This is a genomic window from Plantactinospora sonchi (genome assembly GCF_036422035.1).
Classification (GTDB): domain Bacteria; phylum Actinomycetota; class Actinomycetes; order Mycobacteriales; family Micromonosporaceae; genus Plantactinospora; species Plantactinospora sonchi.
Genome location: NZ_JAZGQK010000012.1, coordinates 401,210 through 458,165 on the forward strand (window position 1 = coordinate 401,210; position 56,956 = coordinate 458,165).

Genomic DNA, 56,956 nt, shown 5'->3' on the forward strand with positions numbered 1-56,956 from the left:
GGCCGCCGACCCCAGGTAGGCGAAGAGCGCCAGCATCTCCTTCTTGTGCGCCGACCGGTCGGCGACCGCGCCGACCAGCGGCAGCACGAAGACGGTCAGGAACACCGACAACGACACCATGTACGGGAACAGCGAGCCGGGCGCGATGTCGACGCCGAGCAGACTGATCCGCCCGCCCCGGCAGGGGTCGTCGGAGGCGCAGCCGGCGGCGGACTTCGCGATCGACGTCAGGTACGGGCCGAGGAAGACCGTGATGACCGTCGTGTAGAACGCCGAGTTCGCCCAGTCGTAGAAATACCAGCCGACCCGTTCGTGCCGGGTGCTCAGTGGCGTGGTCTCCGCCGACGCGGGGATGGTCTCGGCCATGGTCGGTCCTTCGGCAGGGGGTCGGGCGGTCTGGTCGTCCGACCGGTCACCGGTCGGCGGGCCACAGGCCGCGGCTGGCGTACGCCTCGCGCAGAACGTCGACGTGATCGGTCATGATGCCATCCACACCCAGATCCAGTAAGTCGTGCATTTCGGTGAGTTCGTCGATGGTCCAGACGTGCACCTGCAGTCCGAGTCGGTGCACGTGCTCGACGAACCGCCGGTCGACCACCCGTACTCCCCGGTAGCGGACCGGGACCTGGGCGGCGACCACCGACGGCGGCAGGACCAGCCGCCGGTTGGCCAGCGACGCCAGCCGCAACCGGGCCACCCCGCGCAGCCCCAGCGAGGTCGCCACCTTCGGTCCGGCGGCCCGGCGCAGCCGGGCCAGTCGGGCGTCGCTGAACGAGGCGAGCAGCACCCGGTCGGCGGCGCCGGCCCGTTCCACCGCCCGGACCGTGGTCTCGACCGCGTCGTCCGCCTTCACGTCGACGTTGAACCGCACCTGCGGCCAGGCGCCGAGGACGTCGTCGAGTCGGGGGACCGCGGCGGCACCACCGACCCGGATGGCCCGCAGGTCGGCCCAGCGCAGGGTGGCTATCCGGCCCCGTTCGCCGGTCATCCGTTCCAGCGTCGGATCGTGGAACACCACCGGCACCTCGTCGGCGGTGGCGTGCACGTCGGTCTCGACGTACCGGTAGCCGAGCCCGACCGCCCGGGCGAACGCCTCGGCGGTGTTCTCGTCGCCCCGGGCCGCTCCGCCACGGTGCGCGAAGGCCAGCGGGGTCGGCGCGTCGAGGTAGGCGAAGTCGTGGATCACCAGGCGAGTATGGCCGGCGGGGTTGACCGCCAGGTGACCGGCGGGCGGCGTCTTCACCTCCACCGCCCCGCGCCGTCACCCCGTCCGGCGGGAAGGGCGGAACAGTATGGTGTCGGCCATGCGGCTGCTCGCCATCGACTTCGGTACCTCGAACACGGTCGCGGCGGTACGCGGCGGCGACGGTCGGATCCGGCCGCTGCTCTTCGACGGCACACCGCTGCTGCCGTCGGCGGTCTGCCTCGACCGCACCGGCACGCCGCTGACCGGCCGCGACGCCGAACGCGCCGCCCGGCTGGACCCGGACCGGTTCGAGCCGTACCCGAAACGCCGGGTCGACGACGGTACGGTGCTGCTCGGCGACCGGGAGGTGCCGGTCGTCGCGCTGGTCGCGGCGGTGCTGTGCCGGGTCGCCGGGGAGGCGCGTCGGCAGCTCGGCGGAGTCGACGAGGTGCGGCTCACCCACCCGGCCGGGTGGGGGGAGCGTCGTCGGTCGGTGCTGGTGGCGGCGGCCGGCGACGCCGGTCTGCCCACCCCGACGCTGCTCGCCGAGCCGGTCGCGGCGGGGGCCTACTACGTCTCGGTGCTCGGCGCGGCCCTGCCGCCGGGTCGGGCGCTCGCCGTCTACGACCTGGGCGGCGGCACCCTCGACGTGACCGTGGTCCGCCGTACCCCGGCCGGGTTCGAGGTGCTGGCCGAGGCCGGCGACGCCCAGCTTGGCGGTCTCGACTTCGACCAGGCGCTGGTCGAGCACCTCGGCCGGGGGCACGCCGGGGACCGGACCACGGTCTGGCGGGGCCTACTGGCCCCGGCCGACGTCGAGGGACGCCGTCGGCGGAGCCTGCTCTACGACGAGGCCCGGGCGGCGAAGGAGCTGTTGTCCCGGGCGGCGAGCGCCGAGCTGCACCTGCCCGGTCTGGACGTCCGGGCGCACGTCACCCGGGAGGAGTTGGAGTCACTGATCGGGCCGCTGCTCGCCCCGACGGTCGACGGGCTGGCCCGGGTGGTCCGGGGCGCCGGGCTGGAGCCCCGGGAGCTGGGCGGCATCTTCCTGGTCGGCGGGTCGAGCCGGATCCCGTTGGCGGCCCGGCTGATCCACGCCCGGCTGGGGGTCGCCCCCACCGCCCTCGAACAGCCGGAGACGGTGGTCGCCGAGGGCGCGCTGTGCCATCCGCCACCGTCGCCGGTCCCGGTCGCCACGCGCACCCCGTCCGGCCCGGCTCTGGAGGGGGTGGGGTCGACGGTCCCGGCCGGGTCCGGCACCACGGCGGCAGGGCCGGTGCCGTCACTCGGGCCCGCGTCCGCGCCGGGACCGGTGTTCGCGGGGACCGTCCGGCCGGAGCCGGGACGGTTCTGGCACGGCACCAGCGGTCTGCGGTGGACCGGCGCGTTGGCCGTGCTCGTGGTCGTCGCGCTGGTGGTGCTGGTGGCGGTGGCCGGCGCCGGTTGAGCCGGGCCGGCCCCCCCCCCCGGCTCAGGCGGGCGCCACCCTACGGGGGGGGGGGGGGGGGGGGGGGGGGGGGGGGGGGGGGGGCGCGGGGGGCCGCCCCCCCCCCCCCCCCCCCCCGACGGCTCAGGCGGGCGACTCCTTACGGTCGCCGGCCCACTGAATGTGGAAGCTGCCCTCGGCGTCGACCCGGCGGTAGGTGTGGGCGCCGAAGTTGTCGCGCAGACCCTGGATCAGCGCGGCGGGCAGCCGGTCGCGGCGCAGCCCGTCGAAGTAGGCGAGCGAGGACGCGAACGCGGGGGCGGGCACCCCGGCCTGCGTCGCGTACCCGACGATCCGCCGCCAGCTGGCGACACTCTGCGCGACGCCCTCGGCGAAGTACGGCGCCACCAGCAGTGTCGGCAGGTCGGGGTCGCTGTCGTACGCCTCCCGGATCCGGTTGAGGAACCGGGCCCGGATGATGCAGCCGCCCCGCCAGATGGTCGCCAGGGCGGCCGGGTCGACACCCCAGCCGTACTCCTCGCTGCCGGCCTTGATCTGGTCGAAGCCCTGCGCGTAGGCGACGATCTTGGAGGCGTAGAGGGCCCGCCGGACGTCCTCGACGAAGGCGTCCCGGTCGACGTCACCGGCCGGGGTGACCCCGGTCGTGTCGGCGAAGGCGCGGTGCGCCGCGGCCCGCTGCTCGGGGTGCCCGGACAGCGAGCGGGCGAACGTCGCCTCGGCGATGCCGGTGATCGGAACGCCGAGGTCGAGGGCGCTCTGCACCGTCCACCGGCCGGTGCCCTTCTGCTCGGCCTGGTCCTCGACGACGTCGACGAAGGCCTTGCCGGTCCGGTCGTCGACGTGCCGCAGCACGTCGGCGGTGATCTCGATGAGGAACGACTCCAGGTCGCCGGAGTTCCACTCGGCGAAGATGTCGCCGATCTCGGCCGGGGTCGCCCCGAGCCGCTCCCGCAGCAGGTCGTACGCCTCGGCGATGAGCTGCATGTCGGCGTACTCGATGCCGTTGTGCACCATCTTGACGAAGTGACCGGCCCCGCCCGGCCCGATGTGCACGCAACAGGGCACACCGTCGACCTGGGCGGCGATCGACTCGAAGATCGGCCCGAGTTTGCGGTACGCCTCCTCCGAGCCGCCGGGCATGATGCTCGGCCCGAGCAGGGCACCCTCCTCGCCGCCGGAGACTCCGGTGCCGACGAAGTGCAGGCCGCGTTCCCGCAGCGCGGTCTCCCGCCGCTGGGTGTCGGCGAAGTGGGCGTTGCCGCAGTCGATGACGATGTCACCAGCTTCGAGCAGCGGCACCAGTTCGTCGATGACCGCGTCGGTGGGGCCGCCCGCCTTGACCATGACGATGACCGCGCGGGGCCGTTCCAGCGACGCGACGAAGTCGGCCAGCGACTCGCTCGGCACGAACGTGCCCTCGTCGCCGTGCTCGGCGACCAGGCTGTGGGTGCGTTCCGGCGATCGGTTGTGTACGGCGACCCGGTGCCCGTGCCGGGCGAGGTTGCGGGCCAGGTTGCGGCCCATGACCGCGAGACCGGTCACACCGATCTGCGCGGTCGCCTCCGGGCGGCCACCCGTCGTCTGCTCTGTCATCTGCGTGTCGCGGCGTCGCGACCCGACCGTCACGGCCGGATGGACCGCCGCTTCCCCCTTCCGGGAATCGTCGTGCCGGGGCCCTCGGGGCCGTTCTTCAGTATCCGCGTCGATCTCGGACGAATCGGGCGAACCGTGCCGTAAGAAGGATCACCGCCGCGCTCGGGGTCCGGTGCGGCCACCGTCCGAGACGCCGCCGGCCCACCGGTGGGTCGGGTCATATCCAATCACCAACGGCTCCGCCCAGGCCCGCTCACCGGTCCTCGGGTTGGTGCCAGAAGCGGGCCAGGTTGCTCGTCGCCGGATCCTCCGAGGCCGCCAACGCCGACCACGGGTCACCGTCGGCCGGCAGTCGCTCCGCGGCGTAGGCGGCGAGCTCGTCCGGATCCGGTGCCGGCCCGGACACCGCCACCGGATCCGTCGACGGCACGTCCTCCGGCCGGCCGAGCAGATCCGGATCGGTCCACGGGAAGCCGTCCACCGGCTCCGGCGGCGGACCCAGCCCGTCGACCAGCGTCGGGTCGACCACCGGCCAGGACGCCGGGTCGTCGTACGGGCCGAGGTCGGGATCGGCACCGACCGGCGGATCGGTCAGCTCGTGGCCGTCCACCGGGTCGGCCGCGCCGAACCCCGTCTCGGCGTACGGGTCGGCGGAGCCGAAGCCGACCTCACCCCCCGGGTGGCCGCCACCACCCCCGGCGTACGGGTCGACGCCACCATCGCCGTCCGGCTGCTCGTGGGCGCCCGGGTCGTCGTACGGGTCGGCCGCACCGAACCCCTCCGCCGGCTCGTCGGGATCGAATCCGTCCACCCGGTGGAAACCGTCGTCGTGGTCGAAGCCGCCGAGCGGGCCGTCGGCGGTGTGCTCGTCCGGGCCGTCGAAGTCCGGCTGGTCCGACGGCCAGCCGCCCCAGTGGTCCGTCATCCGCCCGTCCCCCTCGTCTCGGTGGTCGGCGTCGGGGCGAGCACCCGGGCCCGCTGCAGTACCTCGTCGACCTGCTTGATCCGGGCCCGTACCGCGTCCCGCTCCGCCTGTGTCGCGGCCCGCCGCCGGGCCCGGCCGGCCTGGTCCTCGGCCGCCGCCGCGTCGATCTCGGTGATCCGGGCGTCGAGCTGGCGCAGCCGCCGCTCGATCGCGTCGTCTAGGGCGAGCGTCAGCGCGTACTGCAGGTCGGTGAACCGGTGCGTGATCTCGTCCGACAGCGCCGCCCGGGCGTCCGCGACCACCTCGCGCAGCCACATCCGGGCCTGCTGGCGGTCACTCTGCACCCGCCGCCGGTAGAGAATGAACCCACCGGCGGCCAGCCCCAGCCCGAGCCCGGCGAACGGGATCAGCAGACTGCCGCCGACCAGCGCGCCGGCGCCGAGCGCGGAGGCGCCGGCCATCGCGCCCCGGCCGGCCATGAACGCCATCCCGCCGGCCGACAACGCGATCATCATGTTGTCGGACCCGCCCTCCCGGCGCGGTTTGCTGGCCAGCGCGTGGCGCAGTGTCGCGTTCAACCGGCCCAGGACGAACCGCAGCTCGTCGGGCTGGAACACCTCGGCCAGCACCCGTTCGCCGACCTGCCGGAACCGGACCTCAAGGTCGGCCGACAGCCGTACCGACAGGGCGTGCAACGCCTCGTCGACCTGCCCCGGCAGCCCTTTCAGGTCGTCGCCGCGAGCCGAGTCGATCCGGTTCAGGAACTCCTCCTGCAACCCGCCGACGTAACCGCGCAACAGCCCGGTCGCCTCGACCCGGGCCCGTTGCGTCTCGGTGCTCAACGCCAGCGACCACTGCCGCGACTCGGTACGCTTGCGTGCCGCCACCGCCGCCCGCTCCTGCTTCACCCGGGCCGCCTCGGCCGGGTCCGGGTCGGTGGCCCGCAGCCGGTCACCCAGCTGCAGGTCGACCGAGACCAGTTCGCTGCGCACCGTACGCAGCACGTTGGCCTGCCGCAGCAGGTGCCCACGACCGGCCAGGTCGACCAGGGCGTGCTGCAGGGACGTGATCCGCGCCTGGCGGACCAGTTCACCGGCCGCCTCCGGCGGCACCGTCCGGGCGAGTTCGGCCAGCCGGGCCGAGACCGGGAACCACGGCGCGGACCCGAACCGGGGCGCGTGCGCCTGCAACTGCGCGCGGTTGTCGGCCAGGATGGTCCGCCACCCGGGATAGGCGTCGACCTTGGTCAGCCCGAACACCACCAGGTTGACCCGCTTGCTCGCCTCGATCAGGAAGTCCAGTTCCGGCTGGGCGAACGGGGCGGCGGCGTCGACGACAAACAGCAGCGCGGTGGCCCGGGCCGCCGCCTCGAGTGCGATCTGCGCGTGCGCCGGGTCCAGCCCGCCGGTGCCCGGGGTGTCGACCAGGCTCAGGTACTGCAGCAGCGGCGCCGGATGGGTGACCTCGATGTGCCGGGGCGGCCGCTGGTCGTCGGGCAGCCGCCCCAGCGGGGTGGCCCAGTCCCGCAACTGCGACAGACCCAACGGCACCGGTTCGGCGCGGCCGGGCAGCCACGCCCGGGCGCCGGCCTGCGGGCCGGGCACGAACTCCAGATAGCAGGCGGTGGTGACCGCGACGTCGACAGGCGACAGCCCCGGCACACCGACCAGGGCGTTGACCAGGGAACTCTTGCCCCGTTTGGTTTCGCCCACCACCACGATCGACGGCCGGGTGACGACCCGGCGACGCAGCTGGTCGACCTCGGCCGCCGCGTCCGGCGCCACCTTCCGCAGGTACGCCAACCCGACGTCCACCGCACCGCCCAGCGCGGCACCCAACGCCGCCCCGCCACCGTCGCCGCTGGTACGGGTTCGGGGGGTCGGGGCCACCTGGTCGCCGGTCGCCGTACCGCCGGTGCTCACCGCGGACTCCCCTCGGCGCGTACCCGCTGGGACAGCAGGAAGAATCCCCGGTGCGCCACCTGCGCCACCCGGGACTGTGCCGGACTGGCGCCGGCCACCGCGTAGACCCGCCACCGGGTGGCGGCGTCCAACGCGGCCCGGGTCAGCTGCTCCGGGGTGGCGGCCGGCAGGCTCAGGATCCACCGCGGATCGGTGGAGAGCGCCAGCCTGGTCAGCTCCTGCTCCATCGGTTCCGGCAGTTCCACCGATCCGGTGCTGACCAGTTGGGCCACCTCCAGTAGTCGCAGCCGGTGGTAGTCCGGCTGCTGCAGCACCTGCTCGATCGCGTCCCGCAGCAGTTCCCGGTCCTCCGGGCGGGGCGCGTGACTGGCCAGCTTCTCCAGACTCGACAACCCCCAACCGGCCTTGATCGCGTCGGTACGCCACCGGAACGCCTGATCCAGGGTGTTCCGCAACCGGGCGAACCCGGACGCCTGAAACAGCAGCCGGACCAGGTCCCCGCTGGCCAGCCGGGGCTGGGCGGCGAACTGCGCGATCGCGAACCCGATGCCGTACAGATCCAGCAGCCGCAGCAGCCGTTCCCGCTGCTGCCGGGGCACCGGACAGTCCCGGGAGGTGAACAGGTCCACCGAGGCGAGCAGCACCAGCCGTTCGGCCTGCGGCAGCCGGGCGATGGTCCGCAACGCCTCGCAGTCGGCGGCGGTCAGCCGGCCCGCCTCGGTGGTCTCGGCGAGCAGTCCCACGATCGGCACCACCTCCGACACCACCCGGCGCAGCACCGCGCTCTGGTCGGCGGCGAGCGGACCGGCCACCGGCCACGGGTCCGCCGCCCCGCCGACCAGCTTGTCCACCTTGTTGAACAGCCCCACCGAGTTGATCGGGTTGCTGGCCAGCCGGGCCGACACCGAACGGAACGCCTCCAGGGCCGCCACGTCGTCGTCGCGGACCGACTGGGTGAAGACGTAGATGATCGCCTCGGCGCCGGCGATCGCGCCCGCGGAGTCGGCGTCGATGTTGTCGTCGAACGGCGCGGTCGCCGACTCGAACAGGAAACGGCGGGCGCCGGCACTGACCGAGACGTTCGTCGACGCCAGCCCCGGGGTGTCCAGCACGGTGAGATCGCGCAGGTGGTCGCTGGTCAACGTCACGTCGACGTGTCCGATCTCGGCACGCGGCACCCCGAGCCGCTGCGGGATCATGCCGGCGTCGTCGAGCGGCAGGCTGATCCGCCCGCCGTCGCGGCGTACCACGTCCACCCGGTCCACGGTGCCGTACCGGAACTGGGTGACGATCCGGGTGCACTCACCGACCTCGGTCGGCGCGACCCGCCGCCCGATCAACGCGTTCACCAGCGTCGACTTGCCGGCCTTGAGCCGGCCGGCGATCGCCACCCGCAGCGGCTCGTCGAGTCGGCGACGTACCGCCAGCACCTGCTGGGCGGTGCCGGCGTCGAGCCGCGGACCGGCCTCGTCGCAGAGCCGGCCGACCCGGACGCTGAGCGGACCTGGGCCCATGACTCGTCAGCCGGCGGTGCGGTCGGCGAGAATGGGGGATACCCGGTGGTGGTGCACGCTCATCTCGTCTGCTGTCCTTCCGACACGGCGGCAGGGGCGGGCTACACCTGCCGGACCCCACACTATGAATATCCTGCCGGCGCAGGATCCCATGTTCGTGCCACCGTCTCACGCCGACGGTGGCCGTCGACCCCGGCGGGGAGGACGAGTGCGGCACGCCCCGGTCGGTGACCTGCCCGACCAGTACCGGCCCCGGGACGTGCCCGACGTCGGCCCGCACCAGGTACCCCCGGACGTCGTCGACGTCGGTTCGGCGCTGCTCACGACACCCGGCCTGGTCGTGCTGCACAGCGGGCCCGGTGGCGGCCGCAGCAGTGCCCTGGCCCGGCTCGGCGCGGCGTTCCGGGGGCCGGTCTTCGCCGGTGGCGGCCTGGCCAGCCTGCCCGCCGAGCCCGCGTTCGCGCTGGCCCGGGCGGTCCGGGTCCGGCTGCCCGGACACGACCCGGCACTGCTGGCCGAGGCGGTCCGCTCCCGCGTCCGCGCCGGTCTGCTGCTCCTGGACGACCTGCAGTGGGCCGATCCGGCCACCCTCGCCGCCCTGGTGCCGCTGGCCGCGCACTGCCGGGTCGCGGTCGCACTGCGTACCCCGCACCGGCTGCCGTCGGCGGCGGTCGACGCGCTGCGGGCGGTGGCCAGCGGCTGGCTGGCCGTGCCGCCACTGGACCCGGCCGCCGCGACGGCCCTGGCGGGTCGGGTCGCCCCGGCACTGCCGGCGTCGGCGGTGGCCGAGGTGGTCCGGCGCGCCGGTGGGGTGCCGCTGGCGGTTACCACCCTGGCCCGCCAGGCGGCCCGCCCCGGCCACGACGTCCGGGGCGAGGCCGCGTCGCCGGCCCCGGACGCCGACCAGGTCGGGTACGCGGTCACCACGGCGCTGGCCGACCTGACCCGACCCGCCCGCACCGCGATGGCCGCGCTGGGTCTGCTCGGCCGCCCCGCCGACCGTCGGTTGCTCGGCGCCGGCGTCGACGAACTCGCCGCCGCCGGTCTGGTGACCGTCGACCCCGGCGCGGTCGTCGCCGCCGTCTCGCCGTACGTCGCCGAGATCGCCGCCGGGCTGCTCGACGACTCCGGCCGGCGGGCGCTGCACCGGCGGCTGGCCGACCTCGTCCCGACTCCGGAGGCGGTCCGGCACCTCGCGGCGGCCGGTGACACCGTCGACGCGTACCGGCGGGCGGTGACCTCGGCGGCGGCCGCCGACACCACCGGCGCCCGCGCCGACCTGCTGCTGACCGCCTGCGGGCTGCCCGGCGTCGAACCGGAACCGGCGGTTCGGCTGGCCGCCGCCCGGGCCGCGCTGGCCTGCGGCCGGCCCCGGGCGGCGGTACGGGTACTGACCGCCTCGGCGCCGCTCGGCGTCGAACCGGACCTGCTGCGCGCCGAGGCGCTGGTCCAGCTCGGCGAGTTGGCCGCGGCCGGGGCGGCGGTGGCCCGGGTCCCGGACTCGGCCGGTCCGGAGCAGCTCGCCGCCCGGGACCGGATCCTGCTTCTGGTCCAGCTCGGCACCGATCCCGGCGCCGCCACCCGCACCGCGGCCGGCGTTGTCACCCGGTACGGCCCGGAACCCGGTCATCCAGGGTTGCGGGCCGCGCTCGCCGCCGTCCGGGCCGCCGGACGCGAACCCGGCTGGGAGACCGGGCTCGCCTCGGCCGCCGCCACGGCCGGGACGGCCGGTGACCCGCTCGCCGCCCGCTGGAGCGCGTGGCTGCTGGTCGAGACCCTGCTCGCCGACGGCCGCCTGGTGGAGGCCGGCCAGGCCGCCGAGGCGGCCGAGCGGGCCTGCGCCGCCGACCTGGCGTACAGCTGGCAGACCCGGTTCCTCGCGGCCCGGCTGTGGGGCGCGACGCTGCACGGCGGACTGCCGACCCTGCCGCCGGACGAGGCGGCGCGCCGGGCCGCCGACCTGACCGACCGGACCCTGCCCGCCGCGGCACGCGGCTACGCGACGGCGGCGGCGAGCCTGGCCGAGGCCGACGGCGGTCTGCTCGGTCCGGCCCGGGCCCGGCTGACCCGGACCACCGGACGGGCCGGATCCGTCGGTGTGCTGCTCGACTGGGTGGGTCGGGAGGCGGCCTGGCTCGACGGCCAACCCGAACACGCGGTCGGCGGACCGTCCGACGGGCCGACGCTGGTCGACGGCCTGCGCCGGATCACCGCCCGCTGGGCGGCGTACGACGCGGGCCACCCGGCCGGCGAGGCCGCCGACACGACATGGGGCGCGGTCGCCGACACGGCGCCGGGCGGGCTCCCCGGTCCGCCTTACCCGCCCCTGCCGGTACGGCGGACCCTGGCCGCCTGGCACACCCCCGGTGGTGACCCGGCCGGTTTCACCCGCGCCGCCGCCGACTGGCGGGACCTGGCGGCGCGTGAGGAGGTCCGCTGCCTGCTCGCCGCCGGCCTGCACGAACCGGACCCGTCCCGGGGGGTCGCGGCGCTGCTCGCCGCCGAGGAACGCGCCGAACGGGCCGGACTGGTGGTGCTGCTCGGCCGGATCCGACGGGCACTGCGCCGACACGCGGTACGCCGCGACCGGCGCGGCGGCCGGACCGACGGCGCTCTCACCGACCGGGAACGGGAGGTGCTGCGACTGGTCGCGGCCGGGGAACCGACCCGACGGATCGCCGGCCGGCTGGGCATCTCCGGCGAGACGGTGGAGACCCACGTCCGCTCCGGGATGCGCAAACTCGGCGCGCGGACCCGTACCGAGGCCGCCGCCCTCGCGCTGGAGATGCTGTGACCGGTCTGGAGGTACCGTCATGAGTGATCCGCCGCGCTACGTCCTGCCGTCGGCGACGGACGCGACCACGGTGCTGCGCCGGTTGGCCCGGGACGGATGGCAGACCCGGGAAGGGTTCGCGGTCACCGAGTCCGGTTGGGACCTGACCGCGGCCCGGCTCGTCCTGTTCGGGCGGGTGCAGGATCCGGAGACGGTACGGCTGGCGGTGCTCGCCGCGGCCCGGGGTGCCGGGCTGGTCGCGATCGTCGACCCGACCGGTGACCTCGGCCGGGCCCTGGTCGACGACCTGACCCGGCTCGGCCCGGTCCGCCAGGACCCGGACCGGGGGACGGAACCGGCGCCCGATGCCGAATCCGCGCTGGCCCGGCTCGTCCCCGAACAACGGGCGCTGCTGGAACGGCTGGCCGACGGCGAGACCATCGCCGCCGCGGCGGCCGCCGAGTTCCTCTCACTGCGTACCGCGAACCGTCGGATCGCCCAGGCCCGCCAGGCGCTCGGGGTACGCACCACCCGGGAGGCGGTCCTCGCCTACCTGCGGCAGCGGCGCCGCCCCGGCTGACCGGACGCCGGGTTTATTCGGTGGTCCGGACGCGACGCCGGTGCGTACCGTCGTTGATCACCGCCTCGTCGACCGTCCGGATCGGATCATGCGTACCGCCTATCCCCGTACCCCCCACCTGCCGTGGTCGCCCGGGACCACCCCGGACGACGTACGGGCCGACGGGTTGTCGGAGCTGGTGGGCCGGGAGGTCGTGGTCACCGAGAAACTCGACGGCGAGAACACCACGATGTACCGCGACGGTCTGCACGCCCGGTCACTCGACTCCGGCCACCACCCGTCGCGTACCTGGGTCAAGGCCCTGCACGCCCGGATCGCGCACGCCGTACCCGACGGTTGGCGGGTCTGCGGCGAGAACGTCCACGCCCGGCACTCGATCGGGTACCAGGATCTGGAGAGCTGGTTCTTCGCCTTCTCGGTGTGGGCCGGCGACCGCTGCCTCGACTGGGACACGACGGTACGGTTCACCCGCCGGCTCGGTGTGCCGGCGGCGCCGGTGCTGTGGCGGGGCCGCTTCGACGAACGCGTCCTGCGTCGGCTGCGACTGGACCTGACCCGGCAGGAGGGGTACGTCGTCCGTACCGTCGACGGGTTCACGATGGACGAGTTCCCGCGCCGGGTCGCCAAGTGGGTACGCCGCGACCATGTGCGTACCGACGCGCACTGGATGCTCGCCCCGGTGGTGGAGAACGGGCTGGGTCCGCGTGCCGCGCTCTGGCAGGTCCGGTCCGGCGGCACGCCGGACGTGTCGGCGTTGCTCGCCGCCGTCGGGCTGACCGGCACCGACCTGGTCCGCCCCGGCCGCGCCCGGACCGGCGACGCCTCGGCCGTCGACGGCACCGGGCCGGACACCGACGCGGCGGGCTCGGCCGCCGACGGCGCCGACGCGGTGGCCCGGGCGCGGCGGGCCGTCGCCGACGTCTGCGTCCGGCTCGATCTGTTGGGCCGCACCGGCGACGCCCGGCTCGCCGGTGTCCTCGCCGGGCTCTGCCACGCCACCGACCGGGCCTGGCTGGCGTCCCGGCTGGTGGCGCCGCTCGGCATGCCGCTGGCCCGACGGGTCGCGGACCTGGTCGGCCTGCACGGCCGGTTGCACCGGCCGTTTCCCGACGCGGGGCGGCGGGCCGGACTGGTCCGGCTGGCTGACGCGGCCGACCTCGGGGTCCTGCACGCGGTGGCGACCGCCGTCCTGGCCGGACGCCACGACGACGTCGCGGTGGCCGCCGCCGAACAGGTCGGCTGGTCCGAACTGCACGCCGACGACGCGGGGCTGCTCGGTGAGGCGCCGCTGGAACCGTTGCGTGCCGGGCTGCGGCAGGCGCTGTCCGCGCTCGACCCGGACGCCGCCGACCGGTGCTGGGCCGAGGCCCGCGACGCCTACGCCGACGGTCGGATCGGCGTCATCGAGGAGGCGACCGCGGCGACCTGGCGGTGGCGCGACGGCCGGTTTCCCCGACTTGTCGTCACGGTCGGCCCGTCCGGCAGCGGCAAGAGCGTCTTCGCCGCAACCCTGCCGGGCCTCGCCGGTGTCGTCTCCCTCGACGACCTGCGGCAGGCCCGGGGCGACCGCGCCGACCAGCGGCACAACCCGGCCGTGCTGCGCGACGCGCTGGGCCGGCTCGACACCCTGCTGGCCGGTGGCGGCACCGTCGTCTGGGATGCCACCGCGCTGAACCGCCACCAGCGGTCGCTGGTCGCGGCGGTGGCCCGACGCCGGGACGCGTTGACCACGTACGCGGTGCTGCTGGTCCCGCCGGAGGTGCTGGCCGCCCGCAACGCCGAGCGTGCCCATCCGGTGCCGGCGTCGGTTGTCGCCGCCCAACTGCGCCGGTTCGAGCCGCCGTTTCCCGGTGAGGCGCACCGTACCTGGTACGTCGGTCCGGGCGGAACGGTCGACGACGTGGCCGGCACGCTGTGCCCGACCGAGGAGTGACCGTGCGGACCAGTGCGCAGATCTACCACCGGGTCCGCTGGGATCCACGCTTCGACCCGTCGCGGTTCGTTCTCGGGGTCAACGTGCACGGTGCCGACCCGGCCCGGGTGCCACTGCCGGCGTTCGTTCCCGGCGGCGACATCCCGTGGCACCGGGTCCTGTTCATCGAGGCGGACGGCGAGGTGGTCTGGGACCGGGCCGCCGGGCTGGACCGGGTCGACGTGTCGCCGGCCGGCCGGGTCCAGGATCCGCGACGGCTCGCCGCCCCGTTCTTCACCGCCGCCACCCCGCACGCGTGGGATCCGCTCGTCGCCGCCTGGCGACCCGCGCCGCAGCCCGAGGCGGAGCATTCCCCGGCGGGCCGTACGTCAGCCCGGCTGCGGGTACTGACCTGGAACACCCTGTGGGACCGCTACGACAGCGACCGGATCGACACCGCCCGGCGCCGACCGCTGCTGCTGGCGGCGCTGCACCGGGCCGACGCGGACGTCATCGGCCTGCAGGAGGTCGAACCGGCCCTGCTCGACCTCCTGCTCGAGGCCGACTGGGTCCGTTCCGGCTACACCCTGGGCGGCGACCCGACCGGCGCCGACATCACCGACACCGGGCTGCTGCTGCTCACCCGGCTGCCGGTCCGGGAGGCGGGCCGGCATCCGCTCGGCCCGCACAAGGCGGTCGCCGCCCTGGTGGTGGACGGCCCCGCCGGACCACTGGTGGTCGCCGGCACCCACCTGACCAGCGACCACACCGACAACGGCGCGCAGCGTCGGGAGGTCGAACTGGCCCAACTGCACCAGCTGCTCGGTGCCGTCGACGGTCCGGTGCTGCTGCTCGGCGACTTCAACGACGGCGGCGGTACGCCGACCGAGCGGTTGCCGGTCACCGATGCCTGGTCCGAGGTGTACGGCCGGGACGACGACACCCCGACCTTCGACCCGCGGGCCAACCCGCTGGCGGCGGTCTCGTCCCGTTCCGGTCGGCCGGGGCGGCTGGACCGGGTGCTGCTGCGTGGCGCCGCCCTGCGACCTGTCGACGCGGTCCTGCTCGGTGACGTGCCGGCCACCCCGGACGGTCTGTTCGTCTCCGACCACTACGGTGTCGCGGTCGATGTGGCCGTCGACCACGACGCGGGCGTCTCCGGCGCGGACGGTCCCGGCGATTCCGTCGTCGATCTGGCGCCGACCGCCCGCACGGCGCTGGCCTGGATCCCGCCGCAGGAGTGCTGGCCGGCGATCCAGGAGATCCGTCGCGACCACGACCCGCAGGTCGACCGCTGGCCGCCGCACGTCAACCTGCTGTTCGGCTTTGTCGCGGAGTCCGCGTTCGAGACCGTCGCCGCCGCGCTGTGCCGGGTCGCCGCCGCGACGGAACCGTTTCCCGTCCGGCTGGCCGGGGTGCGTACCTTCGCGCACCGCGACGGCACCACCGTCTGGCTCGACCCGGCCGCCGACGGGACGGCGCCCTGGCTGCGGCTGCGCCACGCGTTGGAGCGGGCGTTCCCCGGCTGCCGGGGACGCCTCGGGGAGTACGTGCCGCACCTGACGCTGGGTCGGGTCACCGATCCACGGCGGCTGGTGGCCGACTTCGCGACCCGGTTGGCCGCCAATCCGGCGTACGTCGGCGACCTGGTCCTGCTCTCCCGCCGGGGCGCCGGCCCGATGCGGCCCCGGGCGACGATCGCCCTCGGGTCCGGCCGACTGCGTTGGTGCGACGACGTCGACCCGTCGGACTCCGCTCGCCCACTCGGCGCGACGGTTCTGGTGGGGTCCGGCGCGGCCGTGGCGGACGGTGTCCGGAGCCCGTCCCCGATCGTCGGGGAGCGACACCGGATCGTCCTGGCCCGCCAGGTGGCGACCCGACTACGGGCCGCCCTGCCGGACACCGTCGTCCACGTCGTCGGTTCCCGACGGCTCGGTTGCGCGCTGCCCGGCGCCGACCTGGACCTGCTGGTGGCCTCGGCGGGCGCGGTCGACCTCGCGACGGTCCGGGCCCGGATCGGGGCCACGTTGCCGGCGGCGACCGGTCTGCGGCCGGTGGTCGGCGCCCGGGTCCCCGGGCTCCGGTTCACCGTCGGCGACCTCGACGTCGACGTGGCGGTGGTGTCCACCGGGGACGTCCCGCCGGCCGAGGCGGTGACCCGGCGCGCCGAGCTGGGCGAGTCCGCGGCGGTGGCGCTGAGCGCGGTCAGCGACGCCGAGGCGCTGCGGGCCGCGGTCGCGGCGAACCGTCCCAGCTTCATCAGGCTGGCCCGGCAGATCAAGGCGTGGGCGCACGCGCGGGGCCTGGACAGTGCGCCGTTCGGCGGACTGCCGGGCCTGGCCTGGACGGTGCTGGCGGCGCGCACGCTGCGCGACGCCGGCGACGTCGATCCCCGGACCCTGCTGGGGCGCTTCTTCGCCGACTGGGCGGCCTGGGACTGGCGGCACCCGGTCGCGCTGTACCCGACCGCCGCCGGCGTCACCGGTGCGGGACCGCTCGTGGACGTGCACCCGACCGGACCGGCGGTGCGGATCCTGACCCCGAGCGCCCCGGTGCGGTACTGCAGCGACCAGGTCGGTGTCGGTGGGCGGGACCTGCTGACCAGGGAGCTCTACGCCGGATGGGAGATCGTCGAGAGCACCGGACCGGACGGTCTGTGGCCCGCCCTGCTGGCCCCGCCGCCGATGCACCGCCGGCACGCCGCCTGGGCGGTGCTGACCGTACGCGCGGTACGGACCGAGGCCTACGAGGTGACGCTGGGCCGGGTACGCGGACGGCTCCGGGCACTGCTCAGCGTGCTGGACCGGGCCGGGGTCCCGGAGGTGCACGCCTGGCCCCGGCCGTTCGAGACCGGGCCGGGGCTGACCCGGTTCGCGATCGGACTCGGCCCGGTGCCGCCGGACGTGGGTCGACTCGCGGCACTCGGCCGGCCGTGGCTGACCGACCTGCCCGGCGTGGCCCTCGACCGGCTGCCCGGCGGTGACCTGCCGACCCTGCGCTGACCGCGTCACCGGCCCCGGTGATCTGGCCGGGTACTCGTCGGCCACCCTGTTCCGGCGGAAGACGAGGGGCCACCGCGCACGGTCAGCCGCGGCCGCGCACGAGCGGCAGGAACACCTCGTCCACGATCTCGACCAGCACCTCGTCGGGCACGGAGGGGATGCCGCGTATCGCGTACTCGGCGCGCAGCAGCATCATCGGCGTGGTGGCGACCCGGGGGTGGGCGGCCGTGGCCGGTGCCTCGCCCCGGGCCGTGGCGCGCTCCAGCATCGCCAGCCAGGCGCGGTCCATGGTGTCCGCACCGGACCGCTCCCGCATGAGGGCGAGCAACTCCGGGTCGTCGGCCGCGGCGGCGAGCAGGCCGCGCAGGATCGCCCCGTGCGGCGACGACCACGTCTCGTTCGCCCGCCGCAGCATCTCCAGCGCGTCACCCCGCAGGGTGCCCGTGTCCGGGTTCGGCATCACGGCGTCGGACAGGTGGCGGTACGCCGCGATGCCGAGTGCCGCCCGGTGCGGCCATCGGCGGTAGATGGCGTTCTTGTTGGTTCCGGCCCGGGCGGCGACCCGGTCCATGGTCATCCCCGCGTAGCCGGACTCGCGCAGTTCCTCCGCCGCCGCGCGCAGAATCGCCTGCTCCAGTTCCGCACCGCGACGCCTCGTGCCCATGTGTTGCAGAGTACTGGACGTACCCTATAGGGTACGCAAAGTACCTTAAGAGCGAGGAGAGCCGTCCGATGCGTGTCTTCGGCATGAACTACGACACCGGTTTCGTGAGTGCCGGATCCACGACGCACGAGCCGTTCGACCCCGAGGCCGTGCGCCGCGACCTGCGCGTCATCCGCGACGAGCTGCACTGCGACGCGGTGCGCATCACCGGTGGGATCCAGGACCGCCTCGAGCTGACCGCGGGTTTCGCCGCCGAGGCCGGGCTCGAGGTGTGGTACAGCCCGTTCACCAACGGCCTCGACCGCGACGGGCTCATGGCGTTCGTCCTCGACGGCGCGGAGCGGGCCGAGCGGCTGCGGCGCGGCGGGGCGTCGGTCGTGTACCTCACCGGTTCCGAGATCGCCCTGTTCACCGACGGCTTCCTGCCCGGCCGCGACCTGGCCGAGCGCATGGCACTGTTCACCGACCCGATGCGGATGCGGGAGGCGGTCCCGGCCGCGCGCACCGCGGTGCGCGACTTCTTCGCCGAGGCGGTGCCCCTGGTGCGGGAGCGGTTCGGCGGGCCGGTCGGCTACGCCTCCATCCCGCTGGAGGCCGTGGACTGGGCGCCGTTCGACATCATCGCCAGCGACGCCGGGTACCGCGACGCGACCAACGCGCAGGCGTTCCCGCAGACCCTGGCGGCCGCGGTGGGGCAGGGCAAGCCGTACGCCGCGACCGAGTTCGGCTGCTGCACCTTCCGGGGCGCCGCCGACGTCGCGGGCGCGACCGAGCCGGTGACGTACGACGAACACGGCCGCGCCGCGAAGCTCACCGCGGGGCTGGAACGCGACGAGGAGGGCCAGGCCCGCTACGTCGTGGACCTGCTGCGCGACTACGAGGCCGGCGGGGTGGAGGCGGCGTTCGTGTACACGTTCGCGAACCGGCACCTGCCGACCACCGAGGACCCGGAGCGCGACTTCGACCTGGCCGCGCGCGGGATCGTACGGGTGCTGCCCGACGGCTCGTGGACGCCGAAGGCCGCCTTCCACGCCCTCGCCGCGTACGGCCGCTCCCGCGCACAGGGCCGGTCCGCGACGCGGTAGGGGTGGTTCCCACTCCGGGTCAGTCGCCGCCGGCTCCGGCGGTGGGGCGACGCCGGTGCTGGCGACGGGTCTCGACGGGTCGGGTCGGGTCGACGTACCGGGGCAGTTCCGGTTCGTCGGGGCGCAGCGGGACGAGGGCGGCGGTGACGGCGTCGATGATGAGCTCGGTGGCCCGGGCGGCCGCGCCCGGGAGGTGCGGGTCGACGCCGGTCAGGTCGACCGGTGGGCCGAAGTGCACCCGGACCACCGGTCGACGCGACAGCGCCCGACCGAGCGCCCGGAGCAGGCCACGGGGCGCGCTGTACGGCAGGATCTCGTGCGCGCCCCACTGCGCCACCGGTACGACGGTGACACCGCTGGCCAGGGCGAGCCGGGCGGTGCCGGTCTTGCCCCGCTCCGGCCACATGCCGGGGTCGAGTCCCATCCGTCCCTCGGGATAGACCAGGACGACCGAGCCCCGGGCGACCGCCGCCGCCGCGTGTTCCAGGGCCAGACCGACGGTGGGGCTGCGCCGGTCGACCCGGATGTGTCCGCTGGCCCGCATCGCGGCTCCGACGACCGGGGCCCGGAACACCCCGCCGGTGGCCATGATCCGGGGGGCGATCCGACGTACCCGGCAGGCGGCGGTCAGCGCGATCGGGTCGAACGGGCTGATGTGGTTGGCGGCCAGGATCAGCGGGCCGTCCCGCAGTTGGTCCGGTACGTCCCCGGTGACCCGCAGCCGGGCGACGAGCGCGACCACGCCCCGGGCGAGGATCTGCAGGAACAGCCAGAAGCGGGGGGCGCGCCACGGTTCGGGGGCGCTGGTGTCGGTGTCCATCAGCGGTCGATGGTCGCACGTATCGGTCGGGCCGGGGGACCGGGGCGATGTCGGGTGTCGGCGGATGGGAGCTCGGGGCGGGCGGGAGTGATCGACCTCCCAGAGCCATCGTCTACGACGGCGGGTAGTATTTACTACGTCCGGTAGTAAATACCTGGGGGTTGCCGTGGACGCGCTAGACGTCGCCCGGTGGCAGTTCGGTGTCACCACCGTCTACCACTTCCTCTTCGTACCACTGACCATCGGCATGTCCCTGCTGGTCGCGATCCTGCAGACCCGCTGGCACCGCACCGGCGATCCCCGCTACCTGCGGCTGACCAAGTTCTACGGCAAGATCTTCCTGATCAACTTCGCGATGGGCGTGGTCACCGGCATCGTGCAGGAGTTCCAGTTCGGGATGAACTGGAGCGACTACTCCCGCTTCGTCGGCGACGTCTTCGGCGCCCCGCTCGCCATCGAGGCCCTGCTCGCCTTCTTCCTGGAATCCACCTTCATCGGCCTGTGGATCTTCGGCTGGGACCGGCTCCCGAAACGGATCCACCTCGCCACCATCTGGATCGCCGCCCTCGGCTCCACCCTGTCCGCCTACTTCATCCTGGCCGCGAACTCCTGGATGCAGAACCCGGTCGGCTACCGGATCAACCCCGACACCGGCCGGGCCGAACTCACCGACATCTGGGCGGTCCTCACCAACAAGGTCACCCTGGCGACCTTCCCGCACACCCTCGCCGGCTGTTTCCTCGTCGCCGGCTCTCTCATCGTCGCGATCGCGCTCTGGCACCTGCGCCGCCTCGCCGTCACGCCGCCCACCGACGCCACGACCGGCGACAACACGACCACCACGGCCGACGGTCCCGCCGACACCGCCCGTGCCGCGGCCGTCGCGACCAAGGGGGAGAACGACGACCGCTCCGCCTTCCGGTACGCCCTCCGCTTCGGCGCCTGGGTCACCCTGGTCGCCGCCGCCCTGGTCGTGATCAGCGGCGACTTCCAGGGCAAGATCATGACCCAGGTGCAGCCGATGAAAATGGCCGCCGCCGAGGCCCTCTACCACACCGAACAGCCCGCCTCGTTCTCCGTGCTCACCGTCGGCAGCCTCGACGGCAGCCGGGAACTGTTCGCCATCAAGATCCCGTACCTGCTGTCGTTCCTCGGCACCGGCGACCCGCACGGCCAGGTGATGGGCATCAACGACCTCCAGGCCCAGTACGTCAACGAGTACGGCCCCGGCAGCTACACCCCGGTCATCCCGATCACCTACTGGAGCTTCCGCTTCATGATCGCCTTCGGGCTCGCCGCCGCCGCGATCGCCGCACTCGTGCTCTGGACCCACCGCCGTGGCCGTACCCCGACCTCCCGCTGGCTGCTCCGGGCCGGGCTGATCATGCCGATCCTGCCGCTCGCCGCCAACTGCTTCGGCTGGATCTTCACCGAGATGGGCCGGCAGCCGTGGGTCGTCTTCGGCGAGATGCTCACCCGCGACGGCGTCTCCCGCAGCGTCTCGCTGACCGAGGTCCTCACCTCGTTCACCGCCTTCACCCTCGTCTACGCCACCCTCGCGATCGTCGAGGTCCGACTCCTGCTCAGGTACGCCCGCGCCGGTCTACCCGACGTCGACCCGGCAACCCCCGCACCCGAGCCCGACACCACCGACGACGAGGACCGCCCCCTCGCCTTCGCCTACTGACCCGCACCCACCGCAGCCGCCACCGACCCACCGGAGACCACCGTGGAGCTGACCACCCTCTGGTTCCTGCTCGTCGCCGTCCTGTTCACCGGCTACTTCATCCTCGAAGGCTTCGACTTCGGTGTCGGCGTCCTGCTTCCCGTCCTCGGTCGCGACGACCGGGAACGCCGGGTCCTGATCAACACCATCGGCCCGGTCTGGGACGGCAACGAGGTCTGGTTGATCACCGCCGCCGGCGCTCTCTTCGCCGCCTTCCCCGGCTGGTACGCCACCCTCTTCTCCGGCTTCTACCTGCCGATGCTGCTCATCCTGCTCGCCCTGATCTTCCGGGGCGTCGCCTTCGAATACCGGCACAAGCGCCCCGACGCGGCCTGGAAGACCCGCTGGGACACCGCGATCTTCGTCGGCTCCCTGATCCCCGCCGTGCTGTGGGGGATCATCTTCGCCAACATCCTGCGCGGCGTACCACTGAACGCCCACCACGACTACACCGGCGGGCTCGGCGACCTGTTCAGCCCGTACGCCCTGCTCGGTGGCCTGACCACCGGGGCGCTGTTCACCACCCACGGCGCGGTCTTCCTCGCCCTGAAGACCACCGGCGACGTCCGGGCCCGGGCCGGCCGGCTCGCCGCCCGCCTCACCCCTGCCACCGCCGGTGTCACCGCCGCCTTCCTGGCCACCACCCTCGCCGTCCGGCACACCCCGGCGGCCGTCGCGCTCGCGGTCGCCGCCGCACCCGCGCTCGCCGCCGCGGTCGCCGCGACCCGGGTACGCCGGGAGGGCTGGGCCTTCGCCGGCACCGCCGCCGCGATCGGGCTGACCGTGGCGACCCTGTTCGCCGCCCTCTTCCCGAACGTGCTGCCGTCGACGGGCGACCCGGCCGGCACGCTCACCGTCACCAACGCCGCCTCCGCCGGCTACACCCTGAAGATCATGAGCTGGATCGCGGTCTTCTTCACCCCGGTCGTGCTTCTCTACCAGGGCTGGACCTACTGGGTGTTCCGCAAGCGGATCGGGGTGGCCAACATCCCGCCGCACTGACCGGGCGGCGAACCCGAACCGGGCGCCCGCCGCACGACCCGACGCCGTCGGTGCGTGCGGCGGGTACGCCCGCCTCCGGTCAGCCCAGATCCACCGACGGATACAACGGATGCCGGCCCAGCAGATCCGCCACCCGGCCCGCCACCCGCTCGACCACACCCGCGTCGACCACGTACCGCGCCTTCGACACCCCACCGTCCGGTCCGGCACCCGGCCGGGTCGCCGACAACACCACATGCAGCAGATCCGCGACCTCGTCCATCTCCGCCACCCCGAGACCCCGGGTCGTCAGCGCCGGAGTGCCGAGCCGGATCCCGGACGTGTACCAGGCCCCGTTCGGGTCCCGCGGCACCGCGTTGCGGTTCGTCACGATTCCCGCGTCCAGCAGCGCCGCCTCCGCCTGCCGACCCGTCAGGCCGTACCCCGACACGTCGACCAGCAGCAGGTGGTTGTCCGTGCCACCGGTCACCAGCGTCGCACCGCGCCGCAGTAGACCCTCGGCCAACGTCGCCGCGTTCTCCACCACCCGTCGCGCGTACCCCTGGAAGTCCGGCCGCCGCGCCTCCGCCAGCGCCACCGCCTTCGCCGCCATCACGTGCGGCAGCGGGCCACCCAGCACCATCGGGCAACCCCGGTCCACCTGCTCGGCCAACCCCGGACCGCAGAGCACCATCCCACCGCGCGGCCCCCGCAGCGACTTGTGCGTCGTCGTGGTCACGATGTGCGCGTACGGCACCGGGTCGAAGTCGCCGGTGAACACCTTCCCGGCCACCAGACCCGCGAAGTGCGCCATGTCCACCATGAACGTCGCACCGACCTCGTCGGCGATCTCCCGCATGATCCGGAAATTCACCCGACGCGGGTACGCCGAGTAGCCCGCCACCAGGATCAGCGGCCGGAACTCCCGGGCCACCCGCCGCACCTCGTCGTAGTCGAGCAGCCCGGTCACCGGATCGGTGCCGTAACTACGCTGGTCGAACATCTTCCCGGAGATGTTCGGCCGGAACCCGTGCGTCAGATGCCCACCCGCGTCCAGCGACATCCCCAGCATCCGCTGGTTGCCGAACGCCCGCCGCAGCGCCGCCCAGTCCGCCTCGGACAGGTCGTTCACCTGCCGCACCCCGGCGTCGCGCAGCGCCGGCACCTCCACCCGGTCGGCCAGCACCGCCCAGAACGCCACCAGGTTCGCGTCGATCCCCGAATGCGGCTGCACGTACGCGTGCGCCGACCCGAACAACTCCCGGGCATGCTCCGCCGCGATCGACTCCACCGTGTCGACGTTGCGGCAGCCGGCGTAGAACCGCCGCCCGACCGCACCCTCGGCGTACTTGTCACTGAACCAGTTGCCCATAGCCAGCAGCACCGCCGGCGACGCGTAGTTCTCACTCGCGATCAACTTCAGCGACTCACGCTGGTCCGCGAGTTCCGTACCGATCGCCTCGGCGATCCGCGGCTCCACCTGACGTACCACGTCCAGGGCCGAACGGAACGCCACCGACTCCGTGGTGAGCGGAGCGGAGTCCACGCTGAATTCGGAAACAGAGCTGGCCATGAAACCTCCCGGGCCGAAAGAGGAATTGGCCCAGGCGCACGGCACACGTCAGACGACGGGACCATTCCCGACGGCGACGGGGCCGCTTCCCGATGGTTGACCCCATCCCAGCACGCCAGTCACGGCCCGAGGCCGAGCCTACCAATCCGACCCGGCCCCAACCATCCACGACACCGGCACGTCACCCGACAACCACACCCCGGGCGGACGGCGCCTGCGACCTCACCCCGCGTCGCGTAACTCCGCCAACCGCGCCTCGATCTCCGCCAACTCGGCCCGCAACTTCTCCGCCTGCTGCTCGGCCTCCCGCCGCTCCACCGACAGGATCTGCTCCACCGCCTCCTGCACCCCCGGAACGTCGATCAACGCCACCATCCGCAGCGCCTCCGCCGGCTTGATCACGTACGGCTTCGCCAACGCCTTCGTCCCCTGCGACGCCGCCAGCGTCCACTCGCCGTCCGCGTACGCCAACGTCACCGTCAACCCCGCCGGACCCTTCGCCGGCCGGGCCGCCTTCGCCGCCCGTTTCGCCGGCTTCGCCTCGGCCTCCGCCGCAACCGCCGGAGCACTCTCCACTGTCGTCACTCTCGCCTCCTCGCGCGGCGCCGGAACCGGCTCCCGCACAATCTTGAACTCCGGTTCCGGAACCGGCTCCACCACCGTCTCCGGCTCCGGCCTCACCCGTCGCGTCGCACCCTTCGGTGCCACCGCCAGATCAGCGGGGGAGAAGGGCAACTCGTCCCGGCCGAACCGGACCACCACCCACTCCTCGGACACCTGCGGATCGGTCAACTCGACCACCTGACCGAGCTGACCCGCGATCTGGCCCGCCGACTCGGTGAACATCACCTTCGGCTTACGACCGTTCGCCAACGCGTCCCTGATCTGCTGCAACTCCTCGGTGGACAAGCCCTGCTCGGCGGTACCCGCGGCAGTCATCAGATCCCTCTTCCGTACACCTGTTTGATTCCTGCCTTACTACCAGTCCGACCCGACAACGTCGAGACGGACACACCGACGAAGATCACACATTCGCCACCGCCCAACCGGCCCACCGGCTGACAGGATCGTGGGCGACCGAAGGGGGAGAGGCATGAACCCGCTCACCGTGGTGACCGGCGGCAGCCGGGGAATCGGCGCCGCCACCGTACGCCAACTCGCCGCCGCCGGACACGACGTCGTCTTCTGCTACCAACGCGACTCCGCCGCCGCCGACGCCGTGCTGCGCGACGTGCACGCCGCCGGCCGACAGGGCCGCGCGGTACGCGCCGACACCACCGACCCCGAGCAGGTCGCACGGCTGTTCGACACCGCCGCCGAACTGGGGGAGCCGACCGGCCTGGTCAACAACGCCGGCACCACCAGCCCGATCGGCCCGTTCACCGACCTCACCCTGGCCGACCTGCGCCGCGTCGTCGACGTCAACCTCATCGGCTACGTACTCTGCGCCCAGCAGGCCGCCCGACGATTCGCCTCCGGCGGCGCCATCGTCAACGTCTCCTCGGCCGCCGCCACCCTCGGCAGCCCCGGCGAGTACGTCCACTACGCCGCCGTCAAGGCCGCCACCGACACCCTCACCGTCGGCCTCGCCAAGGAACTCGGCCCGCGGAACATCCGGGTCAACGCCGTCTCGCCCGGCATCATCGACACTGAGATCCACACCGTCTCCGGCCTACCCGACCGGGCCGCCCAGGTCGGCGCACAGACACCACTGGGCCGCCCCGGACAGCCCGACGAGGTCGCCGCCGCGATCGTCTGGCTGCTCAGCGACGCCGCCTCCTACACCAGCGGCGCCGTACTCCGGGTCGCCGGCGGCCGGTGACGGCGTCCGCGAGGGACGCAGCCAGGTGTCCGTTGTCTGTAGTGTGCGGAAATGACGAGAAGTGAGCGGCTCGCGGAGCAGCTGGACCGGCACTGGCGCAAGAACCTGCGGCCACGGCTGGACGGTCTCACCGATGAGGAGTACTTCTGGGAGCCGGTGCGCGACTGCTGGAGCATCCGCCCACGTGGCACGTCTGCCGCACCGACGTCGGCAGGTTCGGGAGAGTGGACGGTGGACTCCGCGTCCCCTGACCCGGCGCCGGCGCCGGTGACCACGATTGCCTGGCGGCTGGCACACATCATCGTCTCGTGCCTGGGCTATCGGGTCGGATGGCACTTCGGCGGCCAGGACGTCGACTTCCAGACATTCACCTACGCGGGGACCGCTGACGAGGCGCTCAAACAGCTCGATGAGATGTACGGGAGATGGAACGCGGGAGTCCGCGAACTCTCGGACGCTGAACTGGAGAATCCACCCACGGTGGGTCCCGAGCGGTTCCCCATGGAGGGCATCGTCCTGCACGTCAACAGGGAGCTGATCCATCACGGCGCCGAGATTTCCCTGCTGCGCGACCTCTACCGCTGGCAGGACGGAACCGTACCGCGCTGACCATTGCCTCGACCGCTGGTCGAGCAGTACGGCCAGCGCCGAACTGGCGGCCCTCGAAACATCGAAGCCCTCGGCTGATACGACGGACGCGCGGGCTTCACACCGGGAAGATCGCGGGTCGAGGACCCGCCGAGACCGCCAGCGGAGTAGCCGACGACGCTGGGCGATGTCGGTCCCAGCTGGCACCATCGGGTGGGTGACCAGCAGTTCCGCCGAAGCCCAGCACCTGCGCGACCTGGCCCGGCTGCGCCGCGTCCGGGACCGGATCGACCGCGAGTACGCCCAGCCGCTCAACGTCGAGGCGCTCGCCCGCGGCGCGAACATGTCCGCCGGGCACCTCAGCCGCCAGTTCCGGGCCGCGTACGGCGAGTCCCCGTACGCCTATCTGATGACCCGACGGATCGAACGCGCGATGGCCCTGCTGCGCCGTGACGACCTCAGCGTCACCGAAGTCTGTTTCGCGGTCGGCTGCTCGTCGTTGGGCACCTTCAGCACCCGCTTCACCGAACTGGTCGGGATGTCCCCGAGCGCCTACCGTGCCCGGGTCCGGGCCGCCCGGGTGACCGCCGAGATGCCGTCCTGCCTGGCGAAGCAGGTGACCAGACCGATCAGGAATCAAGAAGCGGGAGTCCGCTGGCCGCAACTAGCGTGACCTGCATGGACATCACCATTCACTACGCCTTCCTGCCGCACACCGACCCGGACGCCACCCTGGCCTTCTACCGCGACACCCTCGGCTTCGAGGTCCGCAACGACGTCGGATTCGAGGGCATGCGGTGGATCACCGTCGGCCCGCCGAACCAGCCCGGCACGTCGATCGTCCTGCATCCGCCGGCCGCCGACCCCGGCATCACCGACGACGAGCGCCGCACCATCCTCGAACTGATGGCCAAGGGCAGCTACGGCGCCCTCACCCTGGCCAGCAAGGATCTCGACGCGGTCTTCGACCGGCTGCAGGCCGGCGGCGCCGAGGTCGTCCAGGAGCCGACCGAGCAGCCGTACGGCGTCCGCGACTGCGCCTTCCGTGACCCGGCCGGCAACCTGCTCCGGATCAACGAACTCCGCTGACTCTCACGTCGGTCGACCCGTCGGCAGTCGACGGGCGGCCCGCGTGGCATGGGGCCGGTGCGGACGGCAGACCTACGGGCCGCTGTTCGTATCCGGCCTCGTGGTGCTTCCAGTCGGACCGGTGTTTCCGGCCGGGCCGACCGCCGGGTGGCCGGCGGCGAAGCGGCGGGCCAGGGCGCCGACGACGAGACGGCGCTCCGGTACCCAGCCGAGGAACCGGGCGTGCAGGGCAGCCGGATCCGGCCCCGGGTTCGGGTGCAGTCTGTACAGGTCCTCGGTCGCTTCGTAGAGACAGATCCCCAGGTAGACGAAGAGCGCCAGCGGGTCGAGCCGGAACTGCGCCGGCAGCAACGTCCTGGCCGTACGGCACGGCCAGTCGTCGTGGCAGTCGCGGCACGTCCACCGGGGCCGCTGCGGTACGTGTTCCCGGTCCGGGTCGTCGAGTCGCCTCAGGTTCCGCGTCACCACCACGCCCATCTCAGCGCTCGACACCGACTCGGGCCTGTTGGGCGGGGGTGAGCCGGCCGGCCCGTCCGACCCGGTGCCCGAATCCGGTCGGGCCGTCCCACGCCGGTCGTTGGTTGCGGGGTCTGGTCGTGCTCTGCCATGTCGTGCGTTGGTTGGGTGATCCGGTCGGGGCGGGGTCGAACGGCATGGGTACGACGGGTATCGCGTCGGGACAGGTCCAGCGGAATCCGCACCAGCAGTAGAGCCAGAGCCGTCGCCAGCTTCGGTGGTGTCTTCTCATGTCGCCGCCTCAGACAGGTTCGCCGAATGTGGGGGAGACGGGGACCACCCACGCCCGTACAGGCGTCACCGGTGGGTGGTCCCCGCCGACGGAGTAACGGCCCACGGGGAAACGCGAGGGGAACGTTTTTCCCGGCGGGTTGAGCCGCACCAACTCCGTCGATATCCACCCTGGACTGTCGCCTGTGGGTAACGGAAGATGAGCGGAGAGCACTAACGCTGGATACTCTGCCCGGAGGCGAATCACCCCGGGGACACGGAGCCTTATACGGAGGCGATAAAGGTGAGTAACCTTCCGGTCAGACTCAAGGAGCTACGCGCGGACCGGGGGATCACCCAGGATCAGATAGCCGAGGCGGTGCAGGTCAGCAAGTCGTTGATAGCGGCCTTCGAAACCGCCCGGCTCATTCCGAAAGACGACACCGCTGCGGCCATCGACGCTTTCCTCGGCACCGGGGACGAGATCCAGGAGCTGTCCGCCGAGGCCAGAAAGAACCGCAGGCCCGCTCCGAGCTGGTTCCGGCCCTGGCAGGACGTGGAGGAGACGGCGGTGATTCTCCGCTATTTCCAGGCGACCCTGATTCCCGGTCTGTTGCAGACCGAGGCCTACGCCCGGGCGGTCTTCGCCAGCACCGGCATGCTCAGCGACGACGAGGTGGCGGGCCGGGTCGCCAACCGGATGGAGCGGCAGGCCGCCATCCTCGACCGGGAGGACCGCCCTTCCTGCGCGTTCATCATCGACGCCGCCGCGCTCCGGTGCGGCCCGCCCGAGATCGCCAAGGACCAACTGCTGCACCTGGCCGACACCAGCGCCCGGTCGAACATTTTTGTCCACGTCGTGCCCGACTCCGCCGGGCTGCACGCCGGCCGCAGCGGATCCTTCACCCTGGCAACCCAGGACGGCGGCGGCACCGTCGGCCTGCTGGACGACTTCTACGAGGACCGGGTGGTCACGGATCCGGCTCGGGTGACCGGCCTGGAGCGGACGTGGCAGGCTATAACTGCGGTCGCCCTCCCGTGTGACCAGTCGCGGAATCTGATCCTGAGGTTGGTGAATGACCATGACGACCCAGCGGCCGAGCTGGCGCAAGGCCAGCCGTAGCGGCCAGAACGGCGGAAACTGCGTCGAGGTGGCCGACAACCTTCCGGGCCGGGTGCTGGTCCGGGACAGCAAGGACCAGAGTGGGCCGGTGCTGACCTTCGCCCCGTCCGCCTGGCAGGGCTTCGTCACCCTGGCCAAGCAGCACGGCTGACCCGCCACCCCGTACGACACGAAGCCCCGACCCTGGGCAGCAGACCCGGGACGGGGCTTCGTCGTGAGAAACGGCAGCTACCCGGCGAGGCTGAGATTTCCCGTCCGCGGAGTTTCGGCGGCATCCGGGCCGCCCGTCGGCATCCGTGCCTGGCGGACTACCCTCGCCGGTATGTCCGACTCCCGGCTGCTGCGCATCGGTACCCGCAACTCCCCGATGGCGCTGGCTCAGGTCGAGCGGGTCCGGGCGATGCTCGCCGACCGGCATCCCGACGTCACCGTGGAGGTGACGTCGATGTCCACCAGTGGGGACCGCTGGCAAGGCGACCTGGCCGCGCTGGGCGGCAAGGGGGCGTTCACCAAGGAGGTCGACGCCGCCCTGCTCGCCGGGGACGTCGACCTGGTCGTGCACTGCGTCAAGGACGTACCCGGGGACCGGCCGGCCCCAGCCGGGACGGTGATGGCCGCCTACCTGGCCCGCGACGACGTCCGGGACTGCCTCGTACACCCGGTCGGCCTGCGGATCGAACAACTGCCCGCCGGTACCCGGATCGGCACCTCCGCGGTGCGACGGGTGGCGCAGCTGGCTCTGCACTGGCCGCACCTGGCGCCGGTGGCCATCCGCGGCAACGCGAACAGCCGGCTGGCCAAACTCGACACCGGCGACCAGTACGACGCGCTGCTGCTCGCGGTCTCCGGGCTGCGGCGGATCGGGCAGGCCGCCCGGATCACCCATCCGATCGACGTCGACACGATGGTCCCCGCTGTCGGCTCCGGCACCCTGGTCCTGCAATGCCGGGAAGACGACACCAGCACCCGTGACCTGGCCGCCAGCCTCAACGATCCGCGAGCCCAGCAGGAGACCATGGCCGAACGGACCATGCTGCACATCCTGCAAGGCAACTGCCGTTCCCCGATCGCCGCGCTCGCACGCACCGAGCCTGACGGACGTCTCGGCCTGCGGGCCCGGGTGATCAGCCTTGACGGCAAGACCGTGCTCGACGTGCACGAGTGGGCGGCGGATCCGATCACCCTGGGGACCTCCGTTGCCGCGGCCCTGCTCCGGCAGGGCGCCCGTGACCTGCTCGAGCACCCATGACAACGCAGGTCATCGTCCTCAACGGCGGCTCCAGCTCGGGCAAGTCGGGCATCGTCCGCTGCCTCAAACACCTGCTGCCGAAGCCGTGGATCAACCTCGGCGTCGACGACCTCGTCGACCGGCTGCCACCGGCGATGGTGACGTTCGGGCCGGACGGTGAGGTCATCCTCGGCGAGGGCTTCGACGCCGTGCAGCATGCCTGGACGGCTGGCGTCGCCGCGATGGCGAGGGCCGGGGCGTACGTCATCGTCGACGACGTCTTCCTCGGCGGCGCCGTCTCCCAGGAACGTCTTCGCCGGTACCTGGACGGTCTCACCGTGTTGTGGGTCGGGGTGCGCTGCGCCCCGGACATCGCGGCGGGCCGGGAGATCGCCAGAGGTGACCGGGTGGTCGGGATGGCGGCGTCGCAGGCCGACATCGTGCACCAGGGGGTCGTCTACGACGTCGAGGTGGACACCGGACACACCGAATCACTGGACTGCGCGCGGGTGATCGCCGCACACGTGAACTGATCCGGCACCCGCAACCGGGTCAGCGCTCCGGGTCGAGGCGGCTGCGTCCGCCCTCGTGGTCGAGGATGCAGAGGACCTCGGCCGGGCCGCCGTACGCGCCGAACGCGTGCGGGACCATGTTGGAGAATTCGGCCGCCTCGTTCGTGCCGACCAGGATCGTACGCTCGCCGAGCCGCAGCTCGATCGTGCCGGAGAGCACGGTGAACCAGTCGCGCCCCGGATGCACCCGCAGGTCCTCTGGCACCGTGCGGGTGACCCGCAGCTTGGCGACGGTCTGGTTGCTGTCCCGGGACAGCAACCAGGTGGTGATGCCGCGCTGCTCGTCGCAGTGCGGACGGATCACCACGTCGTCGTCGGCGTCGGACTCGACCAGCTGGTCGAGCGTGGTTCCCAGCACCCGGGCGATCGTCACCATCTGGTCCAGGGCGATCCGCCGGTGCCCGGTCTCGATCCGGCTGAGCGTGGAGGGGCTGATCAGGCAGCGGCGCGCCAGTTCGTCCAGCGACCAGCCACGGGCGATCCGCAGGCCACGGATCCGCTGCCGGACCACCGCCTCCACATCATCGTCTTGCTTCATACGCAAGATGCTATGCCATACAGGCAACGCACGGCTACCGTTGCGGCCATGACACACGACCACATGATCGAACTGCTGGACCTGGACGCCGAAGTCCTGCACGACTACTTCCACGACCTGATCAGCTGGGTCGGCCGCGAAGCCCCCGACCACCCCCACATCGTCGACCTCGGGGCCGGCAGCGGCACCGCTTCCCTCGCCCTCGCCCGCGAACTGCCCGACTCCAGAATCACCGCCGTCGACATGTCCCCGGACATGCTGACCCACCTCCGCGACCGGGCCGACGCCGCCGGACTCGGCAACCGGATCCGTACCCTCGAAGCCGACCTCGACCAGCCCTGGCCCGACCTCGGACCCACCCACGTGATCTGGGCCGCCGCCTCGATGCACCACCTGGCCGACCCCGCGAAAGCGCTCGCCTCGGCGTACGCCGCACTACGGCCCGGGGGGCTACTGGTGATCGCCGAACTCGACTCGTTCCCACGCTTCCTCGCCGACACCCCGGACGAGGACGTCGAATCGCGCGGCCACACCGAATCGGCGAAACGCCGACACGAGGCCGGCATGCACATGCACGAGAACTGGGGTGACCGGATGCGCCAGACCGGATTCACCTCGGTGACCGAACGACACTTCGACATCAACCTCCGACCACCGCTGCCCGCCGCCGCCACGCGGTACGCCGAGGTCTCCCTCAGCCGGATGCGGCACAGCCTGGAGGAGCGACTGTCCCCGGCCGACCTCGCCGCCCTGGACAACATCGTCGCCGGCCTGGCCGGCCGCGACGACCTCAGCGTCCGCACCGAACGGACCGTCTGGCTGGCCCGCCGCTGACCCCACCCGACCCCCTCGGCGGAACACCACCCACCGGTACGGTGTGCCGGTGCGAATCTCGGCGCGGACCCGTACCGGAGTCACCGTGGAGCGGCTGCTCTGCCACCCCCGCCTACCGCTGGTGGCCGGCTGGGACGCCGACCGTCCGGTGATCCGGATCTGGGAGCACGCGGACGGGCAGGTACGTGAACTCGGCACCGTCGGCACGGACCCGGCCGGCTACGGCGACGCCATCGGCTACGACCGGTTCGCCCGGACACCCTCCGCCGCCTGGCACCCCCACGAGCCGCTGCTGGTGGTGGCGGACGGCAACAACGCAGCAAGGTGGACCCCCTCCGGCACCTCCACGATCGACGGAGTCCCGCCAATCAGGTACCACCGGAACGTGGCGTTCAGTCCGGACGGCCGGACGCTCTGGCTGTCGCCCGCCGAGGGGGAGGACGGCTGGGAAAGCTCCATCACGCTCGACCTCACCTCTGGAACAACCGCCACCGGCCCACGCTGGGACACCGGGATCGCGGCGCACCCGGGCGGCGGCCTCGTGGCCACCCTCCAAAGCGATCAAGGTGCCACGCTGGTGCTGTTCTCACGAGACACCGCACCCGTACTGCGGCCGCTGCGCCGAGCGCTGATCCTCGACTGCGACGGCTACGAGACCCCGACCTTCAGCCCCGACGGGCGACACCTGGCCGTACGGGGCAATGCCTACGACCACTCGCTGGAGGTGTTCGAGTTCCCCTCGCTGCGCCGCGTCCTCGGCCTGACGCTCGGACAGCCGAGCCCGGGATACCCGTACCCGCAGGAATGGCTCGACGAAGTCGCCGCCTGGTCCCGCCACAACGTCGCGTTCGGACCGTCGCCCGACGTCCTCTGGATCGGGACACCGAACGGTGTCGTCATCGAGTTGGGCGTGGACGGGACGCGGATATCCGAGCACGAGGTGCTGCCCGGATCGGCGGTGACCGCGCTCGCGGCCACCGCCACCGGTGAACTCCTTGTCGCGGGCCGCGACGGCGTGCTTCTGCTGCTGACGGTGGGCAAGTCCGAACCGGTCGAGGCGTCCAGGGCGGCGGTGACCGAGTTCCTTGCCGGCACCTCCGAAGCCACGGTCATCGACATGGATCTGCTCGACCTCACCGACGGGACGCGGACCTGGCAGCCGGGCGACCTGGAGACGGTCACCGAGGACTCCGAGAATGACCCGTCCTGGCTACGGATCCAGGCCGCCATGAACAGGCTCACCTGAGTCTGGAACCACCCGGGCAGGGGCGGCGACGAGGCGGGGTGCCACAACCGCCCGAAGCCGACCGTGCGGCTTTCGGAACGCGGGGGAGCGGCGGCCTCCCGCCGGCGAAAACAGGTGGACCCGGCGACAGGCACTCACCTACCGTGACCCCATCCCAACGTGAGGACCGCCCCGCATGACGCCGCCTGCTCTCTGAACCTGACATCTTCCCTGCGCATCGGTCGCCGACGTCCGCCGTCGGCTCTTTTCCCATGTCTTCCGTCAGGTCCTGAGAGAGAGCATGTCTTCACGTCCTCATATCGTGCCGCCCTGGACGCCGCGGCGCGTCCGCCTGCCGCTACTCACCCTGAACTGCGCGGCCTGCCGTTCCAGCCGCGCCACCAGCGGCGACGGCAGGTTCGGCGTCAACGTCAACGGCAGGCTTCTCGACGTCCGGTTCCTGGTCGGCCGCGTTCCGTGCGACCACACCAGCAAGTTCACCGCACACGACCGCGTCCCGGCCCGCTCCCTCGCCCCTGCCAGCCGCAACGTGATCGTCAGTCAGGAACTCCATCGGCGCCGACGAACAACGTACGGCCTCAAACGCGCCTTGCGCAGGCTCGCGTTCAGCGCCAATCCCCGTACCGTTCTTCCTCGACCCCCGTGGCGTCGGCGTTAGGCGGTACACCGAGGTCATGAGTCGGGTGCGCCACACCCCGTCCCCTCTCGGCCGCCATCGCACAACCTGCCCTCGTGCCCCCCCCCCGGGGGGGGGGCGCGCACGAGGGCGAGGCACCCGGTCGTCGGACCGGTGAGTCGGTCCGTCAGTTCCTCTTGCGGAAGGGGCATTCGCTGCGTGTCTGCCGCTGGGGAACCGGCTTGTCAGGTGATCGTCGTACGCCACCCGGTTCAGTATCCGAAGATCATTTTATAGGCCACCTCGGGCAGGAACTGCCCGGCGGTGGACCCGGCCCCGACCCCGCAGTTGCCGTCGGACTCTCCCGGCGTCTTGAGCCACAGCAGCATCTCGGCACCGCCTCCGAGCTGGGTCGGGGTACCGATTCTGCGGCCGGCCGGGTTGCACCACTGACCGTTCGAGCCGTTGCGGTTGCGGCTGGTGTCGATCACGTAGGGCTTGGTGTATCCGAAGTCGCTACGCAGCGCGGAGGCAACCGTGTTGCCGTAGTTGGTGTTCTCGCCGGTGGTGAAGTAGTTGGATACGTTGAGCGCGAAGCCGTGGGCGTTGGCGACACCGGCCCTGTTGAGGCGCTGTGCCATCGTCCGGGCGTCGACCCAGCCGGGATTGCCGGCGTCGAGGTAGGCCCATGTGTTGGGCGCTTTGGATCGGAACTGGTTGGCGGCGCGGGAGAGCATGCCGACGCGGTCGTTGATCTGCGCCTGGCTCATGCAGTTGAAGTCGCCCAGTGAGTCTGGTTCGAGGACCACCACGGCGGGCCGGTTGCCGATAGCGCTGGCGAAGGCTGCGATCCATGCGTCGTAGGCGCCGACGCTTCCGGCACCCCCACCGGAGTGTCCACCGCAGGCGTCTCTGCCGGGAAGGTTGTAGGCCACGAGCAGGGGGAGTTTGTCGACGGCGTCCGCGGCTGCGACGTAGTTGCCGACCGCAGCGGTGATGTCGCCACTCCAGTTGCCGAACCAGGAGGCCATCGGTTTTTGGGCGATCTCGGTTCTGATCGCATTGGCGCGTCCGTCGCCAGGGTTGGCGGCGACCCATGACGCGGGGCTGGATTGGGGATTGACGTAGAAGCCGCTGGTCTGGCTGATCGGATCGGCGTAGGCCGCCGACGAACCGAACAGGATCGTCGGCACCGCCACCGCCAGCGCGGCGGTGAGCGTGAGCAGCGGACGGGCGGGTCTTTTCATCGCGATTCTCCTAGGGCGTTGGGAAGCGGATCGACATGAACTGGTGCTGAGGGCCTGGACCTGCGGTTCCTCCAACCTCGGGACCGCCGACGACGGTGACGTGGTGGTCAGGACACGTTCACCTCCTCCGCTGCCTACCGCGTCGCCACCAGGCGCCCGGCGAGGGGAAGCGCTCTGGATGGCCGGATCCCGAAGCTGGCGGATCGGCCTCCACCTGTCTGATCACCGCGTTGGGGTCGGTGCTCTGTGACGTCCCGCGTTGAGCCGCTCGTGACTCCTGCGGGCCTGAATCTTGATCCATCCAGGAAGCGCTTCCAGCGTGGATTCATCCATGACTGTCGATCCAGTGTTGGACATTTGACCAGCAGAAGTCAAGGTTGCCCCCCAGGTCCGAGGTGCGACGCTCAGACTCTCGCGCGGGCAACACTGGAAGCGCTTCCAGGTCGGGCCCCCGATTCACGCCAGCAGCGTCAGACTCGACGTGATCGTGTCGACCCTGATCGTCGAAGGCCGATACCATCGACCGGCGACGTCAGCACCGCCGGTAGCCGGGCTGGCGCCGACCGAGCCACGCCAGCTGCCCCCGTCGCCGACCTGTCCCGACGTCAGGAAGGAAGGACGCGGCATCAAGATGGAAACAGGCACAACGCGACGCCAGCCCACACTCGACGAGGTGGCCGCGCGCGCCGGTGTGTCACGCTCTGCCGCGTCTCGGGTCCTCAACAAGGCGCCACACGTCAGTCGCGCCACGCGCGACGCCGTCGAAAAGGCCATCAAGGAGCTGGGGTACCTGCCCAACCGCACTGCCCGTGCCCTGGCCACCCAGCAGACCGGAATCGTCGCCCTCGCCATCTCCCACGACGATCCTGAACTGTTCGCCGATCCGTTCTTCGGTCAGGTCATCGTCGGTGTCTCCTCGGCGCTCGAGAACACCGACCTACACCTGTTGTTGTGTCTGGCCAGCCCAGGTCGGGGCCGGTCCCGACTCACGAACCTGCTGAACACGCGGGGCGTCGACGGCATCATGTTGATGGCGTTACGCGGGGACGACCCACTGACCCACATCGTGCACCGCGCCGGCCTGCCGGCCGTGTACGGCGGTCGGCCACTGCATTTCAAGCCGCAGTGGTATGTCGACTCCGACAACCTCGGTGGGGCGCGGCTCGCTACCGAGCATCTCATCAGCCTCGGCCGAACCCGTATCGTCACCGTCACCGGCGAGCTGAGCACCGAGGTCGGCGCAGCCCGCTACCGCGGCTACCGTGAAGCGATGATCATGGCCGGTCTGACTCCGTACGCCATGGCGAAAGGTGACTTCACCGAGGCCAGCGGCACCGCAGCGATGAGAACGCTGCTCGACGACCACCCAGATCTGGATGCTGTTTTCGCGGCCAGCGACAACATGGCGGCCGGAGCCCTGCGCGTGCTGAGCGAGTCCGGTCGGTCCGTACCGGCGGACGTGGCGGTCGTGGGCTTCGACGATCTGGCAATAGCCGAACGAACCGATCCGCCGTTGACCACGGTTCACCAACCGGTCCAGTCCCTCGGGAAGGAGATGACCCGGGTACTCATCGAATTGATCGCGGGCCGGGAAACCGCCTCCCTCATCCTTCCTACGAGACTGGTACGGCGCGACTCCGCATGATCGGGTCACTGCATGCCTGAACTGCGCAGAGTCGTTGCACGGCAACAAAAGCAAGCATCACCTTCGGCGCGAGCGTGCGTCCGACAAGCTGAACGACGTGACGGCGGCAGTTGAGTGTGCCGGCCGTCCTGTGGTGAGAGCCGACCGCTGTCACAGCCGCTGAGCAGGGCAGGGGACAGCCTCAGGCCGTGACCGTCCGCCACGACGGCCAACCCCGCGGCCCGGTGTGCACCCACGCGGCGGGCACGATCCGATCCCGGCCGGGCTGAGCACGTCCCGGCCGAACCGTTCGCCGACGGCGCCACCGTCGCGTGACGCCCCAACAACACCGCTGGTGGTTCAGGCCGTGACACCACGTCGGTCTCCGCCGAGCAGTCAATCCGTCGGTGCCGGAGCGCGCCGAAATCACGAGCCGATAATCAACATTATGTAAACCTGACACATCTCGCGGGCGAACGTACGGGCGACCGCAGCCGCACCCCCCAGAGGCGGACGTCAGGACGCGCGGCCGACCTGGCTCACCGGAACACGCGTACGGCGACCACCACGAGACACGCCAGCGTCCCCACCGCCAACAGCAGCGTGAAGGCCGGATAGAGATGGACGGTCTGCAACCACGAGATGTCGCGGCCCCGGTACAGGAAGCGGACCACCCGGTCGAGCGTCAGCGCCAGCGTCCTGATCGACGCGATCCAGACCGTCGCCGCCGGCGAAGCGCTGCTCGCTCCGAGCGTCACCCGACGGCTCATCGCCGCCTCCCTCCACCGGACCGCGCCCCGACGTTCGCTGGACGGCGTGACTCCGCGCGAACGCGACGTCCTCACACTGATCACCCGCGGACTGTCCAACGCCGAGATCGAGGCGGTGCTGCACGTCAGCCGCGGCACGCTCAAGACCCACATCGGGAACCTGCTCACGAAGCTGGCCGCCCGCGACCGTGCCCAGCTGGTGATCGCTGGATACGAAGCCGGTCTGGCCGAACCGTCCGGATGAGGCAGCGGAGCCGCTCGGCGGGTCCGTCCCGCAGCGCCGCACAGACGCAACGCCGCCAGGCTGACGCCCGCGTACCGCCGGCCCGATCCCGCGAAGAGTCCGACCGGCCGCAACCTTGTCAGCCGTGCCGGTGTCATCTGCGGTGACAACCTGCTGACGAAAGCGAGGCGCGATGGGGGCACCGCCCACAGACTTCGAGGAGTTCGTGAGCACCCGCTCACAAACCCTGCTACGAATCGCCTACCTGCTCTGCGGTGGCGACCGGGGCGCCGCCGAGGACCTCCTGCAGGACGTCCTCGAACGCATGTACCCGCGATGGCGGCGGATCAAAGGCCAACCCGAGGCGTATGCCAGGGCCGCCCTGGCCAACGGCGCCGCGAACCGGTGGCGGCGCAAGGCCCGCCGGGTGCGCGAGGCCCCGCTGGACGCCGCCGCCTACGAAGGCATCGCCAGCCCGGAAAGCGCGGTCGCCGACCGTGACCTTGTCGTCCGGGCACTCGCGGCACTGCCGGCCAAGACCCGTGCCGTACTCGTCCTGCGCTTCTTCGACGACCTCACCGAGGCGCAGACGGCCGAGGTACTCGGCTGCAGCGTGGGAACGGTCAAGAGCCAGACGTCGCGCGGGATCGGGAAGCTCCGAGAGCTACTCGGTCAGGAAGACGAACACAAAAGCCCGCGCATGGTCCTGCGCGCCGCTCAGGGAGGATGACATGTCCATGGACACCGACAGGCTCGGCCTGGCGATGCGCGAGGCCACCGATGACCTCGACCTCGAACCGGGCTTCACCGACCGGGTGGTACGCGGCGGGCGTCGTCGCACCACACACCGGCGGATCCGACTCGTGGCCGCAGCGACCGCGATGGTGGCGCTGGCCGGTGTCGGTGCCGTCACGACCCTGCCTGACCGGGCCGCCAACCAGGTCGCCGGGCAGTCCTCCGACCAGCGGCTGGCTCGGCCGACCGGGGGTGACCTCGCCGAGGACCAGCAGTTCCTCGACCAGGCCACGAAGGCGTGGAAGGAGGGAGTCCACAACTCGCACAACGCCGAACGCGGGATCTTCGACGACCTGCGCGGCGAGCCGCACGTCTACTGGGCGGGTACCACACCGGCCGGCCCCGCCGCGGTGGTGCTGCAGCGGGCGTTCCTGCACCCGAGTGCAGGGCTGGCCGAGGACGAGGGGAATCAGTGGCAGACGTTGGTCGGTCTGGTGGCGGTCGACCCTGACGACGGGAAGCTGAAGCTGGTCGGTGACCAGTACCAGGCGAACGGCGACCCGGCGCCGGGACACTTCCAATTCGGTCCGGGGAACCGCACCGTGCTTGTCGTCGACCGTGATTCGCCGCTGTACTTCTCGGCGAAACCCCTGTTCCAACCCGACGGCAAGGTCGTCCGGGACTGGCAGCCGATGACCGTGACGGACGGAGTCGCGGTGACCCAGGTACCGGAAGACACGGCGAGCAGCGGTGTCCGGGTGCTCGCCCGTGCCACTCGGCCCGCGCCGGGCGACATGAGCCCCGACGGGCTGCTCCAGCTCGATCCCGCCAGCGACTACCCCGCCGGCGGCTCGCTGCCCACCTTCGACAACCGCCGCCTGCCATGGCCGGTCACCGCCGCCGGAGCCACCCCTTCGCCGGGCGCTGGCGGTGACCGGGTCATCCGGGTCGGGGCCAACCCCACCGTGCCCGGCGACGTCATCAACTCCCTGGGCCCGTTGCTGACCGGTCGAGGATTTGTCGACCTCGGCATCCGGTTCGCCGCACCTGGTTCGTGGAGTGTGGCCGCCGGGCTGCCGGACGGCAGGACCGCGCTCGTCGGCGAGTACCAGCAGGAGAACAACGCCAGCAAGCTCTACGCGGTGCTGGTCGACCGCGCGGGGCAGGTTCAGGACGTACGGTACGGCGGCCCGATCGACCCCGCCGCGCCGCTGCCGGTGGCGATCCGCATGCCCGACGGGCAGGGCTGGGTCGTTGCCGCCCACGGGACACACCTCCGGTACCGGAGCGCGCCCGACGGGCGTTCAGTCGGTGGTGCCGCACGTGTGCGAACAGTTCCTCGCGCCGGAAACCCTCGGTGATGGCGTCGAAGTTTCTCGTTGCCGGCCCCTCGGCCCGTACCCGCTGGCGCGCTCCCCTCCTCGGTTCCGTCTGGTGGGGTCCGATGGTGGTACGCCGTGACACGACGGCAGAACGAAGAAAATGATCTTGGTCTGGCGTGGATCGATAAATCATGCATAATATTCGTTATGCATGACAAAAAGGACTTCTTGCTACTCCCCCTCATCGAGGAGTTCCTGGTCTCCCGGGCCACCCGCAAGCCCTCCCCGCACACCCTGGCCGCGTACCGGCGGGACCTGCTGGCTGTCGCACGGTTGGTCGCCGAGGATCCGACCACTCCCCTCCCCCTGGCCGCCCTGCCGCTCGACGCGCTGACCCCCCGCTCGCTGCGTTCCGCCTTCGCCCGTTTCGCGGCCGACCGGGCCGCCGCCTCCGTGTACCGGGCCTGGTCCACCTGGAACGGCTTCTTCGGCTTCCTGGTCGCCGACGGCGTCGTGCCGGGCAACCCGATGCCCGCCGTCGACAAGCCGGTCGTCCCTCCCCCACCGCCGAAGCCGCTGCGGGGCGAACGGACCCCGGAGGAGCTGCTCGACGCGGTGGTCCGGTCCGACCGGCGGCAGCGTGATCCGTGGCCGGAGCGGGATGTGGCGGTGTTGGCGCTGGCGCTCTGCGCGGGACTGCGCCTGGCCGAGATGTTGGCGTTGCGGGTCGGTTCGTTGGCCGGTCGTGCCGGTGAGCGCCGGGTGGACGTGGCCGGCAAGGGTGGCCGGGCCCGGACGATCCCGATCGAGCCGGAGCTCGACGGGGTGATCGTGGCGTATCTGGAGAGTCGGCGTCGTCGCTTCGGTGCCCGTACGGTGCGGCCGGATTCGGCGCTGCTGGTCGACCGGTACGGCGATCCGTTGCGGCGCGGCGGTCTGCAGTATCTGGTGCGGTCGTGTTACCGGCGGGCGGGCATCCTGGATCGGGTGCCGCGGGGTGCGCAGTTGCACGCGTTGCGGCACACCTTCGCGACCCGGTTGGCCGAGGACGGGGCGAGCGCCTCGGAGATCATGCGGTTGCTGGGGCACGCGAGTCTGGCGACGAGTCAGAACTACATCGAGGTGACCGCGGCGCAGCAGCGGGCGGCGGTGCGGGCGAACCGTACCAACCGGGCGTTGGGTCGGTTGTTGGCGACGGGTGGTGGTTGACCGTCGGGTGTGGCCGTCAGTTGGTTCGGGTGACCGTGACGACGAGGGTGCGGCGGTCGGCGGTGACGACGCCGACCAGGTCGCCGTTGATCGCGACCCGTCGGGGTCGCTCGGCGCCGACCTCGACGGGTCCGGTACGGGTGGTGCTGTTCATGGCTTCGATGTGGATCCGCCAGGTGACGGGGTTTCCGGGTGCGACGGTGCTGAGCACCATCCAGTCGTCGGCGGTGGCCAGGACGGTGGAGTGTTCGGGGAGTTCGCGGCGGGGTTGGCCGTCGGTGGTGGCGCGCAGTTGTGGGTCGTTGACCGGGTCGAAGGTGGCGCGGCCGGTGACGATGGTGCCGCCGTGGACGTACCAGTTGGTGTCTGAGTTCTCGGTTTCGTGTTGCCAGACGCGGTCGCCGGTCTCGGTGTTGAGGGCGAGGACGGTGTAGCGGGCGTCGCTGTTGCCGATGGTGGTGCAGATGAGTTGTGGGCCGCAGGGTTTGAGGTGTTCGAGGCGTTCGTTCGCGCCGAGTCGGACGGTCCAGGCGGGGCGGAGGGTGGTCGCGTCGTAGGCGGTGAGGATGTGGCGCTGGGTGGTGTGTCGGCCGATGATCTTTCCGGCGTACGCGGTCCAGAGCTCGTCGTCGAGGGGTAGGGCGCCGCTGCGTCGTGGTTTTCCGGTGTCGGCGTCGAGGACGTGGCCCCGGCCGTTGGTGGTGTCGAGTTCGACGATGGTGGGGGCGGCGACGGTCGCGTCGGTGAGGGTGCCGTCGGTGGCGGGCAGGGTGCCACTGTCGGTGGGGTCGGTGGTGGGCCACTGGCGCATGGGTTCGGCCCGGTGTTCGTCGGTGACGAGCAGGTCGGGTTCCCCGCGTCGGTTCCACTTCTCTTTGCCGGTGCGCAGGTCGACGCGGAGGATGGCCAGGCTGTCGGAGTCGCCGCGGATCTCGACGATGGCGTCGGTGCCGTAGTAGGCGATGTCGGTGCGGTCGTCGGGCCATTCGTGTTGCCAGCGCAGGGTGCCGTCGGTGGCGGAGATGACGGCGCGGATGTTGTCGCCGTCGTGGGTGACGGTGTCGTGGGCGTCGATGACGATCAGGTCGGCGAGGGCGGTGAGGCGGAGGGTTTCGGGTTCGATTTTGAGGGTGGTTTTCCAGCGGGGGGTGGTGCTGCCGGCGGGTAGGGAGATGATCTCGGTGCTGCCGGCGCCGGTGGCGGCGGAGATGACGTGGCGGTCGTCGGTGACGACGACGTCGGTGTCGCCGGTGCGGGGGTTCGGTGCGGTGGCGACCTGGGTGGTGGTGGCGCCGATGGCTTTGTCGTCGTTGGTGCCGAGGGTGCCCAGGGTGCCGAGGTTGTCGAGGGCGCGGGTCAGCCAGCGGGTGCCGATGGTGGCGGTGCCGACGCAGGCGGCGACGGTGAGCAGGGCGGTGGCGGTGAGCAGGGCGCGGCGTAGTGGGCGACGGCGGTGTGGGGTGGGTTGGGGGTGGCCGCTCGGTGGCGGTGGGGTGGGTCGGGTGTGGGTGGGTGGGGTCGTCGGGTGTGGACGGTGGACCGGTGGCGGGGCGGGTGTGGTCGGCGTGTGCGGGGTGGTCGTACCGGTTTGGCGTGGCGGGGTGGGCTGGGGCTGCGGGGCGGCGGTGTGCTGGATGGCGCCGTAGGCGACTGGGAGTTCGGGTTGTTCCGGGACGGTGGGGGCGACGCCGAGGCGGGCGTGCAGACGGTTGGCGACCAGGGGCGTACGGCTTGCTCCGCCGACGAGCAGGAGTGCGGTGAGCTGTGCCGGTGTGACGTCGGCGCGTTGGAGTACGCGGCGGGTCTCGTCGACGGCGCGGGCGATGAGGGGGCCGGCGACGGCGTCGAGTTCGTGGCGGGTGAGGTGCAGGGGGTTGTCGAGGCCGGGGATGTGGACCGGGGCGGTGGTGGTCCGGGAGAGCATTTCCTTGGCGGCGCGGACCTCGGTCCAGAGGGTCTGCCGGTCGCGGCGTTGGGTGGGGGTGTCGGGGTGGGTGAGGCGGTGCCAGAGTGCGGGGTCGTCGCGTCGGACGAGGTGGCCGAGGTGGGTGACGAGGGCGGCGTCGATGTCGAGTCCGCCGAGGTCGTCGAGTCCGCCGGTGGCGAGTACCTGGGGGCCGTGGGGGTGGTGGCGGATGACGGTGATGTCGAGGGTGCCGCCGCCGAGGTCGAAGACGGCGAGGGTGCCGTCGGGTGGTGTCTGGTGGCCGAGGAGTTGGTCGAGGTGGGTGGCGGCGGCGACGGGTTCGTCGAGGAGGTGGACGGGGCCGAGGCCGGCGTGGGTGGCGGCGGCGTGCAGCAGGGCGCGGCGGGGTTGTCCCCAGTCCGCGGGGCAGGTGAGGACGGTGGCGGCGGTGGGGTCGATGCCGGCGGTGCGGGCTTCGTCGGCGACGCGGCGCAGGGTGGCGGCGAGGAGGTGTTCGACGGCTATCTCGTGGGTGCCGAGCAGGACTGTGCCGTCGTCGATGCGGCGTTTGGGGTGTGGTTCGTAGCGTTGCGGGTCGGTGGCGCCGAGGCGTTGGGCGTCGGTGCCGGTGTGGAGGGTGCCGGTCGGGTCGGCGTGGACGGCGGAGCTGAGCAGGGGTGAGCCGTCGAAGAGGAGGGTGCGGGGTGGTTGGTCGGTGCGGCGGATGACGGCGACGGTGTGGGTGGTGCCGAGATCGATCGCGAGCCGGGTGGGCTGGTCCATGGTCACCTCCGCCGGGACGGCGTCGGGGGTGGCGCCGTGCCGCGTGCGGGATGGTAGCCAGTGGTGGGGTGGTGCGGGGTGTGGGGGTGTCAGGCGAGGTCGACGACGAGGGGTCGGTGGTCGGAGATGGTGGCGGCGGGGGTGTTGATGGCGGTGACGGCGGGCAGGGGGTGGCTGTCGCGGGGGTCGGCGAGGATGTGGTCGAGTTGCACCCGGGGTTGTTTCGCGGGGTAGGTGGGGCGGTGGGCGAGGGATCGCCAGCCGGAGACGAGGGTGGCGAGGCCGGCGGGGAGGTTGAGGTCGCCGAGGAGGATGCGGGGTGGGGGCAGGGTGCGGAGGGCGCGGACGACCTGGCGGAGTTGTCGGATGTTCCAGCCGGGTACGAAGGAGAGGTGGGTGGCGGCGGCGGTGATGGGGCCGTAGGGGGTGTCGAGTTCGGCGGCGAGGACGACTCGGGGTTCGTCGCGGAGCAGGACGATGCCGCCGCCGGGTCCGGGGACGATGACGGGTGAGCGTACGGGGAGGGCGGTGAGTCGGATGACCTGCCAGGCCCGGACGGGGTAGCGGCTGATGAGGCCGATGCCGTAGAGGGGTTCGCCGTGTCCGTCGTCGTCGTGGGTGAGGGGGCGGAACTGTTCGCCGGGGGTGCCGACGACGGCGGCGGCGAATCGGTGGGCGGGGGCGTTCATGGCTTGGGCGGCGATGGTGGTGAGGTCGAGGTGGTTGCTGCGGGACTGGTCGCGGTCGACTTCCTGCAGGGCGAGTACGTCGGCGTTGAGGGCGGCGACGGTGGCGGCGAGTCGGGTTTCGTCGACGAGGCCGTCGTGTGGGGATCTGCCGTGGAGCAGGTTGAAGGTTGCCAGGCGCACCTCTGCACCTTACGGCGCGGCGTGCGACAGTTTCGCGGTGATCTTCAAAGCGTTGTTGTGTTCGGCGGTGTTGTTCGTGGGGCTGGGGTTGGTGGGGCTGTGGGTGCGGTCGTGGCGGGGGCGGTGAGGGTGGATGGTGGTCACCGGTCGGGGGTGGCGAAGCGGCCGGCGCGGATTTCGCGGAGGGCTTGTCGGCGGGTGTCGCCGCGGAGGGTGTCGACGTAGAGCTGCCCGTTGAGGTGGCCGGTTTCGTGTTGGAGGGCGCGGGCGAGGAAGCCGGTGCCGGTGATGGTGATGGGTTCGCCGTGTTGGTCGTAGCCGTGGGCGGTGGCGTGCAGGGCGCGGGGGGTCGGGAAGTAGAGGCCGGGGATGGAGAGGCAGCCTTCGTCGTCGAGTTGGGTCTCGGTGGAGAGTTCGAGGGTGGGGTTGATGAGGTGGCCGCGGTGGCCGTCGGCGTCGTAGACGAAGACCTGGGCGCTGATGCCGATCTGGGGTGCGGCGACTCCGGCGCGGCCGGGGGCGCCGAGGAGGGTGTCCATCAGGTCGGTGACCAGGGCGCGTAGTTCGGCGTCGTAGGTGGTGACGGGTTCGCAGGGGGTGCGGAGTACGGGGTCTCCGATGATCCGGATGGGCCGCATTGTCATGGGCGGAACCTTATCGGTTCGTTACTGGTGTGGTGTGGGGGTCGGCCAGCACGCTTACCCTGTACAATGTACGGAGTTTTGGCCCGCCGCGTTCGCCGGCCGGCGTCGCGTCGCCGTGCGGGGGCCGGGACGCGGACTGTGATGGGGGGCGCGTGGACCTGGTGGGCTGGGCGGCGGCGTACGAACCGGCGGATCCGCCGCGTACCGGGACGGTGGTCTTCTGGCGGTCGGAGGGCGATGCCGTCCCCGACGGGCCGGGGCGTCCCGGCGAGGTGACGATCGCGGTCCCGGACGGTACGGCGGTACGGCGGGAGACGGTGCCGGCCTGGCGGATCCCGGTCGGCGAGGTGTTGCCGGTCCTGCTCGCCGTGGGCGGGAGCGGCCCGGACCGGCCGGTGGACCCGACGGTGGCGTACTGGGCGTCGGCGGCGGTGCTGGCGTTGCGGCTGGTCGCCCGGCGTCGGATGCTGCCGTCGGTGTCGTCCGGCGGCTTCGACACCTGGCTGGTCGGACCGCTCGACGCCGGTGAGGTCGCCCGGGTCCGGGAGTTGGCGGCGGCGATGCCGGCCCGGGCCCGGGCGGTGCCGGTGTCGAGCGGGGTGTCGGTGCTGCTGCCGCACGCGTACCCGCTGCTGCGGCAGTTCCTCGACGGGGTCGTCGACGGTGTGCCCCGCTCCCCCGCCGCCCGGTACGCCGCCGGGGTGGAGCCGTACGCGGTGCCGGCACCGCGGTCGGTGCCCGGGTTGCGGGGCTGGGCCGAGGAGATCCAGGCCGGGTTCGACTCCGGCGTGGGGGTGTCGTTGCGGGTGGAACCGGCCGGCGACGACGTCGGCCGGGACGGGTTGCGGGTGGTGCTGCAGGTGCACGGGGGTGCCGACACCGCGCTGGTCGTCGACGCGGCCGCGCTGTGGGCGGGGCGGCACGCCGCCGGGTTCGGTCCCCGGGCCCGGATCGACACCATGCTGGCGGTACGGCGGGCCGCGCAGGTGTGGCCGCCGTTGCGGCAGTTGCTGGACTCGGCGGTCCCGGACCGGTTCCCGCTCGCCGACGAGGAGGTCGTCGAGCTGTTCGGCGACGCGGCGACGCGCCTCGAGGCGGCCGGGGTACGGGTGCACTGGCCGGCGGACCTGGTCCGTGGGTTGACCACCCGGGTGGTGCTCGGCGGTGGTTCGGCACCGTCGGACGGGCCCGCGTTCCTCGGCGGCGAGGAACTGCTGCGGGTCGACTGGCAGCTGGCGCTCGGCGGGCGGACCCTCACCGACGCGGAACTGGCGGTGCTCGCCGAGGCGCACCGGCCGGTGGTCCGGTTGCGGGACAGCTGGGTGCTGGTTGATCCGGAGCTGGTGGCCCGGGCCCGCAAGTCGGAGCTGCCGGCGGTGTCGGCGACCGAGGCGCTCGGCGTGGTGCTGGCCGGTGCGGCGGAGGTGGACGGCCGGCCGGTCGAGGTCGCCGCCGTCGGCTGGTTGGAGCGGCTGCGACGGCGGATCGCCGACCCCGACCGGGAACCGGCGACGGTAGGGTCGGACGCGGCGGGCGTCGACGCGATCACCGCGCCGCCCGGGCTGACCGCGACGTTGCGCGACTACCAGCTGCGGGGACTGCGGTGGCTGGCCCGGATGACGTCGCTGGGACTCGGCGGCTGCCTCGCCGACGACATGGGTCTCGGCAAGACCGTCACCCTGATCGCGTTGCATCTGCACCGTCGGACGACGTCGGAGGACGCCGGGCCGACGCTGGTGGTGTGTCCGGCGTCGCTGCTGGGCAACTGGGAGCGTGAGATCCGGCGGTTCGCCCCGGGTGTTCCGGTGCGCCGCTTCTATGGTGCGGCCCGCGACCTGGCCGGCGTGCCGGTCGACGGTTTTGTGCTGACGACGTACCCGACGATGCGGTTGGACGCCGACCGGCTGACGGCGGTGCGGTGGGGTCTGGTCGTCGCCGACGAGGCGCAGCACGTCAAGAACTGGGCGTCGGGTACGGCGCGGGCACTGCGCCGGATCCCGGCGGTGGCCCGGGTCGCGCTCACCGGCACCCCGGTGGAGAACAACCTCACCGAGCTGTGGGCGATCCTGGACTGGACGACGCCGGGGCTGCTCGGTCCGCTGCACCGGTTCCGGGCCCGGTGGGCGGTGCCGGTGGAGGTGGACCGGGATCCGGTCGCGGCGCGGCGGCTGGCCCAGCTGGTCGGCCCGTTCCTGCTGCGGCGGCGCAAGTCGGATCCGGGCGTCGCGCCGGAACTGCCGCCAAAGACCGAGACCGACCATCCGGTGGCGTTGACCGGCGAGCAGGCCGGCCTGTACGCGGCCGTCGTCGACGAGACGTTGGCCAGGATCCGGGCCAGTACCGGGATGGCCCGCCGTGGTCTGGTCCTCGCGCTGCTGACCGCGTTGAAGCAGATCTGCAACCATCCGGCCCAGTACCTGCGGCAGACCCGGCCGCTGGCCGGCCGGTCCGGGAAACTGGAGCTGCTCGACGAACTGGTCGACACGATCGTCGCCGAACAGGGGGCGGTGCTGGTCTTCACCCAGTACGTCGCGATGGCCCGGCTGGTCGAACGGCATCTGGCACAGCGTGGGGTGCCGACGCAGCTGCTGCACGGCGGTCTTCCGGTGCACCGGCGTGACGAGCAGGTCCGCCGGTTCCAGGCCGGTGAGGTGCCGGTGTTCCTGCTGTCCCTCAAGGCCGCCGGGACCGGGCTGAACCTGACCCGGGCCGATCATGTGGTGCACTACGACCGCTGGTGGAATCCGGCGGTGGAGGAGCAGGCGACCGACCGGGCGTACCGGATCGGGCAGACCCGGCCGGTGCAGGTGCACCGGCTGGTGACCGAGGGCACGGTGGAGGAGCGGATCGGGGCGCTGCTCGCGGCGAAGCGGGATCTCGCCGACGCGGTCCTCTCCGGTGGGGAGGCGGCGTTGACCGAACTGTCCGACGCGGAGTTGGCGGCCCTGGTCGAGTTGCGGGGGCGGCAGTGAACGGCCACGACGACCGGGTACGCGGGTTCGCGGCGTTCCCGCCCGGCCGGCGGGTCCGGGCGGGGCGCTCCTGGTGGGGTGACGCGTGGATCCGTGCCCTGGAGGACACGTCGCTGGACCAGACGCTGTTGCGCCGCGGCCGCCGGTACGCCGGCGCCGGACACGTCGGTCCGATCACCGTCAGCCCGGGGCGGGTCGCCGCCGACGTGCACGACGGTGACGAGGAGATCCTGTACCGGACGAGGGTCTTCGTGGAGCCGCTCACCGACGCGCAGTGGGACCGGTTCTGCGACCAGGTGGCGGTGAAGGCCGGGCATCTGGCCGCGCTGCTGGACCGGGAGATGCCTCGGGAACTGGTGGTGGCCGCTGACGACGTCGGGGTGCCGCTGCTGCCGGGCGTCGGGGAACTGCAGCCGGAGTGTGACTGCCCGGAGTGGGGGCACCCGTGCCGGCACGGTGCCGCGCTCTGCTACCAGGTGGCGTGGCTGCTCGACGCCGACCCGTTCCTGCTGCTGCTGATCCGGGGGCGCGGCGAGCGGGAACTGCTGGCCGGGCTGCGGCAGCGCACGGCCCGGGTCGCGGCGGTCGAGGCCGACACCGCGTCCGCACCGGCCGGGGTGCCGGCCGAGCAGGTCTTCAACCGCCCGGATCCGCCACCGCCGTCGGTGCGGATCGACCTGCCGGAGCCGGTCGGGGCGCCGCCGACGCTGCCGGACGGGCCGGGGATCGCGGCGTGGTCGCTGCGTGTCCTGGTCGACAACGCGGCGGCCCGGGCCACCATGCTGCTCGACCTCGTCGACCGGTCCGACCCGAACACCGACGTCGGCGGCCCGGTCGTGCCGGTCGACGAATGGTCCGACGCGGTCCGGCTCGCCGCGTCCGGGGCGGACGGTCCGACGCTGGCCCGACTGCGGCGGGCGGTCGACCGGCCGGGTCGGGACTTCGACCGGGCGGTACGGGCCTGGGAGTGCGGTGGCCGGACCGGTCTCGCGGTGCTCACCGGGTCGTGGCGTCCGGCGCCGCCGGTACTGGCCCGGGCCCGGGTGCGGCTGCGGGCCGGCTGGGTCGGCGACGAGGTGCCCCAGCCTCGGGTGTGGCGCAACCGGTGGACGTTTCCGGACCGTCAGGCGCAACTGCGGTACGGCCCCGACGGCCGCTGGTACCCGTACCGGGAGCGGGCCGACGGGTGGTGGCCGGCCGGGCCGCCGCGGGTCGATCCGGTCGAGGTGCTCGCCGACCTGTTCGGCGAGTAGACCCGGTGGCGGGGTGAACCCGCGCGGGTCAGTCGGCGATCAGGTGGTCGGGGACGGCGGCGCGCAGCGCGTCGGTGATCGCGGCGACGGCGGGGTGGATGGCGGCGCCGCGCCGGTGGGCGATCCGGGTCCGGCGGTGGATCGGCAGCCGGGTGAGGTGGACGTCGGCGGGCGGGTCGACGATCCCCAGCTGTGGTACCAGTGCGACGCCTTGTCCGGCGGCGACCAGGGCCAGGACGGTGGTGAAGTCGTCGATCCGGTGTCGGATCCGGGGTTGGAATCCGGCGGCCTGGCAGGCCCGCACGGTCATGGTGTGGCAGAGGGTGCCGGGGGTCGCGGTGATCCACGGCGAGTGCCGCCGGCGTCGCAGGACCCGCAGGTCGTCCGTGGTGGTGGTGTCGCCGGAATCGGCTGACGCGAGGTAGGTGACCTCGCCGCACAGCGGGGCGGTGGCGATTCCCGGTGCGGCCGGGGCGGGGACGAAGTCGTACTCGTGGACCAGGGCGACGTCGAGGTCGCCGGCGCGCAGGGCGTCGGCGACCGCCGCCGGGTCGATCTCCGAGACCATCGGCTCCAGGGCGGGATGCCGGGTCGCGAGTATCGCCAGCGCCGCCGGCACGATGGCCCGGGTCGCGGTCGGGAAGGCGCCGATCCGCAGCGGGCCGGCCGGGCCGTGGCGGGCCGCGGCCAGTTCGGCGGTCGCCTGTTCGAGGCGTTCGAGTACCGCTTCGGCGTGCCGGACCAGGTGTTCGCCGGCCGGGGTGAGGGTGACGCTGCGTCCGGTGCGTTCCAGGAGCGGCACCCCGGCCTCGCGTTCCAGGACGCCGAGTTGCTGGGAGACCGCCGAAGGGGTGAAGGCGAGGGCGTCAGCGACGGCGACGATGGTGCCGCGGTGGGCGAGTTCGCGCAGCAGGCGCAGCCGCCGGACGTCGAGCATCAGCTGAGCTTACGCTGACGTGCAGGAACGTGAGCTGGAGCTTCTTGTTCGCCGGGGGCAGGCTCGACGTATGGCATCGCTGTCCGGAATCCACGTCCCGCTGGTCACCCCGTTCACCGCCGACGGAGCGGTCGCCGTCGACGCGCTCGGGGAACTCGCGCACGCCGTACTCGCCGACGGGGCCGCCGGCGTCGTCGCGCTCGGTACCACCGCCGAGGCCGCCGCCCTCGACGACGAGGAGAGACGGCTGGTCGTCGACGTCTGCGCCCGGGTGTGTCGGGACCACGACGCGGTCCTGACCGTCGGCGTCGGCGGCGGCGACACCCGGGCCGTCGAGGCCGCACTCGCGGAACTCGCCCGCTGCCCGGCGGTCGGGTACGCGCTGGTGCCGGTCCCGTCGTTCACCCGACCGTCGGTGGCCGGCGTCGTGGCGCACTTCGCCCGGTTGGCCCGTACCAGCCCGGTCCCGCTCGTCGTCTACCACGTCCCGTACCGGACGGGACGCCCGTTGGACGCCGCCGACCTGCGTGCGCTGGCCGCGATACCCGGCGTTGCCGGAATGAAGTACGCCGCCGGTGGCGTCGACGAGCCGATCGTCGACCTGCTCGCCGACCCGCCGTCCGGGTTCGCGGTGCTCGCCGGGGACGACGTGTTCCTGTCTGCGCTGCTGGCGCTCGGCGCGGCCGGCGGCATTCTCGCCTCGGCGCACCTGGCGACCAGCCGGTTCGGGGCGCTGGCCGACGCCTGGCGGGCCGGTGACCCGGGTACCGCCCGTGGTCTCGGATCCGGGCTGGCCCGGCTGTCGGCGGCCCTGTTCGCCGAACCGAACCCGGCCGTGCTCAAGGGGGTGTTGTACGCCCAGGGCCGGATCCCGACCGCGGACGTACGGCTGCCGTTGCTGCCGGCCGGCCCCGGTTCGGTGGCGGCGGCGGTGGCCCGGCTGACCGAGCGGTGACCCCGGTTCCCGGCTGGCCGAGCCGTAACCCCGTTGCCGGTGGGTCGTCAGCCGGCCAGGGCGGCGCGGACCGGGCCGGCCTTGGCGGCCGCCTCGGCGACCTCCGCCATCGGGTCACTGTCCCAGGTGATGCCGCCGCCGGCCCAGACGTGGACGCGCTCGGCGTCCACCGCCACGGTCCGGATCGTCAACCCCAGGTCCAGTCCGTCCGCGTCGAGCCAGCCGAGCCCGCCCATGGCGGCACCCCGACCGACGGGTTCCAGGGCGGCGATCTGGGCCAGCGCGGCGATCTTGGGAGCTCCGGTGACCGACCCGCCGGGGCAGACCGCCCGTAGCAGGTCGGCCAGGCCGCAGCCGTCGGCGAGCAGCGCGGAGACCGTCGACTCCGCCTGCCACAGCCCGGACCAGCGGCGGATCGTGTAGAGATCGTCGACGCGTACCGTGCCGGTGCGGGCGACGCGGGCCAGGTCGTTGCGCTCCAGGTCGACGATCATGACGTGTTCGGCCCGTTCCTTCGCCGAGGTGAGCATCTCCCGCCGCCCGTCGGCGGTCGCCGGCCGGGTGCCCTTGATCGGCCGGGTGGTCACCCGGCCGGCGGCGACCTCGACCAGGGTCTCCGGGGAGGCGCAGCCGATCGCCCAGCCCGGTCCGGTGAACACGCCGCCGTAGCGGGCGCCGGGCAGCCGGGCCAGTCGCGCCAGCGCCGGCCCGGGTTCGCCGACGTACCGGGCGGCGGCGTGGCCGACGACGTTGACCTGGTAGATGTCGCCGCGGCCGATCGCGGCGCGGGCCTGTTCGACGGCGGCCGCGTGCGCCTCGTCGGTCCAACTGCGGTGCCACGGTCCGAGCCGCCAACCGGCCGGTCCCGCCGGGGCGCCGGCAGGCGGGGCGGGTACCGACGGGTCGGTGTGCCGGTACACCACGGCAGCCAGATCCGGTACGGCCGGTGCCGGGCTCGGGGGACCGACCGCGCCCTGGACCATGGTGGCGCCGGCGGCGGCGGAGACGAACACGCCGGCCCCGCACACCGTGCCCGGCCGGTGGGCGTCGGTGCGTTGGGCCGCCGGCCGGGCCAGGTCACGCACCGGCAGGCCGTGTCCGGCCAGGAAGTCCTCCAGCAGCCGGGCCGGGTCGCCGCCGTCGGTGTGCCACCACTGCAGGCGGGCGTGTTCGGTCAGTCGGGGACGGCATCCGACCGGCATGCCCGGGATGCCCGGGGACAGCCCGGTTGGGAGCGATCCCACGCCAACCGTATCGATCTGCCTCATCCGAAAAGTGGATTCTCCCGCGTCAGTCCGAAAGCTGCTCGTCATCGTGCCTGCGGCATTGGTACCGTCCGTGACTGGCCATGTGAACCATGCCACACTTCCCTCACCGTCCGGAGAACCCGATGTGTCAGCACCAACCCACCTGTCCCTCCGCCGAGGCTCCCGACCGGGAGGCCGCCCGGGTCATCGCCTGCTTCCGTGAGCAGGGCTGGAGCCTGCTCTGCAATGGTGTGATCGTCTTCGACGACACCGGGGAGCTGCTGCCCGACGGTCGTACGATTGCGCCGCACCGCGGCCCGGCCCGGCACGCCCTGGTCGGCTGAGTAACCGAAACCAACCGGGCGCGCCGACCGGTTGGTCACCGACGGTAACGGTTCGCTGTCACCGTCAGTCCGCGAACGCCTCTGGCGGCGGGCAGGCGCAGACCAGGTTCCGGTCGCCGTACGCCCCGTCGATGCGGCGTACCGGCGGCCAGTACTTCGCCCGCCGGTCGACCCCGGCCGGGTAGGCCGCCACCGACCGCGGGTACGGGTGCGCCCAGTCGTCGCCGCCGACCATGGCGGCGGTGTGCGGGGCGTTGGCGAGCGGGTTGTCCCCCTTCGGCCACTCCCCCGACCCGACCCGGTCGATCTCGGCCCGGATCGCGATCATCGCGTCACAGAACCGGTCGAGTTCGGTGAGGTCCTCGCTCTCGGTCGGCTCCACCATCAGGGTGCCGGCGACCGGGAACGACATCGTCGGGGCGTGGAATCCGTAGTCGATCAGCCGCTTGGCGACGTCGTCGACGCTGACCCCGGTCGCCTTGGTCAGCGGACGCAGGTCGAGGATGCACTCGTGGGCGACCAGCCCCTTGTTGCCGGCGTAGAGCACCGGGTAGTGCCCGCGTAGCCGCGCCGCCACGTAGTTCGCGGCCAGCACCGCCGTCCCGGTCGCCTGACGCAGCCCGTCCGGCCCCATCATCCGCAGGTACGCCCACGGGATCGGCAGGATGCCGGCCGAGCCGTAGTGGGCGGCCGAGACCGCCGGCCGGTCGTCGCCGCCGAGCGGGTCGCCGGGCAGGTACGGCGCCAGGTGCGCCCGGACCGCGACCGGGCCGACGCCGGGCCCGCCGCCGCCGTGCGGGATGCAGAACGTCTTGTGCAGGTTCAGGTGCGAGACGTCGGCACCGAACCGGCCCGGCTTGGCGAAGCCGACCAGGGCGTTGAGGTTGGCGCCGTCGACGTACACCTGGCCACCGGCGTCGTGGACCTTGGCGCAGAGCGCGGCGATGCCGCCCTCGTACACGCCGTGGGTGGACGGGTAGGTCACCATGATCGCGGCGAGGTTGTCCCGGTGCGCCTCGATCTTGCGGTCCAGGTCGGCGAGGTCGACGTCACCGTCGACGTCGCAGCCGACGACGACGACCCGCATCCCGGCCATCACCGCGCTGGCCGCGTTGGTGCCGTGCGCCGACGACGGGATGAGGCAGACGTCCCGGTGCGTGTCGCCACGGTCGCGGTGGTAGGCGCGGATGGCGAGCAGCCCGGCGAGTTCACCCTGGGAGCCGGCGTTGGGTTGCACGCTGACCGCGTCGTAGCCGGTCACCTCGGCGAGCCAGCCCTCCAGGGAGGCGACGAGGTCGCGGTAGCCGGCGGTCTGGTTGGCCGGCGCGAACGGGTGCAGGTTGGCGAACTCGGGCCAGCTGACCGGCTCCATCTCGGTGGTGGCGTTCAGCTTCATGGTGCACGAGCCGAGCGGGATCATGCCCCGGTCCAGGGCGTAGTCGAAGTCGGCGAGGCGGCGCAGGTAACGCAGCATCGCGGTTTCCGAGTGGTGGCTGCGGAAGACCGGGTGGGTGAGGAAGTCGCCGGTGCGGCGCAGGGCCGGCGGCAGTGTCCCGGCGCTCGCCGGCTCGCCGGTGACGTCGCCGAAGACCTGCCACACCGTCGAGACGTGCTCGGCGGTGGTGGTCTCGTCGCAGGAGATCCCGACGTGGTCGGCGTCGACCAGCCGCAGGTTGATCCCCTGCCGCTCGGCGGCGGCGACGACCTCGGCGGCCCGGCCCGGGACCCGGGCCAGCACGGTGTCGAAGAAGACGTCGTGGACGACCTCGACGCCGTCGACGGTACGCAGGCCGGCGGCGAGCGCGGCGGCCCGCTGGTGGACCCGGGTGGCGATCGACCGCAGCCCGTCCGGACCGTGGTAGACGGCGTACATGCCGGCCATCACGGCGAGCAGCACCTGGGCGGTGCAGATGTTGCTGGTCGCCTTCTCCCGGCGGATGTGCTGTTCACGGGTCTGCAGCGCCAGCCGGTAGGCGGGTTCGCCGGCGGCGTCGCGGGACACCCCGACGAGCCGGCCGGGCAGCATCCGCTCCAGGCCGGCGCGGACCGCGAGGTAGCCGGCGTGCGGGCCGCCGAAGCCCATCGGTACGCCGAACCGCTGGGTGGTGCCGGCGGCGATGTCGGCGCCGATCTCACCGGGCGGGCGCAGCAGGGTGAGGGCGAGCAGGTCGGCGGCGACGGTGACCAGTGCGCCGGCGGCGTGTGCGGCCTCCACCAGTGCGGCGTGGTCCCGGACCGCGCCGGAGGCGCCCGGGTACTGCAGGTGCAGGCCGAAGAACCGGTCCGGCAGCGGCTCGGTGTCGAGGTCGAGGACCCGGACCTCGATGCCGAGCGGTTCGGCGCGGGTGGCCAGCACCGCGATCGTCTGCGGCAGGGTGTCGGCGTCGACGACGTACACGTCGCCGGTGGCCTTGGACGCGCGCCGGGCCAGGGTCATCGCCTCGGCCGCGGCGGTGCCCTCGTCGAGCATGCTGGCGTTCGCGGTGGTCAGGCCGGTCAGGTCGGTGACCATGGTCTGGAAGTTGAGCAGCGCCTCGAGCCGACCCTGGCTGATCTCCGGCTGGTACGGGGTGTAGGCGGTGTACCAGGCCGGGTCCTCGAGCACGTTGCGGCGGATCACCGCCGGGGTGTGGGTGCCGTGGTAGCCGAGCCCGATCATGGAGACGGCGACGGTGTTGCGGGCGGCGACCGCGCGCAGTTCGGCGATCACCTCGTCCTCGGTGGCGGCGGGCGGCAGGTCGAGGGTGCCGGTCCAGCGGATCACCTCGGGGATCGCGGCGTCCATCAGGTCGTCGACGGTGTCGTATCCGACGGTCTCCAGCATGCGCCGCTGGGCGGCGGCGTCGGGGCCGATGTGGCGGTCGGCGAAGCGTGGTGTGGTCATGGGCGGCACTCCCGGGCGAGGTCGACGCGGCAACCTCCCCCTCTGTCACGTCCACGCGGCGTCGCGGGGCGCTCCACAGTCGCCTGCCCACGAGCTCCTTTTGCCTGAGAGGTTCCGGGGAGGATTTGCCCCTTCGGCGCCGTCCGGGCGGGTGCCCGGCGGTCTCTCGCTCGCGAGGTTGTCGGCGCTGGCAACGGTACCAGTGGTCGGGTTTCGGTCGGGTTTCACCTGCCCCGGGGAGATCATCGCCGGTGGTGGCGGGAGCCGCGCCAGCGGGATCCGGCACACCTCCGGTACGGGTCGGCGGAACCGGTTAAGTGGCCCGGAACGAGGCAGTTCCGGGCCGGACCATAGGTGTTTTGTCCCACGCTTGACCGGCTCATCCGGTCACCTGGCGATCGTCTGGCGTCTATTGACTCTGAACCGGTTCGGTGTTGTCATCGATCTCACGTTCCCCGGACACCAGGTGGAAACCCGTCCGAAACCACCCGATCGGGAGGCACCGATGAGCCGCGCGCGCCGACTGCTCGCCGCACTGGCCACCGCGTCCCTGCTCGCCGCTGCCGGCTGCGGCGACGGTCGCGGCGGCTCCACCGCCGCCGGAGAAAAGATCATCAACGTGTTCTCCGGGGCGAACGCCGGATTCGTGCCGAACTTCAACCCGTTCTCCCAGAACAGTGTCGCCGGCACGATGAGCGTGCTGTACGAGGCGCTGATCTACTTCAACGGCGCCCGGGCCGACGACGTGCAGCCGCAGCTCGCCACCGGCTACGAGTTCGCCGACAACGGACGCACCCTGAACCTCACCATCCGGGAGGGGGTGAAGTGGAGCGACGGCACCCCGTTCAGCGCCGAGGACGTGGCCTTCACCTTCACCCTGATCCGGGACAACGAGAAGCTCAACGTCAACGGCCTGCCGCTCGTCGAGGCGGTGGCCACCGACCCGA

General features: G+C 72.5%; 48 protein-coding genes and 2 riboswitches (2 of these 50 cut by a window edge). Of the genes, 28 read left to right on the forward strand and 20 right to left on the reverse strand.

Annotated elements, in window-relative coordinates:
- A protein-coding gene (locus V1633_RS15975) for an MFS transporter (protein WP_331215093.1) crosses the window boundary here: on the reverse strand, positions 1–366 show its 5' portion. Its footprint begins 1,011 nt before the window's first position; only the first 366 of its 1,377 coding nucleotides appear in the window; the start codon lies at positions 364–366; its stop codon lies off the left edge, out of view.
- Between the two features lie 46 nt (positions 367–412).
- Complete coding sequence (locus V1633_RS15980) at positions 413–1,186, reverse strand: glycerophosphodiester phosphodiesterase (RefSeq protein WP_331215094.1); 774 nt, start codon at positions 1,184–1,186, stop codon at positions 413–415.
- A gap of 118 nt (positions 1,187–1,304) precedes the next feature.
- Between V1633_RS15980 and V1633_RS15985 the strand changes: the two genes are divergently transcribed.
- On the forward strand, positions 1,305–2,633 hold the full coding sequence (locus V1633_RS15985; RefSeq protein WP_331215095.1) for an Hsp70 family protein: 1,329 nt from the start codon (positions 1,305–1,307) through the stop codon (positions 2,631–2,633).
- Positions 2,634–2,756: 123 nt separating this feature from the next.
- Here the strand turns inward: V1633_RS15985 and gndA are convergent, their stop codons facing one another.
- The 4 genes from gndA to V1633_RS16005 all read right to left on the reverse strand — a co-directional run bounded on the left by gndA (position 2,757) and on the right by V1633_RS16005 (position 8,587).
- Positions 2,757–4,226, reverse strand: coding sequence for an NADP-dependent phosphogluconate dehydrogenase (gndA, locus tag V1633_RS15990; RefSeq protein WP_331215096.1), 1,470 nt, complete (start codon positions 4,224–4,226; stop codon positions 2,757–2,759).
- A 253-nt stretch (positions 4,227–4,479) separates the two neighbouring features.
- Complete coding sequence (locus V1633_RS15995; protein WP_331215097.1) at positions 4,480–5,151, reverse strand: hypothetical protein; 672 nt, start codon at positions 5,149–5,151, stop codon at positions 4,480–4,482.
- A complete protein-coding gene (locus V1633_RS16000) occupies positions 5,148–7,073 on the reverse strand; it encodes a dynamin family protein (RefSeq protein ID WP_331215098.1) in 1,926 nt (641 codons plus the stop codon). Before V1633_RS16000 ends, V1633_RS15995 begins: the two co-directional genes overlap by 4 nt.
- Entirely contained in the window at positions 7,070–8,587 is a 1,518-nt protein-coding gene (locus tag V1633_RS16005; protein WP_331215099.1) for a dynamin family protein, read from the reverse strand. Before V1633_RS16005 ends, V1633_RS16000 begins: the two co-directional genes overlap by 4 nt.
- A gap of 208 nt (positions 8,588–8,795) precedes the next feature.
- Between V1633_RS16005 and V1633_RS16010 the strand changes: the two genes are divergently transcribed.
- The 4 genes from V1633_RS16010 to V1633_RS16025 all read left to right on the forward strand — a co-directional run bounded on the left by V1633_RS16010 (position 8,796) and on the right by V1633_RS16025 (position 16,854).
- Positions 8,796–11,381 (forward strand): helix-turn-helix transcriptional regulator, encoded by a 2,586-nt coding sequence (locus V1633_RS16010; protein ID WP_331215100.1) that lies wholly within the window; start codon positions 8,796–8,798, stop codon positions 11,379–11,381.
- 19 nt (positions 11,382–11,400) lie between these two features.
- A complete protein-coding gene (locus V1633_RS16015) occupies positions 11,401–11,940 on the forward strand; it encodes a LuxR family transcriptional regulator (protein ID WP_331215101.1) in 540 nt (179 codons plus the stop codon).
- 88 nt (positions 11,941–12,028) lie between these two features.
- Entirely contained in the window at positions 12,029–13,873 is a 1,845-nt protein-coding gene (locus tag V1633_RS16020) for an RNA ligase family protein (RefSeq protein WP_331215102.1), read from the forward strand.
- Between the two features lie 2 nt (positions 13,874–13,875).
- On the forward strand, positions 13,876–16,854 hold the full coding sequence (locus tag V1633_RS16025) for a poly(A) polymerase (RefSeq protein WP_331215103.1): 2,979 nt from the start codon (positions 13,876–13,878) through the stop codon (positions 16,852–16,854).
- An 82-nt stretch (positions 16,855–16,936) separates the two neighbouring features.
- On the opposite strand, the gene V1633_RS16030 is transcribed toward V1633_RS16025, so the two are convergent.
- Positions 16,937–17,518 (reverse strand): TetR/AcrR family transcriptional regulator, encoded by a 582-nt coding sequence (locus tag V1633_RS16030; RefSeq protein ID WP_331215104.1) that lies wholly within the window; start codon positions 17,516–17,518, stop codon positions 16,937–16,939.
- 68 nt (positions 17,519–17,586) lie between these two features.
- Between V1633_RS16030 and V1633_RS16035 the strand changes: the two genes are divergently transcribed.
- A complete protein-coding gene (locus V1633_RS16035) occupies positions 17,587–18,603 on the forward strand; it encodes a hypothetical protein (RefSeq protein ID WP_331215105.1) in 1,017 nt (338 codons plus the stop codon).
- Between the two features lie 19 nt (positions 18,604–18,622).
- Here V1633_RS16035 and V1633_RS16040 read toward each other — a convergent pair whose 3' ends face one another.
- Positions 18,623–19,423, reverse strand: coding sequence for a lysophospholipid acyltransferase family protein (locus V1633_RS16040; RefSeq protein WP_331215106.1), 801 nt, complete (start codon positions 19,421–19,423; stop codon positions 18,623–18,625).
- A 166-nt stretch (positions 19,424–19,589) separates the two neighbouring features.
- Between V1633_RS16040 and V1633_RS16045 the strand changes: the two genes are divergently transcribed.
- Complete coding sequence (locus V1633_RS16045) at positions 19,590–21,110, forward strand: cytochrome ubiquinol oxidase subunit I (RefSeq protein ID WP_331215107.1); 1,521 nt, start codon at positions 19,590–19,592, stop codon at positions 21,108–21,110.
- 42 nt (positions 21,111–21,152) lie between these two features.
- Positions 21,153–22,151 carry a cytochrome d ubiquinol oxidase subunit II gene (gene cydB / locus V1633_RS16050; protein ID WP_331215108.1) on the forward strand — a complete coding sequence of 333 codons (999 nt, stop codon included), beginning with the start codon at positions 21,153–21,155 and terminating at the stop codon, positions 22,149–22,151.
- 79 nt (positions 22,152–22,230) lie between these two features.
- Here cydB and V1633_RS16055 read toward each other — a convergent pair whose 3' ends face one another.
- A complete protein-coding gene (locus V1633_RS16055) occupies positions 22,231–23,703 on the reverse strand; it encodes a glycine hydroxymethyltransferase (protein WP_331215109.1) in 1,473 nt (490 codons plus the stop codon).
- Between the two features lie 21 nt (positions 23,704–23,724).
- Positions 23,725–23,836: riboswitch (ZMP/ZTP riboswitch) on the reverse strand.
- Positions 23,837–23,925: 89 nt separating this feature from the next.
- Positions 23,926–24,642, reverse strand: a complete 717-nt coding sequence (locus V1633_RS16060; protein ID WP_331215110.1) for a hypothetical protein — start codon at positions 24,640–24,642, stop codon at positions 23,926–23,928.
- Between the two features lie 154 nt (positions 24,643–24,796).
- Here V1633_RS16060 and V1633_RS16065 point away from each other — a divergent pair, with 154 nt between their 5' ends.
- From V1633_RS16065 to V1633_RS16080, 4 genes are all read left to right on the forward strand, one after another.
- Positions 24,797–25,525, forward strand: a complete 729-nt coding sequence (locus V1633_RS16065; protein ID WP_331215111.1) for an SDR family oxidoreductase — start codon at positions 24,797–24,799, stop codon at positions 25,523–25,525.
- Positions 25,526–25,576: 51 nt separating this feature from the next.
- Positions 25,577–26,134 (forward strand): DinB family protein, encoded by a 558-nt coding sequence (locus V1633_RS16070; RefSeq protein ID WP_331215112.1) that lies wholly within the window; start codon positions 25,577–25,579, stop codon positions 26,132–26,134.
- Between the two features lie 166 nt (positions 26,135–26,300).
- Entirely contained in the window at positions 26,301–26,786 is a 486-nt protein-coding gene (locus V1633_RS16075) for a helix-turn-helix transcriptional regulator (RefSeq protein ID WP_331215113.1), read from the forward strand.
- A 5-nt stretch (positions 26,787–26,791) separates the two neighbouring features.
- Complete coding sequence (locus tag V1633_RS16080) at positions 26,792–27,202, forward strand: VOC family protein (protein ID WP_331215114.1); 411 nt, start codon at positions 26,792–26,794, stop codon at positions 27,200–27,202.
- 72 nt (positions 27,203–27,274) lie between these two features.
- Here the strand turns inward: V1633_RS16080 and V1633_RS16085 are convergent, their stop codons facing one another.
- On the reverse strand, positions 27,275–27,694 hold the full coding sequence (locus tag V1633_RS16085; RefSeq protein ID WP_331215115.1) for a hypothetical protein: 420 nt from the start codon (positions 27,692–27,694) through the stop codon (positions 27,275–27,277).
- Between the two features lie 538 nt (positions 27,695–28,232).
- Here V1633_RS16085 and V1633_RS16090 point away from each other — a divergent pair.
- From V1633_RS16090 to cpt, 4 genes are all read left to right on the forward strand, one after another.
- The gene (locus V1633_RS16090; protein ID WP_331215116.1) at positions 28,233–29,051 is read left to right on the forward strand and encodes a helix-turn-helix domain-containing protein; all 819 of its coding nucleotides are present in this window, start codon (positions 28,233–28,235) and stop codon (positions 29,049–29,051) included.
- Positions 29,011–29,202, forward strand: coding sequence for a DUF397 domain-containing protein (locus V1633_RS16095; RefSeq protein ID WP_331215217.1), 192 nt, complete (start codon positions 29,011–29,013; stop codon positions 29,200–29,202). Before V1633_RS16090 ends, V1633_RS16095 begins: the two co-directional genes overlap by 41 nt.
- A gap of 171 nt (positions 29,203–29,373) precedes the next feature.
- On the forward strand, positions 29,374–30,300 hold the full coding sequence (hemC, locus tag V1633_RS16100; RefSeq protein ID WP_331215117.1) for a hydroxymethylbilane synthase: 927 nt from the start codon (positions 29,374–29,376) through the stop codon (positions 30,298–30,300).
- Entirely contained in the window at positions 30,297–30,812 is a 516-nt protein-coding gene (cpt, locus tag V1633_RS16105) for a chloramphenicol phosphotransferase CPT (protein ID WP_331215118.1), read from the forward strand. Before hemC ends, cpt begins: the two co-directional genes overlap by 4 nt.
- A 19-nt stretch (positions 30,813–30,831) precedes the next feature.
- On the opposite strand, the gene V1633_RS16110 is transcribed toward cpt, so the two are convergent.
- On the reverse strand, positions 30,832–31,389 hold the full coding sequence (locus V1633_RS16110) for a helix-turn-helix domain-containing protein (protein ID WP_331215119.1): 558 nt from the start codon (positions 31,387–31,389) through the stop codon (positions 30,832–30,834).
- A gap of 48 nt (positions 31,390–31,437) precedes the next feature.
- On the opposite strand from V1633_RS16110, the gene V1633_RS16115 reads away from it, so the two are divergent.
- Positions 31,438–32,223, forward strand: a complete 786-nt coding sequence (locus V1633_RS16115) for a methyltransferase domain-containing protein (protein ID WP_331215120.1) — start codon at positions 31,438–31,440, stop codon at positions 32,221–32,223.
- Positions 32,224–32,272: 49 nt separating this feature from the next.
- Complete coding sequence (locus V1633_RS16120) at positions 32,273–33,469, forward strand: WD40 repeat domain-containing protein (protein WP_331215121.1); 1,197 nt, start codon at positions 32,273–32,275, stop codon at positions 33,467–33,469.
- Positions 33,470–34,357: 888 nt separating this feature from the next.
- On the opposite strand, the gene V1633_RS16125 is transcribed toward V1633_RS16120, so the two are convergent.
- Positions 34,358–35,332, reverse strand: coding sequence for a glycoside hydrolase family 6 protein (locus V1633_RS16125; RefSeq protein WP_331215122.1), 975 nt, complete (start codon positions 35,330–35,332; stop codon positions 34,358–34,360).
- A 631-nt stretch (positions 35,333–35,963) separates the two neighbouring features.
- Between V1633_RS16125 and V1633_RS16130 the strand changes: the two genes are divergently transcribed.
- The gene (locus tag V1633_RS16130; protein WP_331215218.1) at positions 35,964–36,977 is read left to right on the forward strand and encodes a LacI family DNA-binding transcriptional regulator; all 1,014 of its coding nucleotides are present in this window, start codon (positions 35,964–35,966) and stop codon (positions 36,975–36,977) included.
- A 518-nt stretch (positions 36,978–37,495) separates the two neighbouring features.
- Here V1633_RS16130 and V1633_RS16135 read toward each other — a convergent pair.
- Positions 37,496–37,726 (reverse strand): hypothetical protein, encoded by a 231-nt coding sequence (locus V1633_RS16135; RefSeq protein ID WP_331215123.1) that lies wholly within the window; start codon positions 37,724–37,726, stop codon positions 37,496–37,498.
- 46 nt (positions 37,727–37,772) lie between these two features.
- Between V1633_RS16135 and V1633_RS16140 the strand changes: the two genes are divergently transcribed.
- From V1633_RS16140 to V1633_RS16155, 4 genes are all read left to right on the forward strand, one after another.
- The gene (locus V1633_RS16140) at positions 37,773–37,970 is read left to right on the forward strand and encodes a response regulator transcription factor (RefSeq protein WP_331215124.1); all 198 of its coding nucleotides are present in this window, start codon (positions 37,773–37,775) and stop codon (positions 37,968–37,970) included.
- 172 nt (positions 37,971–38,142) lie between these two features.
- The gene (locus V1633_RS16145) at positions 38,143–38,679 is read left to right on the forward strand and encodes a SigE family RNA polymerase sigma factor (protein WP_331215125.1); all 537 of its coding nucleotides are present in this window, start codon (positions 38,143–38,145) and stop codon (positions 38,677–38,679) included.
- A 1-nt stretch (position 38,680) separates the two neighbouring features.
- Positions 38,681–40,045 (forward strand): hypothetical protein, encoded by a 1,365-nt coding sequence (locus V1633_RS16150; RefSeq protein ID WP_331215126.1) that lies wholly within the window; start codon positions 38,681–38,683, stop codon positions 40,043–40,045.
- Between the two features lie 168 nt (positions 40,046–40,213).
- Positions 40,214–41,215 (forward strand): tyrosine-type recombinase/integrase, encoded by a 1,002-nt coding sequence (locus V1633_RS16155; RefSeq protein WP_331215127.1) that lies wholly within the window; start codon positions 40,214–40,216, stop codon positions 41,213–41,215.
- A 16-nt stretch (positions 41,216–41,231) separates the two neighbouring features.
- Here the strand turns inward: V1633_RS16155 and V1633_RS16160 are convergent, their stop codons facing one another.
- The 3 genes from V1633_RS16160 to def all read right to left on the reverse strand — a co-directional run bounded on the left by V1633_RS16160 (position 41,232) and on the right by def (position 45,417).
- Positions 41,232–43,904 (reverse strand): Hsp70 family protein, encoded by a 2,673-nt coding sequence (locus tag V1633_RS16160; protein WP_331215128.1) that lies wholly within the window; start codon positions 43,902–43,904, stop codon positions 41,232–41,234.
- Positions 43,905–43,993: 89 nt separating this feature from the next.
- A complete protein-coding gene (locus V1633_RS16165; RefSeq protein ID WP_331215129.1) occupies positions 43,994–44,773 on the reverse strand; it encodes an endonuclease/exonuclease/phosphatase family protein in 780 nt (259 codons plus the stop codon).
- A 140-nt stretch (positions 44,774–44,913) separates the two neighbouring features.
- Entirely contained in the window at positions 44,914–45,417 is a 504-nt protein-coding gene (def, locus tag V1633_RS16170) for a peptide deformylase (RefSeq protein WP_331215130.1), read from the reverse strand.
- 152 nt (positions 45,418–45,569) lie between these two features.
- On the opposite strand from def, the gene V1633_RS16175 reads away from it, so the two are divergent.
- Both V1633_RS16175 and V1633_RS16180 read left to right on the forward strand, forming a co-directional pair.
- Positions 45,570–48,389: a DEAD/DEAH box helicase gene (locus V1633_RS16175; RefSeq protein WP_331215131.1), complete on the forward strand. Its 2,820-nt coding sequence runs from the start codon at positions 45,570–45,572 to the stop codon at positions 48,387–48,389.
- Complete coding sequence (locus V1633_RS16180; RefSeq protein WP_331215132.1) at positions 48,386–49,642, forward strand: SWIM zinc finger family protein; 1,257 nt, start codon at positions 48,386–48,388, stop codon at positions 49,640–49,642. The genes V1633_RS16175 and V1633_RS16180 overlap by 4 nt, the downstream gene beginning before the upstream one ends.
- 28 nt (positions 49,643–49,670) lie before the next feature.
- Here the strand turns inward: V1633_RS16180 and V1633_RS16185 are convergent, their stop codons facing one another.
- Positions 49,671–50,579, reverse strand: a complete 909-nt coding sequence (locus tag V1633_RS16185) for a LysR family transcriptional regulator (RefSeq protein ID WP_331215133.1) — start codon at positions 50,577–50,579, stop codon at positions 49,671–49,673.
- A 70-nt stretch (positions 50,580–50,649) separates the two neighbouring features.
- Between V1633_RS16185 and V1633_RS16190 the strand changes: the two genes are divergently transcribed.
- Positions 50,650–51,534, forward strand: a complete 885-nt coding sequence (locus tag V1633_RS16190; RefSeq protein WP_331215134.1) for a dihydrodipicolinate synthase family protein — start codon at positions 50,650–50,652, stop codon at positions 51,532–51,534.
- Positions 51,535–51,581: 47 nt separating this feature from the next.
- Here the strand turns inward: V1633_RS16190 and V1633_RS16195 are convergent, their stop codons facing one another.
- A complete protein-coding gene (locus tag V1633_RS16195) occupies positions 51,582–52,802 on the reverse strand; it encodes a chorismate-binding protein (protein ID WP_331215135.1) in 1,221 nt (406 codons plus the stop codon).
- Between the two features lie 122 nt (positions 52,803–52,924).
- Between V1633_RS16195 and V1633_RS16200 the strand changes: the two genes are divergently transcribed.
- Entirely contained in the window at positions 52,925–53,125 is a 201-nt protein-coding gene (locus V1633_RS16200) for a DUF5999 family protein (RefSeq protein ID WP_331215219.1), read from the forward strand.
- A gap of 64 nt (positions 53,126–53,189) precedes the next feature.
- On the opposite strand, the gene gcvP is transcribed toward V1633_RS16200, so the two are convergent.
- The gene (gcvP, locus tag V1633_RS16205) at positions 53,190–56,009 is read right to left on the reverse strand and encodes an aminomethyl-transferring glycine dehydrogenase (protein WP_331215136.1); all 2,820 of its coding nucleotides are present in this window, start codon (positions 56,007–56,009) and stop codon (positions 53,190–53,192) included.
- An 82-nt stretch (positions 56,010–56,091) separates the two neighbouring features.
- Positions 56,092–56,190: riboswitch (glycine riboswitch) on the reverse strand.
- Positions 56,191–56,514: 324 nt separating this feature from the next.
- Here gcvP and V1633_RS16210 point away from each other — a divergent pair.
- On the forward strand, positions 56,515–56,956 hold the 5' end (the start) of the coding sequence (locus tag V1633_RS16210; protein ID WP_331215137.1) for an ABC transporter substrate-binding protein. 1,220 nt of this gene lie beyond the right edge of the window; only the first 442 of its 1,662 coding nucleotides appear in the window; it begins with the start codon at positions 56,515–56,517; its stop codon lies beyond the right edge, outside the window.

What these genes read in the sequence shown, in the direction of transcription:
- V1633_RS15985 (WP_331215095.1), top strand. Translation starts at nt 1,305, where the DNA reads ATGCGGCTGCTCGCCATCGACTTCGGTACCTCGAACACGGTCGCGGCG.
- gndA (WP_331215096.1), bottom strand. Translation starts at nt 4,226, where the DNA reads ATGACAGAGCAGACGACGGGTGGCCGCCCGGAGGCGACCGCGCAGATC.
- V1633_RS15995 (WP_331215097.1), bottom strand. Translation starts at nt 5,151, where the DNA reads ATGACGGACCACTGGGGCGGCTGGCCGTCGGACCAGCCGGACTTCGAC.
- V1633_RS16005 (WP_331215099.1), bottom strand. Translation starts at nt 8,587, where the DNA reads ATGGGCCCAGGTCCGCTCAGCGTCCGGGTCGGCCGGCTCTGCGACGAG.
- V1633_RS16015 (WP_331215101.1), top strand. Translation starts at nt 11,401, where the DNA reads ATGAGTGATCCGCCGCGCTACGTCCTGCCGTCGGCGACGGACGCGACC.
- V1633_RS16020 (WP_331215102.1), top strand. Translation starts at nt 12,029, where the DNA reads ATGCGTACCGCCTATCCCCGTACCCCCCACCTGCCGTGGTCGCCCGGG.
- V1633_RS16030 (WP_331215104.1), bottom strand. Translation starts at nt 17,518, where the DNA reads ATGGGCACGAGGCGTCGCGGTGCGGAACTGGAGCAGGCGATTCTGCGC.
- V1633_RS16035 (WP_331215105.1), top strand. Translation starts at nt 17,587, where the DNA reads ATGCGTGTCTTCGGCATGAACTACGACACCGGTTTCGTGAGTGCCGGA.
- V1633_RS16040 (WP_331215106.1), bottom strand. Translation starts at nt 19,423, where the DNA reads ATGGACACCGACACCAGCGCCCCCGAACCGTGGCGCGCCCCCCGCTTC.
- V1633_RS16055 (WP_331215109.1), bottom strand. Translation starts at nt 23,703, where the DNA reads ATGGCCAGCTCTGTTTCCGAATTCAGCGTGGACTCCGCTCCGCTCACC.
- V1633_RS16060 (WP_331215110.1), bottom strand. Translation starts at nt 24,642, where the DNA reads ATGACTGCCGCGGGTACCGCCGAGCAGGGCTTGTCCACCGAGGAGTTG.
- V1633_RS16065 (WP_331215111.1), top strand. Translation starts at nt 24,797, where the DNA reads ATGAACCCGCTCACCGTGGTGACCGGCGGCAGCCGGGGAATCGGCGCC.
- V1633_RS16070 (WP_331215112.1), top strand. Translation starts at nt 25,577, where the DNA reads ATGACGAGAAGTGAGCGGCTCGCGGAGCAGCTGGACCGGCACTGGCGC.
- V1633_RS16075 (WP_331215113.1), top strand. Translation starts at nt 26,301, where the DNA reads ATGTCGGTCCCAGCTGGCACCATCGGGTGGGTGACCAGCAGTTCCGCC.
- V1633_RS16080 (WP_331215114.1), top strand. Translation starts at nt 26,792, where the DNA reads ATGGACATCACCATTCACTACGCCTTCCTGCCGCACACCGACCCGGAC.
- V1633_RS16095 (WP_331215217.1), top strand. Translation starts at nt 29,011, where the DNA reads ATGACGACCCAGCGGCCGAGCTGGCGCAAGGCCAGCCGTAGCGGCCAG.
- hemC (WP_331215117.1), top strand. Translation starts at nt 29,374, where the DNA reads ATGTCCGACTCCCGGCTGCTGCGCATCGGTACCCGCAACTCCCCGATG.
- cpt (WP_331215118.1), top strand. Translation starts at nt 30,297, where the DNA reads ATGACAACGCAGGTCATCGTCCTCAACGGCGGCTCCAGCTCGGGCAAG.
- V1633_RS16110 (WP_331215119.1), bottom strand. Translation starts at nt 31,389, where the DNA reads ATGAAGCAAGACGATGATGTGGAGGCGGTGGTCCGGCAGCGGATCCGT.
- V1633_RS16115 (WP_331215120.1), top strand. Translation starts at nt 31,438, where the DNA reads ATGACACACGACCACATGATCGAACTGCTGGACCTGGACGCCGAAGTC.
- V1633_RS16125 (WP_331215122.1), bottom strand. Translation starts at nt 35,332, where the DNA reads ATGAAAAGACCCGCCCGTCCGCTGCTCACGCTCACCGCCGCGCTGGCG.
- V1633_RS16130 (WP_331215218.1), top strand. Translation starts at nt 35,964, where the DNA reads ATGGAAACAGGCACAACGCGACGCCAGCCCACACTCGACGAGGTGGCC.
- V1633_RS16135 (WP_331215123.1), bottom strand. Translation starts at nt 37,726, where the DNA reads ATGAGCCGTCGGGTGACGCTCGGAGCGAGCAGCGCTTCGCCGGCGGCG.
- V1633_RS16145 (WP_331215125.1), top strand. Translation starts at nt 38,143, where the DNA reads ATGGGGGCACCGCCCACAGACTTCGAGGAGTTCGTGAGCACCCGCTCA.
- V1633_RS16150 (WP_331215126.1), top strand. Translation starts at nt 38,681, where the DNA reads ATGTCCATGGACACCGACAGGCTCGGCCTGGCGATGCGCGAGGCCACC.
- V1633_RS16155 (WP_331215127.1), top strand. Translation starts at nt 40,214, where the DNA reads ATGCATGACAAAAAGGACTTCTTGCTACTCCCCCTCATCGAGGAGTTC.
- V1633_RS16160 (WP_331215128.1), bottom strand. Translation starts at nt 43,904, where the DNA reads ATGGACCAGCCCACCCGGCTCGCGATCGATCTCGGCACCACCCACACC.
- def (WP_331215130.1), bottom strand. Translation starts at nt 45,417, where the DNA reads ATGACAATGCGGCCCATCCGGATCATCGGAGACCCCGTACTCCGCACC.
- V1633_RS16185 (WP_331215133.1), bottom strand. Translation starts at nt 50,579, where the DNA reads ATGCTCGACGTCCGGCGGCTGCGCCTGCTGCGCGAACTCGCCCACCGC.
- V1633_RS16190 (WP_331215134.1), top strand. Translation starts at nt 50,650, where the DNA reads ATGGCATCGCTGTCCGGAATCCACGTCCCGCTGGTCACCCCGTTCACC.
- V1633_RS16195 (WP_331215135.1), bottom strand. Translation starts at nt 52,802, where the DNA reads ATGAGGCAGATCGATACGGTTGGCGTGGGATCGCTCCCAACCGGGCTG.
- V1633_RS16200 (WP_331215219.1), top strand. Translation starts at nt 52,925, where the DNA reads ATGTGTCAGCACCAACCCACCTGTCCCTCCGCCGAGGCTCCCGACCGG.
- gcvP (WP_331215136.1), bottom strand. Translation starts at nt 56,009, where the DNA reads ATGACCACACCACGCTTCGCCGACCGCCACATCGGCCCCGACGCCGCC.